Genomic DNA, 57,671 nt, shown 5'->3' with positions numbered 1-57,671 from the left:
CCTTGTGAGTTTACTTGCCATAAACGGTGGGGTTTGGTATACTAAGTCAAACTAAACAAAGCAGGTTTCAAAAGTGAATATTCTTGCCAAAAACTTAGAGTTTCTAAGAGAAGTTGCCGGGCTAAGTATTGGGGCTTTGGTGGACGCTGCGGGAGTGTCTCTTGATGACTATCTGGAATGGGCGCGAGGCGATACGCTTCCTCAGGCAGAGCAGCTGAAGAAACTTACAGATTTTTATGAATTGGATATTAAAGAAGTGTTTTCTAAGACTTTTATAGAAGACTATGTTTTTGTGCACCCCGAGGCCACTTTTTTTGACCCTGACAGTAGTGAATATCAAGGAAGGCCCGATGAAGGATATTCTGATGAGGAAGTTTTTAGTGACGAAGAACTTGAAGAAGAATATGAGCCTGAAGAGGGATATGACGAAGAAGAACCAGAAACTGAAGAAGAGGAATATGAAGAGCCTTATGAAGAAGAGCTTGATGAAGAACCTGAGGAGGAGTATGTTCCAAGAGACATAATTAGGCGCAGCAGAAAGCCTGCCAGCAGATATTTGGATGCAGATGAAGAAGAAGAGCAAAAGCCTCCGCGTGTGCGGGTTCATGCCAAAGATGATGGTGAATATGTGGCAATCGAGAGAGAAATGTATGTGCCTATCGGACGCAGGAGCTCTAAGAAGACAAAAACTGAACCTAAACCCCAAAAGCGCGTGAGCAAAAAGCCCAAGAGCCGAGCCAGAGTGTCAAAAGTCCGCGATTCACAATCGCCGCTTTGGGAGCAGGTGGTAACAAATGAAAAAATCAGACGGGCAGTTTTGGAGGATGAGGAAAATACTGTTGTGCCTCAAAAGGCTGTCCGCAGCTTGGAAAATCGCACTTCTGCCAAGCGGGAATATGCGCCCGTCAAAGAGGATTATCAGGATGATGTGATATCCAGCGAGGACATAAGCCGCATAGGTATCAATGAATATGACATGACGGCATATGATATGCCTGATATGAACATAGACCCTGATCTATTTAAGCCTGAGCGCAAGCAGATAGATTATAATTCGGACACAGCACCGTCTAAGAGCGCACTTCCGTATGAAGATAAAAACCAAACGGGCTCTTTTGATGTTGACACCGGAGGCAGAACAGACCTTACTGCTGGGGGCGGTACTAGTCTTAGTGAATATTTTGACACAATGACGCCAAGTAGCGGCACTATAAGGGGTGACGCTATGCTTGCCGAAAACAAGGAAAGCGACTTTGACAAAATTTCGGCGCCGATACAGGAGCAGCTTAATTTTGTAGGTCCGCAGGTTCAAACGACTGAGCAGTTTATGTCTCAGCCTGTTCAGACCGAAATGCAGTCTATAGGTCAAGCAGAGGGTCAGCCTGCAAACGCCGAAGGTTGGACGGTTATATATCAGGATAACCGTGTGGTGCAAAGTGAAGAAGAGCTTAATACTCCCATTGTGGGGCAGCACAGCTTGTTTAATGAGGAACCTGTTGCGTTTGTTGATAAATCAACAGAAGAAGCAGGTGTATATCAGCCGGAAGTAACTCAGCCCGAGGCAGAGCCGCTTCAGACTGAAGTGCTCACGCAACCCAATAAGGAAGTTGCAAGCTATGACCTCAACAGTTTTGAGGGCCAGAGCCATGATGCTCAGGCAGCCGCAGCTGCAACTGCTGTAGCAGCAGGGTCGAATGGCAAGCCGCAGTATATAAAGAATATATATACAACAAATGACAATCCTATTGCTATTGCAACATGTCTTTCGGTTGTGCTGCTTCTGTCACTCTTTTTGCCGCTGGTTAGATCAGGTGGGCAGACCTTTATGGGATTTGCCTTGTTTGAGATTGATATAATAAGAGCAATTCTGGTAGTTGTGCTGGCTGTTATGGTTGTAGCATTTTTGATAGATATTTCGGTGATGCAATATAAGGTGCTTGCGGCACAAAACATTGTAGATAAACGTTTTGCTATGAATATAAGACGAAACAGCATTATATATGCAGTATTTTCATTAGCTCTGGTTGTGGCTTTGTTGGTCCTAAGCCTTGGTGACTTTGAGCTTGGTATGATTGTGCTTGGTGTTGTAGAATTCTTCTTTGCACTCTCATGTATTTTAATTGCGGTATTGACGAGGCGCGCCAAAGTAGGTTCAAAAAAGAGAGCAATCATAAGGCATAACAGCTATCAGATGGAAAACAACTACTCCAAAAATGCCTTGCTTATCACCTCGATTATAACCATAGTACTTTGGGTAGTTCTTGCACTGTTTGTTGCTATCGGAATTATTCAGACTATTAGCGGTCATAATGTTTTGCAGCAGATAGGTGTTGCAAGTGCTCAGCTTTGGTGGTTGGCCGAACTGTTTGCAGGTTTCGTGGCTATGCTTTTGGGGCATTATGTTTTGATAGTGTTGATGGGCATTGTAATACTCGGCATTTTGGGCCTGCAGATTTCTAATATCTTATTATATAAGAAGCTGGCCCGCGGGAGTTTTGATGAAAAGCCGCATACTGCCAAGGAACTTAGGCCGATAAGACGGCACGGCATAACAAATCTGGGCATAGGAGCCGGTTTATATATAGCGGCGTTTGCAACATTGCTGGGTCTTATATTCGGTGACTATCAAAACACATGGTTTGCCCATGAGTATGGTGTGCTTATAATATTGACTGTTGTCGGTGCACTTGCTGCCTATAAGCTTACTATATATATAAGACTGTATAAATGTTTTGAGCCAACGGACGGCGGTGAAGAGGATCCGCGGCTGTGGCTGTCGTTTGACAAGGAGGGTAACCTGCACGGAACTCACGGAGCGTCAGGCCCCGAAGCGTTGAATAAAATTTTGGAAGAAAACAAAACCAAACAAAGCTTTACGCAGGCGCGTGAGGATTTAGCCCGCAGCCGTGAGGCTGCAGTTGGCGATGCAGCAGTTCAAGAAACGTCGCAAACAGATATTGATGATAATTTTAACGCGTATGTAGGGCCGGCTGAACTGCCCCGGCAGACTGAGGAGTGGCAGCCGCAACAAACATGGGAGCCGCAAACACAGAATTTTGTGCAGCCTCAACAACCAATGGAAAATGCGGAAACTGAATATTGGCCGCAGGAAGAAGCTCAGGCTCAAGTGACGGCACAGTCTGGAACTCAGGATAATGAAGAGACAGTTGTTTTGGGCGGCGGAAGTGTTGCCACTGAAACTCAGGATATTGGTGCGGCAGAAGATAGTCTGGAAGCACCGAAGGAAAACAAAGCAGAAGATTTAAACAATGCCGCAGTTTTGGAAACAGCATCAACACAATCGGAAACAACTTTGACACAGGTTGAAGACAGTAAAAAAGCGGAGGAATTGCCCGCTGAAACAGAAAGCAATAAAAAAGCTGAAGCAAAAAAGAAAAAGCCCGCTAAACCCAAAGAGCCCAAAGAAGATAAGAAAGCCGAAACCAAGAGTGAGGCTGAACCCAAAAAGGTCAAAGAAAAGGCGGCAAAAGTTTCAAAATCAAAAGAGGCTGAGCAGAGCGCGGCTGAGGTCATAAAAGAAGTTATAGAAGAAGAGACAGCTGAAAAAGACACCATAGATGATATTCTTGACAGGATAGAAAAGGAGATTAACAGCAAAGGTAAACCAAACAAGGGAGGCGGCAAATGAAAAAGCAGAAAGAAGAGCGGCCACTTAAGCCCATAGTGTTGGATGCATACAAAAACACAATTCTTACTATGGTTGCGGTTGTATTGATTTTAGCCATACTTATCCCGTTTGTGGTATTTTCGCTAAACCGTCTTAATAAAGACATAGCTCTTGAAGGAGAAGCTGCAAGAGAGGCCTATCAGAGTATACTTGAAGATTATAGCACTCAAAAATATCAAAGCGCCAAAATAGAGTATAGTAATCTTGGCGCCACATGGCATCGCGAACAGTTTAATTTTGCCGGAGGGCAGCTAACAAGCAGGATTGTGTTTGAAAATGCTACCTTTGAGGATACAGAGGGTTTTGCTGAGCAATATAAAACTGTTTATCGTAAAATCACCGAAAGTGACCAGCAAACGATCATAGACAGCGGCATTGATTTGTCGCAGGGATTTGCCCATTATCTGCTGACTACTACTGACTGCATAAAAGAGGAGTATCTTTTGTCGGGCGCAAGTATTTATCAGCTGCAGTCAAGCGATGTTGACACTACAAATGCTTTAGGCATAAGCTTTTCAACTCTGGGCGGTATTCTTGCCCTAAAGACCGGCAGCTCTGAAATTGTATCTCTTGCCGGCGAAATTGATTATAACTTGTTTGGTTTGGGTTATAGATATGTGACGGCAAACTTCACCGACCAAGGTGACAATGTAATTACGTTTGAAGGAAATGCAATTACTCTTACGCTCAGCGGCGGGGATGTTTATAATTTCAGTTTTAGATCAAGATAAAATAAAATATAAGAATCACCGGATCACAATCCGGTGGTTTTTAAGGATAATTATTCAAAAACTGCGTAAAATACTCTTAAAGATGCAAAAAATCTTTTAAAATTGCATTTTTTGTTTGACATGGTGTATAAAAATGTTATATGCTATACACATGATTTATGCATAAAAAATGCATAACAAAAAAAGGAGAACAAATATGAAAAGACTTAGTATCTTCAGTGTAATGGCAGTCTTGTTGGTAGCAGCCTTCGCATTTAGTGCTTGCAGTAGTGTATCAATTCCAGGTTGGGCGAAAAATCCGCCCGAAACAGCAACAGAGATGGTGGAGGTTTTAATTGACAACGGATATGAAAATGCAACATTGTCTGACAACACAATCACCGGCACAAAAACTGTAGACGAAAAAGACTACATGGTAACCGTTATGTGCTTTGACACCAAAGAAGAAGCTGGAATGACATTCTTTATGGTAAGAGGAATGCTTCAGGGAATGGTTGATTATGCAAAATGGGCGGATTTGGACGAGGAAGATGCCGACTATGAACAGATGCAAACGATTAAGAAATTAAATTTTTCGTTTGGTTCAGACAACATTACTGTTTCAGGTACTGTTGAGGAAAAAGATATGAGTACTTTTGTTCAATTATCCGGCAATTTCATAATTATTGAAGGATATGGAGATATGAGTGCTATAGGCGGCATTGTATAATAAAAAGATTTGGTAAATAAGAAAAAAGGGCAGTAGCCCTTTTTTTGTTTGGCATATTTATGCACAATAATGTATAAAAAATAAAGAATATGCAAAATCTCTTTGACTTTTAAAATAAACTTTGGTAGTATGAAAGAGTAGGTCACACTTTAAGTATAAAATCATTTACTTCAAAAATTTTATACTTAAAGTGTGACCCTAAAGAGAGAGGAAAAGGGCGATGATTACGGCAGGACAGCTTAATAATTTTTGGAAGGTACGGGACACCGTTCAAGGTATTTGCTGTGAGCTTGAGAGTATTGCCGTGGATGAAAAGCTGGAAAAGAGCGCCGCTGAGGGAGTACTCAGTGACTATGAGTATGTAAAAAACCTTATTAATGAGATTGCAAAGACAGGCTATTTTGACAAGAAAGCAGATGAAACCAAAAGGGTTGAAAAGCTTGTGAATGATATTATCAGCGTTGAAAGCAAAAACGCCGAGCTTATAAAAAACATATGGAAAAAAGATATAACCGATATTAAAAAATTTAGAAACGGTGATTTTAAGCTTTGTATCAAACCGATTTTTGCAGGAACTATAGGTGAGGTTATATCTAAGCTTGCCGAAGCCTATAATTTAAGGCCAAACTTCATAACCTCTGTGCTTGTCAGCAACAGCAATATTACGCTGACTGACCCGCGCGATATTACTTGTGCCATCAGTGATGTTCCGCCGTATGGGTTTGTTTATGGTATAGACAAAAACTTTGTTGCGGCAACCGACAGTCTGGGGGTTGTCAGCATCAAAAAGTCTGAAGAAATTTCTGACGGCGATTTTATAACAGCAAACAAGGGCGAAGAATATCTGTTTGTAAATGGGCTTGCCACCAGACTTAAAACGCCCAAGCAGATTATCAGAAACAACAGCTCAAAGAGATTTACGCAAAATTATAACACCGTGGTTTTGGACGGAGAAACCACAAGACCCGTTGCGGTATTCTATTATGGGTTTGGTCTGCTTCAAACGAGCAGACTGAGAAAGGTTTTAGAGCCCGTTGCTCAGAGGCTGGGGCTTCCGGTTGTTGAAGTAGATATGCATCAGTTTTATAAATCAAACGGCAAATTTGTAAGCAACACGGCACTTTTGCGCAGTTTATTTAATAGGTTTGTCAGGCTTCTTATGGCAGATTTAAGTGATTTTGCCGGCACAGATATTTGGTCGGAAGTGCGAAAATTGGTGGGGTGTAACACAAACCTTCGGCTTAATTTTGTGTATAAATACTTTTTGACGCTCAAAAAACACCTGAGCGAGAATAATGAGCTTAGTGCTGATGAATTCAGAGAGTTTGCCGCAAAAGCAATAGTTAAGAGCGTTTTGAAGCACAACAAGCTTATGCAGGAGCGCGAAAAAGCCAACGGCGGGCCGCTTATATATCCGAATGAGGACACTCCGGTGGCAGTACCGATTGCATTCAGCACTGCTGACATCTGAAATATTTTAGTATGACAGTTTGCTGCCTGTAGTATAGTTCAGAGACATATATACCAGCCCCCTGTTAATAAGAAGAAAACGGGGCTTCAGTTGCTTGCATATATATAGAAAAAAAGACGGTGATGGCCGTCTTTTTATTGCCTTTTTAATTTGACTTGCAGGCACTATATTATATATAATTATATTGTATATAGTTATATGGCATTTTATCGTTTTATAATAACGGGTAGGCAACTTGCTCATACTACACAAAGGAGGAGTTATGGCAGTAAAATTAAGCGCCAAAAAAGTTCTTAAGGTTGTGGGAATTGTGGCTGCTTGCGTTGTAGGTGCGTTTGCCTTGATTTTTGGCGGAGTGTTGTTGTTTGGCAACAATAAACCGGTTGTAGCTCCGCACGATTTGAGTTTTACGACAAGCAGCGGCACAATCATAACAGGCGGGTTTGACTTGCTTGTTATTACAACTACGGCGGATGTGACTGAAACCAAAATTATGCTCAGGGTAGACAAGCCTGAGGTTTTGCAGGTGCCGCCTACGGCGGAAGTTGGCAGGCACTTTCAGGTTTTTGCAACCAAAGACCAAAACGGGAATAACCACGGCGGAGTGGCCCGAATTACGGCCTATACCGAGAATCAGCTTGTGCAATCTCAGGAATTGGTAATTTATGTGGACACTACTGCCAATGAGTTAGGGTTTGATGATTTTGACAACAATATCTTTTCTCTCAACTCATGGGTGAATTTTGACGGCTTTTTTAACAGTCGCATTGAAGTGCTTCCGTCAAACGCGCGAAACCCCGGTCATTTAGATGTAGGAGTTAGTCCCTTTGACCGAAACAAAACGATATACTATTTTTTGCTTGAAGACAACGCAGGAAGCATGCTTCTTAACACAGGTAGCAATGTGGCAGGGTTTAGCATCAACGGCCAACCTTGGATAAATGCCATAAACAGCACGCAGGTGACAAGCAATACAGTTTTGCAGGTGCGCGATGAACAGAGATATTTTTATGTTCAGGCCTGTATGTTTAAAAACTTTAAGGATAACGATTATTACAGCACTTATTCAAATGCTGATATTTTTGGTCTTTTAAGAGAGCGTTCAACTGACCTTTTTGTAATGACTTCCATCGAAGAATTTGCGGTTCAGGATGTGAGAGTTGACGACCTTGAAGCAACAGGCAGTGTTTTGCCGCTTTACCTTTATGAAGAAACGGATTTTCTGGCTTATATCTCCGACAACTCTTTGCCAAACTTTGGTCTCAGGCTCATTCCTGTTGACAACAACTATGACGCAAGTGTGCTAGATAAGTTTTTGGGCGGAGTGACAATCACCGAGCAGGATACCACATATCTTAACATAACCAAAGTTGCGGGCACCTCGGGGACAGGCACCAAGTGGCGTGTGGAACCGATTAATTTTGATGCGGCTATGCTGAGCCCCGTTGGACTTAACGTGACGCTTAAGGCAAGCTTTACTACCTTTGAAGGGACGCTTATTGAAAAGACTATAACTGTGAACATAAAACCCAGACTGCCGGGCATAGACATAGTGAATATAAACTATAAGGGCATGAATAACTTTGTGATTGACGGCAGCAAGGATATAACCCAAAACCCCGAGCAGCTGTCGTTGGGTGGCTCTCAGGCCGGTCAGAAGTATGTAACTATTCAGGATGACGGCAGCGGAATTATTACATTCTCAAATCTTATGTTCTATCTAAATCCGGCTGACATTGACTATATTCCGTCAGCTGCAGGGACATATAAAACTACGTTTGACTTTGTTAAGACCGACGGCATCGGCCCTCAGGTTATGCAGGGCGGTGTTGGCTTTGCTAATGTTTCGTGGCATTATATTAACACTGACAACACAACCGGCGGCGTAATCGGAACGAGTGCGCTGGTAGGGGCGAGCGGACGTATTAGGGCAGTGTGTGAGGGGCTGACCAACCCCAGCAATGTAAGTATTACATTTACATGGGCTGACAGTGCAAGCAACCTTACCGATTGGGTTAAGGCACAATATGGCAATGACATTACCATAACCACTTCGGGCGGACAGTCTTCAGTTGCCGACAGCGTTAACCATGTTTTGGGTAACCCCGAAATTATGCGCAACGTTAAGTTCTATGAGGGCGTCGGTGTTGCACCATCAATAGTATATAATACTTACCCCTACCTTAAGGTTAAGGATAAAGACTTTGTAAACACCAACAGATGGATTACGCTGTATGTTCCAAACGAACAGTTTAACAGCTCAACAGGACTGATTGATGCTACCGATGCTACTTTCAGTGCAAAGGGTTACGGTGAGTTTAGGGTTTATGCTGTGATTGTGGCAACAACCAGACAGGGTGCCAACATAAGAGACATAAACGGTGATTATATTCAATATAAGTCAGCCGAAACGAGTGTAGTGGTGACTAACAAGATTGATCAGCTTAATATTTATTTGACCGACGGAGCAGGTGTCAAGCTTGATCAGATTGACAGCGGCGCAGGAGATCCTACGGTATATCTGCCTCTTACGGTAGCTGAGAGTGAAACATATTATCTGGTGCTGTCGGTTGAAAATACAAGTACTCCGATTGGTCTTTTGACACAAATGGTTGGAACGGGTTTTATGAGCCTGAACGTAAGCTATAGTTCGGCTTATGGAATTTTGCAAAACGGCGGCAAGTTAAGCCTTGACATTAACAGCTGGACAGAGGTTTATGACAACGGAAATCCTGCCACGGGTACTCTGATAGGATATAGCTATAAAATTGATATAGGAGATATTGACACCATTGAATATAACAACGGTAACACTACAACTTCTGTTCCGGCGATATTTAAAATTGCAGTAGGTGCTCAGTATGGAAGTGAATATACAGCTATTAAAGATTATTTTATGACCGTTGAGGATAGAGTTATAAAAGCAGCGGTGCTGGACTTTTATAACGGCAGTGTGTCTGAGGGCAGCAGTTCAAAGAGCATTTGGGCTGCCAATATGAACTCAGGCGGCAGCATTGTGTGGAATTTAGCGGTTGAAGGCTTACCCACAACATTCAATGGAACTGTTGTGGACCTAACGGCTCTTGAACACAGGTTTTATAGCGAGCTTGGCGGAAGCGTTGTGGATGGTATGACCCCGATATTTGAACTGAATGTTGATACCTCGATAGCTAATGTGATTTTTGACGGCAGCAGATATATTCTGGTGATAGGCAATGTTCCTTATAACGTAAACGGATATGAAATTGTTGTTACTGTGAGGCCCGCCAGCGGAAACGGACGATTTGTGTATACCGGAACAACTACTTATTCATGGCAGGTTTACACTGAGGCTGTGGCTTCATATACTTTCACGGTTTACGGCTTTGAGATAACCGCTTCTGAAACAGATACAGCAACAGAATATGTCGGGTCAGAAAGCGCTGTGGTGAACCTGTTTAACCGAATAAACTTTAATATTACAGCCGCCAATGGCACACCTGTTATGATGAACAATGTTGTTCAGGGCGGGTATAGCAACGTAACACTCAGCAGACTTATCAACTTAAGCATATCAGGTGGCGGAGTGTTTGCGCTGGATGGAAATCTTATGATAGAAGTTCTGCAGGATATCCCATCTAACACAACTGTGGTTGTGGGATTAAAAATAGGGCTCAGCAGCTTCAGTATTGCTTATCACAATATACTCTTTACAACACCTTTCAGCCTTGACATAGATGGGGCTTATCAGCATGAAGCGGACGGAGTATTTACCGGCAAGGCCGTGATTGACGCGCCCGACCTTGGCGGAATTGACCTTAATACAGTATTTGAAATGTTTAACGGACTTACCGGTGTTAGTCCTAGCGAGATTACCTATCAGCTTGACGCAGGAAGTCTTACTGCTGCAGGGCTTATTGATATACAGCAGCTTATAGATGTGCAGGAGCTTATAGATGTCGGAATTATTAATGCGCTAAGTCTTGTTAATAAGGGCGTTATCAGTTCTACAACTGTTACGGCGCAAACTCTTATTAATAAGGGGCTTACCACTCAGCAGCGCCTTATTGACGAAGGCTTCCTTATTGCCGGCAGCATAAATCTGCAAACTCTCATAAATGTGCAGACCCTTTTTGATATCGGAGTTATTGGTGCACAGAATCTTGTTGATGCAGGCGTTGTTGCTGCCTTATCTGTCAGTGCACAAAATCTCATTAGTGCAGGGTTTAATAACCTGCAAGGCCTTGTTGATGCAGGTTTTGTGGGGCTTGTTAAAATCGTATATAACAGCGGTGACCCTATGCTTTTGATAAACAACTTTACGGGAACTAACGAGATAAAGATTTATGTCAGGACTGTTATTGCAGAAGTTAACCTTGGCGGCGGGGCCGTGCTGAGCGCAAAAGAAGTCAGCTTGCCATGCGTCATAGTTTTAAATAACCTGTGGAGTGAACAAGATATAACTCTTTTGAGTAACTCTGACATAGCAATTACGGGCGACGGAGTTTATAATACGCTTGATATTGACCTTCACGGACAGAGCGCAAGGCTTAGTTATATAAACGTATCAAAACAGGGCACTTATGCCGGTAGGGTGGATTATACTACAACCGGCAACATTTTGAAGGTGAGAGGCTTTGAAGCTACTGAAGAATATCAAGTGACGCTTGTTGTAACTCTTCACTTTGTTGACGGGGCTGAAGTAATAATTACCAAAGTTATAACCGTTGAGCCAAATCTTGATACCTTTTGGTTTTTAGACGATGAGATGGGGCTTGGAGACCAAACAAGATTGCTTAACCCCCTCATCATAACCCAGACCTACGGATTTGACACTTTGGGCCATGACGATTTGCTTGCTGATTATATTGAAAAGGCAATTTTGTATGCTGACCTTAGCGGAACTAACCCGTTTGAGGTTGACCGAACGGGCACCAACCTTGGTCCGGGCGACGCTCAAATTAATTTGAGCGGAGACAACTATACGCTTGCTATAAACTATGCCTCAATTCTGTTGGCAAATCCCAACGTAAACTACATTATTTTGCCGGTGCTTATTCATGTTCCGGTTTATGACGCGGCTGAGGTAAAGTATGTGATAACTTATACTATAGAAATGAAAGTTGTTTTGAATTCGGTTTGGGGCAGCGGGGACGTGACGATTAACCAAAGCGCAAGTGTTACACTGCCAAGCGACAACACATGGTATAGTCTGGATAGCTTTAATGGCAAGCACGGTCAGACAGTTGTTGGTGTTGTTGTAAACAGCATAACGGGAGTTGATGCTGACAGAGTGCAGCATAGAGTTGTTAACAACATAATTCAGTTAAAAGCTTATGAAATGACTGTTTCGTTCAGTGTTGACGTTAATATGACTATATACTTTACGGGCGGCGGAGCTGCTGATATAACCAAGACTATTACGTTTGCGCCCATTGAGTTTATTCTTGAGAATAATCTTGGAGTTCAAAGCAACGGGCCGGACTTGTTGCAGGTTGTGTTAAATGACATAAATTCCTATCTTCAGTCTCAGCAAAACAGATATGCGATATATCTAGATTCTACGGGTGACCATGACCCGAGTGTAGACTTTGACAATGATGGAACCACTGACAACGACATTCAGCATGTTACGTTTGAGCTTGACCCAATAAATAATACCTCTGCGATTTTGAGCAATGTGTCAATTGTTCACAACGACAACAGCACACCCTATGACGACAGTGACGACACATACACTCTAACTGTTACAAACCTAGTTGCTCTTCAAACGGCTTTTTCGGGGTCAGACTATACAATAGCGCTGGTGCTGATGACGGTATTTATCTCTTATGACCTTGACGGCGACGGAGTTGATGAAATTTTTATAGAAACTTATACGCTTAATGTAACAATAGTTTTGAGTTCAAATTTCTATGACCCGCCGGTTTATATGAGTGTGCAGAATATTGACAGCACCACCACTGATTTTATGGAAATTCAAACGGGGACGAGCACGGGCATGGCGGTATTTGTGGACGGTATAGAAGTTTATAACGGCCCCAAAACAAGTTTGGATTTGACACAGTATTTGTGGGCCGACGGCACCTATCAAGTGAGGGTTATTGTTTATAATGACGCACTTGACATAGGCGGACATCACACAGAACTTGATAAGATTTTTGACCAGACTGAGATTTATATGTTTTCTATGACCGACGTTCAGCATTTTGTGCGGGCCAAGTATGTTATGAATGGTGAGATTAAAGACTATTATATAGAAGATGAACAAGAACTTGAACTGCTTATTCACCATGCTATTTTATATCAAAAGACAACACTGAGATTTTATCTTGCAAACCCATGGTCGGGCGGCACGCTCAATAACACAATAGTAAACATTTTCAGAAGCAGCTATCCCGAGTATGACGGACTGACTTATTCACTTACAGTTAACACTACAGGCATAAGCCGGGTATATATAGTAACCGGATTTGTATATTATCTTGACAAAGACAGGATAATTACTACGGCGGGGATTGAAGATTATTATTTGGGGATAAGCCCCAAACCTGCTTGGTATAGCGGGTTGGATGCATGGAAAGACACACACTTTCAGGCTACTAAAGTAACAACGTTTAATGCGGGCTATGAGACGGCATTGCCCACCAGCAGAGTCTTTGCAATTGACAGCGTAACTCCTGTGTTGCCGGTTTATAACACCGAGCAACTATTTATGGCAGTGCAGTATGGCACAAGACCAAATATTGAGGCGGGGAGCGTTGCCGAAGCTGTATACCAGAACGCAAGGATTGTACTTGAACAGATTAACAACAGTAACAGTCTGACTGATTATGAAAAGACGCTTAATATATATAGATATTTGGTCAACAGAGTGAGTTATGACATTGTGCTGTATGGCTTTATGCAGAGCATAGGAAACTTCACAGTTAGTTCATGGGGAAACTTCAGTGTGTTTTATCTTGAAAGTATATTCCTTGACCTAGACAGTCAGATTGCGGTTTGTGACGGAATTGCCAAGGCGTTTGTGCTACTTTGCCGTATTGAAGGTATATACGCCACCAAGGTAAACGGAACAGCAAGCGGTGGCAATCATGCATGGAATGAAGTTGGGATAGGCGGCAACTATTATTGGGTGGATGCAACATGGGGTGTTATCAGAGACAACGGAGGCAGTACTGCAATTGCAAATCACGCATACTTCTTATCTAACGATACCGAAATGACGCTGCACACTGCAACATATAAGATAGGAAACAATACCACGATAAGTCACAACTATTATGCAAACTATACAGGGCAGGTGGGGCTTGATCACTATATTGAAAGCAAGGTTGAGCTTACTGCATTGATTAATGCTTATGCAGCGCTTCCAAACTTTAACTTAATCAGCGGCATAGAAATACGCCTAAGCTCAGCGGTTACATTTGATTCAAGTTTGTTCTCTAATGTTTCGGGGCTTATTGCAAGCCGCTTTATGCATACTCTGAACGATGTTAACAAACGTATAACATATATAGAATTCAGCCATTAAGGAGAAAAAATATGAGTGCTTTAGAAGTTGTTTTGCTGATTACAAGTGTCTTGGAGCTTATAATAATATTGTGGCTTGTGACAAAGGTAATAAATAGCAGAAGTAAGCCTGTCACCAAAGAAAAGAAGGGTGTTAGGTATACTATTAAGGATAATATATATAACAAAGAAGGCGGAGTAAATGCTTCGTTTGTTGAAGGAGATATTATTCTCGCTGCCGATGAGCCTTATCACGTAAACAAAGATGGACCCGTCAAGCCCGGCAGGTATACAATACTGTCGCCACAGTCAACCAAGAAAAAGATAACGCTTAAGGTAAATGCCGTAAGCCGAAATCATGAACACGACAGCGGAGTTGTGTTTGCCGAAGGTGACATAGTTGTTGCTGAAAACGAATCGGTTATACTCAGATAAAAAAGCGGGGCATATGCCCTGTTTTTATTTAATGGTGGTGCATACGCAGCACTACAAAAAAAAATGCTAATCAGACACTTGCCGTCGAGAGAATAAATGCACAACCCCTTAAAATAGAAAATAGACGGCCGGCAAGATTTGTTTAGGATTTTTGTAAATTTACTTGTTTTTATGTGGAATTGTGGGTATACTAGAAATATAATATTTACAGTTATTATTTTTTGTTTTTAAACATAAAAGATAGAGGAGATAGTATGAAAAAAATCAGAAACGGAATGTTTGCGTTGATTGCGGTTGTTTTAATGTCCGGATTTGTCTTTGGAGGCTGCAGTTGGTTTGACGGAGAAGGCCCCGAGGTATATCAGGCCGAAACTTTTTATATGAACGGGCAGACTTATGATTATGTTATAGATAACAACGAAGAGCTTAAGATGCTTGTATGGCACACCATTCTTTACCGGAAAAATAATGTTAAGTTTTATCTTAACTATTCGGCTGGTGACCTAAACACTCAAGTGGGCAAGTTTATATACGACCCAAACAACGATCAAAACACTTATCCTGAATATGACGGACTGAATGTGCTGTTTTATACCTCAGGGTCTCAGGCGGGCAAGATTTATACAAGAGTTGTCAAAAACGCCGGCGGACAGGTTTGGCAGCTTCAAAACTTCACATATTATCTCAATAATGATTTTACGCTGAGCACGGCAAACGCTACTGCTTCAGATGTTTCTCACATAAGCACAGGTGGCAAGCCCACCCTTATGCAGTTTAGAACCACGCACTCTCAGCCCACAAAAGATCATGACTTTGATATGGAGTATATTCAGGGCACTCCCGATACAAGAACTTTCCCGATTGATGACGTAGAGACTGAGGTGGAGGTTTACAACACCACACAATTGTTTATGGCGGCACAATACGGCGCAAAACCCATATTTACAAATACCACCAGCGTGGCGTATACAGTATATCAAAACGCGCGGACAATTCTTGGACAAATCAACAACAGCGATGCTCTCACCGACTATGAGAAGGCGCTTAATATATACAACTATATTGTTCAGAATGTGACCTATGACCATGTATTGTTTGATTATATGGATGAGATAAGCGATGACAGCGTATACTCCTTTGGCAACTTTGGCGTATTTCATCTTGAAGGCGTACTTTATGATTTAGATGACCAGGTTGCGGTGTGTGACGGGCTTAGTAAGGCTTTTGCGCTTATGTGCAGAATTGAAGGTATATACTCAACTAAGGTCAACGGTATGGCCGGCAATCCCGGTGCTCAGGGCAAGCACGCATGGAACGAAATCGGTCTGGATGGCGAATATCATTGGGTTGATACTACTTGGGGAATGGCTTATTGGTATGACAGCGGCACAAGCACCTTGTATGAATACGCAAGCAGGTCATACTTCTTGGTAGACGACAACCTTCCGAGCCACACGTCTGAATTTGTAGTGGGCAGCAACAATGTGACTGATTATAATTATTTTGAGAAGCTGACCGTAAATCACAACAGTGAGGACGTAAGTCATTTGGTGGGTAGCGTAGTGCAGCTGAATAAACTGATAGAGTATTATACTGACTTGGCAAGCACCATTGGGCACAGCGTGAGTTTTGAAATAAAACTTACCAATGCGGGTTACACCGATATACTTTCGCATGGCGGCCTTGGCGGCACGCTCAGCGGCGTGGAATATATAGAGAACTTCCTCCCCGACGGCAAATTTGTTGCGATATATGTTCCTTAATAAAAGATAGTAAAGATATAGAAAAAATACTAAGACATCCTTAGTATTTTTTTGTTGCGCTGTCCACTTTGTTGACAAGGCGGCAGCGGCGGTGATATAATTATTATGCGGGCTTGATTGGGAAGAATTTTTGGACGGAATATAAAATCGCTGCTTGGCAGTGGATTTGGGGGAAAATATGGAAATAAGAAGCAGGGCACCGCTTAGAATAGGTTTTGCAGGCGGCGGAACGGACTTGGAGTCGTATAGCAATCGCTTTGGAGGCTGCGTGCTTAATTCGGCAATTTGTATGTATGCTTATTGCACAATCTATCCGTCACAGGATAATAGAATTAAAATTCAATCGTATGACAATAAAAATTCAATTGATACCGAATCGGTGACTGAACTCCCTATTATAGGTGACCACCTCATTTTGCACAGGGGAGTGTATAATCATATCGTGAAAAATTTTAACGATGGAAAACCTCTGTCATTTTTTATGTGCACCAGCAATGATGCGCCTGTGGGTTCGGGGCTTGGGACATCGTCGACAATGGTGATTGCCATAATTGAGGCCTTTGACAAGTGGCTTCGGCTTGGGCTCAGTGATTATCAAAAAGCGTCAATGGCTTATGATATAGAGCGTAAGGAGCTTAAACTTGCGGGCGGAAAGCAGGATCAATACGCCGCAGTTTTTGGCGGGTTTAATTTTATGGAGTTTAGAAAAGACGGAAATGTTATTGTAAATTCGCTCCACCTGTCGCGTCAGCGTATTCTGGAGCTTGAAAGTTCAATGCTGCTGTTTTATAGTGGAATAAGCCGAAAGTCTGCCGAGGTGCAGCTGGAGCTTGCCAAAAACATTGTAAAGGACCAGATTAAAAACACAGAAACCGAAAAGCAGACGACAGCTATGGATGCTATGCAGAAAATAAAAGAAAATGCGGCCTTTATGAAAGACTGCGTGCTTATAGGGGACTTTGAGGGTATAAAGCAATCCTTCAGAGAGGCGTGGGAAAACAAGAAGAAAACCTCGTCATTTGTTTCAAACAAAAAACTTGAGGATATTATATCTCACGCTATGAAAAGCGGAGCGGAGGCAATTAAGGTGTCAGGTGCGGGCGGAGGCGGGTTCTTGCTGATGCTGTGTAACCCTATAAACCGTCAAAAGCTGCAAAACAGTATGGAGGAGATAGGCAAGGTGTATCCTGTTAAGCTTACGCCCAATGGGGCCGAAAGCTGGGTGATACCGCAAGCGGGAGACAAGGTAAAATGATTTTGTGCTTTTAAAAACAAGTAATAAATAAAAGGGGTGCAATATGAAAGAAACAACCAAGCAAATTTTTAGAGATTTTTTTGAAAGAAATCCGTCTTTGGCGGAGCTCAAGAAACAGTTGGAGAATGCGGTGGAGCTACTTTTTAAGTCAACTGCCAAAAATAAGATTTTGGTTTGCGGCAACGGTGGCAGTGCTGCCGACAGCGAGCATATTGCGGGGGAGTTGTTGAAATCTTTTATGAATAAGCGGCAAGTGAGCTCTAATTTTAGAGATAAGTTGGTTAGGGAGTTTGGCGAAGAGGGTAATTTTATTGCTGACAATTTACAGCAGGGTATCAAATGTATTCCGCTCACTTCTTTTTGTGCGTTTAATACGGCCTTTCTTAATGACTGCAATGAAAAACTGCTTTTTGCGCAGCTTGTTAATGCTCTTGGAGACCATGGAGATGTTCTGCTGGCAATATCCACCAGCGGAAACTCAAAGAATGTATGTTATGCTGCACAAGTAGCCAAGATAAGAGGTATGAAGGTTATAGCTCTGACGGGCAGCGGCGGCGGAAAACTGAGAGGACTTTGCGATGTGTTGCTGAATGTGCCGAGTGATATTGTATATCAGATTCAGGAGTTGCATTTGCCGGTATACCACTTGCTGTGCTTGGCTTTAGAAAATGAATTATATGGCACGGCATAACAGTTACGCTCACTAGGGTTTTGACACCTACGATGTCTGCAGAAGCGTTCGTGTGACTGTTGTGCCATTACAAGAACAAAGCGTTTGCTTTGTTCTTATTTTTTTGTAGCATTGCTGAGTAGTATTTTTTGGATATTTTTTATGTGTTTTAACATACTAACCATAATTGGAGTTTGGGTATGAAAAAAACACAGAAACAAAAAATTACAGCTCAGCAAAGAGCAGACAAGTTTAAGCAGTGGCTTAATGACAATGATGATTTTAAAACGCGCGATCTTGTCATAGGCGGAACATCTGCTAAGCTTATATTTTTGGAAGATATAGTCGACACCAACATGCTGAACCGCGACGTGCTGACGCCTATTAACACACTCGGCGGTAAGTTTGACAATATCCAACAAATTATGAACAACTTTACGGTTGTTTCAAAATTGAAGATTTTTGAAATCGATGAAGAGGCATTGGAACAAATATTCAGGGGCAACGCCGCTCTTTTTGTTGACGGGTTTAGCGAGGTTATTTGTTTTGATGTGGCCAAGTTTGAAAGCCGCACTGTTATTGAGCCTCCAACCTCGTCGGTTGTTAAGGGCCCGAGAGAGGGGTTTACCGAAAGCATTAAGACCAATATGGGACTTATCAGAAAAAGACTGCTTACCACCAAGCTTAAGGTGGATATTCTGGTTGTAGGAAGGCGTACCAGAACTGCTGTGAAAATAGTATATTTGAGCGATGTTGCCGACAAAAAGATTGTAAGTGAAGTAAAGAAGAAAATACAGAAAATTGACATAGACGGAATTATAGATAGTTTTTATATCGCGCAGTTTTTGGAAAAGCGTCCCTTTAGCATGTTTAAGCAAATAAACTCCACCGAAAAGCCCGACGTTGCGTGCTCAAAAATTTTGGAGGGTAGGATTGCCATTGTTGTAGACGGCTCACCTATGGTTCTGACGGTTCCTTTTTTAATGCTGGAGGATATTCAGAGCAGTAATGATTATTATACCGAGCCTTATAGAGCGGCTTTTTTAAGAATTATGCGGCTTTTTGGAATGGCGGTTGCAATACTTCTGCCGGGGCTTTATGTGGCCATGGAGCTTTATCATTATAAGCTGCTACCTCTTAGGTTTCTTACTACTATCGTGAACTCCGCTCAAAATCTTCCGCTGAGCCCCTTGCTTGAAATATTTTTGATACTGATACTTTTTGAAATGCTGTTTGAAGCAAGCATACGAATGCCCAAATATTTGGGTATTGCCATATCAATTGTGGGTGCACTCATTTTGGGAGATACGGCAGTAAAGGCGGGGCTGGTGAGCCCTCCGGCCGTAATGGTTGTGGCAGTGTCGGGCATAGCCACCTACGTTGTGCCCGACCAGAGCTCGCAGATATCAATACTTCGTTTGTTTTTTACTTTTATGGGTGGAATTATGGGGGTGCAGGGGCTTATGCTTGGCGCCGTAACAATTTTGGCATATCTATCTAATTTTGACAATTACGGTGCGCCTTATCTTGCGCCCTATTCTCCGTTTGTGAAAAACGATATGCAAGACTTTGTGCGGAAGGCAAACTTGCAGGATATGAAAAAACGTCCGATGAGCTTTGGCCAAACCAACAAAACAAGGGGGCGGTAATATGAAACTGATAACTACCCGTCAGGCGTGTTTTATGCTAATTCTAGCGGCGATAACCTTTAAACTTATGTTTCTGCCGGCCCTGCTTTCGGGAGCTGTTAATAATGACACCCCTGTGGCCGTGCTCTTTTTGGGTACACTCGAGCTTATGGCGCCCATAGTACTGCTGTGGTTAAGCCACAAATATCCCGATATGACATTTAAGGAAATGCTTATCAAAATGTTTGGTAATGTTGTTGCCAAAATTATTTTGATATTGTTCAGTGTTCACTTTTTGATGCGTACAATTGCTGTGTTTGTGGGCTATTATTTATATCTTTATTTTACGCTTTATTCGGCTTTGCAGTGGATTACTTTTGCTATTCCTCTGCTTATAGTGTTGTTTTATATCATAACAATGGGACTTAGGAGCATTGGCAGGCTTATGGAGATATTTGTTCCGATTGTGCTGGCAGCGATTGTGGCTGTGCTGATTTTTGCAAGCATACCCGCGGATTTCAGCAACATGTTGCCTATATTTGAAAACGGCGTTATAAGCTCAACCGTTCCGGCACTTGATTATACGCTGTGGGCCGGAAACTTTCTGGTCTACGTAATGGTTATGGGAAACATTAAACGTAGCAAGAATCATAACCGTGCGATGATTCTTACTCTTCTTATAACGGTTGTATTAATTATTGCTTTCTATGTGATTTACGCAAGTCTTTTTCACTATAACGCCGGCAACTATAGTGAATCAAATTCTGATATAGTTTCAATTCTGCCCCGAAGCTCGGATGTTGCCAGCATACATTGGATAATAGCGATTATATGGTGCAGTGCTATGTTTTTATATTGCGTTGTTGTGGGGGTATGCTCGCAGTTTTGCGCTCAGGAGGCAATAGGAACCAAGTATAAGTGGCAAATAGGCATGCTTATTTGTATTATAATTTTGGCAGTTGCTGCCGGCATAAATTTTGACATAGCAAAGCTTGCTGCCTTTGGCATAAGATACGGTAAGTATTTTGATTATCTGGTGCAGTTTATAATACCCTTTATGCTTTGGATATTTGCTTTCAGACTTAAATCCGACCGGTCGGGCGCAAAGACTGATAAGGCGCAAAACCCTCTTGACAGTAATGCTGCAGGGCAGCAAAAATTTAGAACGCCGCGGCGACCTCAAGGTCGGGAGCGAGGTGAATATGGTAAGTAAGTTGATAAAATATAAGGTAGTTATAATAATGGCACTGCTTATATTAATATTTTTGCCGGGCGTGCTTGTTGGGGATTTGGACAGTAAGACTGATGCGATTATTACGAGTGTGGGCATAGATAAAAACGGTGACAATGGCTATGAGGTGTCGCTGCAATATGTAGTGCCTACACCAAGCGGGCAGTTTAATAAGAAGGTGGATGTTTTGAGTAGCAAGAACGGGGATATTAGCGCCACTATTGCTGACCTATCACTGAAGCTCGGCAAGCCTATAGGGTTTTCACACTGTCAGTCTATTGTAATAAGCCAAGATGTGACAGAGGGTGATATTGCCAAGATTTATGATTACTTTGTTAGATTTGAGCTTAATACTAATTATATCGCACTTATTTATACACCGCAGAGTGCTAAAGATTTTTTGAATGCCAGCGCTGATACGCAAAATTCGCTGGCGATTAGTATGGGAGGAGAGGGAGAGTTTAGCAACGTAAACCTGCGAGGAATGCAGACTTTTTTGAGCGATTTTTATATAGGCTATTTCAGCCCATCGGGATGCTCGCGTATGGGATGTATTGACGTGAAAGAGGAACCTTCTTCCGGTTCATCGGGAGGAGATCAGAGCAGCAGCGGAAGTGAGGGCGGCAGCAGCGGCAGCGGCAGTGAAGGTGGCGGGGGCGGTAGCGGCGGCGGAAAGAAAAAGATTGTAAACGAAGGTAAGGCTATTGTATTGAAGCACGGCAAAAAGGTGCGTATGCTTGAAAAGGAAGAGGTTATAGCTTTCGGATGGTTTTTTAAAGATACCGCAAGCGGAAACATTATGATTGAACATGTTACAGGTGAACAGTATAAGGACGCTACAGTTGGTGTAGAGATTGTGGATAAGAGTTCTAACGTAAAGGCCTATTTTGAAGACGGTGCGCCTATATATGAGCTTAAGGTTAAAGTGAGGGCTAGGGTGGCTGAAGTCAAACAAGATGGCTATACCCTTGATAATTTTCATATGCTTAAGGAAAATGTAAACAAGGTTTTGAAGGCGGCTATAACCGAAAAGATAGAAGAAGATTTTAACACAGCTATAACGCTTAGTCAGGAAAATAATTTTGATATTATTGAAGCCTATGACACTTTTTATAAGTTCAGAACGCGTCAGTTTAAAAAGTTCCTTGACAATCTCCCCAATATAGATGAATATATTAAGCACATAACATTTAAGGTAACGGTTGATGTTCAGGGGAGTGTATAGATTTAAGATTAAATGTAAAGTATGAAACATTGAAGCGTGTGGATTGCCTATAGGGCACCCCGCTTTTTGTTTGTTTTTGTCTTGCTTTTTTGTTTGGGTTGTGCTATATTAGGTGAGTAAACCGTTTGGTTTATGATTGCGGAAAACAAACAGACTTGTTTTTTTCTTTCCGCATATCCTTGTCGGGAAGCCCGGCCGATTAGTCCAAAAGGAGGTAAAAATATGACAAAGTACGAAATGCTTTATATCATTACGCCCAGTGTCAGCGAGGATGGGAGAGAGGCTCTCATCAAAAAGTTCAGTGAATATGTAACTTCTCGCGGAGGCACTGTTGAAAACACAGAAAAGATGGGCATCAAACGTTTGGCGTATCCGATAAAGTTTAAGCAAGACGGATTTTATGTGCTTATGAATTACTCAGCAGACCCCAAAGTCAGCTCTGAAATGGAAAAGCTTATGCACATAACCGACGGAATTTTGAGAACCATCATTATAAAAAGAGACTGAAAAAGTTTAACTTGAGTTTTTGCGTTTATAAAAGAAGAAAAGATTGAGGAGTTTTTATGAATAAAGTAATTTTAGTAGGTAACTTAACAAAGGACCCGGAGCTCAGCACTACCAACAGCGGAATAAACTATTGCAGGTTTACTGTGGCTGTTCAGCGAAGATTTAACAATGCGCAGGGCGAGAGAGAGGCAGATTTTATACCCATTGTAGTTTGGAGAGCACAGGCTGAAAACTGTCACAAATATCTTAAAAAAGGTAGCAAAGCCGGCGTTGTAGGGACAATCCAGACTCGCAGTTATGACGCTCAGGATGGCTCCAAACGCTATGTGACAGAGGTTTTAGCGGATGAAGTTGAGTTTTTAAGCAGTAAAGGAAGCAGCGGCGGAGAAGGTTATAGTGCACCCAAAAACACCAATTCCGACAATGATGTGACCGACCTGCAGCCTATTGAAGATGACACTATGCCGTTTTAGTTAACACTTCAAAGCAGTCCATCTAAGGGCGCATCGAAGTGTTAACAATGGTAAAAATAAAAACTTAAATAAAAGGAGAATAAAATGTCAGAAGAAATAAAGACCGAAGTGCATGAAAAGGGCGAAGAGAAATCTGCTCCGAGAAAGCAGAAACGTATGCCCAAACGCAAGGTTTGTCCGTTTTGCGTGGATAAGAGTAAAGCGATAGATTATAAGGATACTGCAACGCTTAAGCGTTATGTGACCGAAAAAGGCAAGATTATTTCAAGACGTCAGACGGGTGTGTGCGCTGCTCACCAGCGAGTATTGGCAGTTGAAATAAAAAGAGCCCGAAATATTGCACTGCTTCCATTTAAGGGAGATTGAAAGAGAACCACCATTTGGTGGTTTTTTGTTTGACAGATGGGGGAGGATGAAGGTATAATTTTAGCAAATAAAGGAGAAACATGATATCTTCACAAGAACATAGTTTATCATTTCGTTTAGGCATTGTTGCGCTTTGTTTAGCGAAGTATTTGCCCCTGATTTTTTTGATTTTTTTCGGCTTATTTGGATTTGTTGTTTCATTTATTATTTCCGTTGTGCTTTTAGTCTTTTCTTTTGTTTTGAGTGATATTGGTTTGATGCTTGCTGAAAGAGAAGGAAGTAAATTTGTTGGTGAGCTGAATTTTTGGGTGGCAATTGTGTCTATAATTGGTATTTTTATTGTAATTTGCGCATTGCCATTTATATGGTTTTTGTTTATTTGACAAGCCGGCTGATTTTATTGTATTATCTTTTAAAGGAGAAATTTATGAGTAAAGGAACAATTCAAAATACTGACGTTAAAAAAGGAAATGTAAAGGCTGGTGCTGTCAAAAAACAAAATGTAAGCGCGCAGACCAAAAAACAGCAGCCTAAGGCCGCACCGCAGCGGGTCAAAATGAGCAAGTCAGCTAAAGCGCAGAACACAAAGGCAGAGGCAAAGAAGGCCAAAACAAAAGCCAAATCACAAACAGTCGCAAAAGAGCAGGACTTTGGAGATATAGTACGTATGCCGGGTCTGGTTAAGCGCACTCTTATGGTGGCGGCATATCCCGCTATGGTAAAGAATGAAACAAAAGACGGCGAAGTGAAGTTTGTAGGTTTTTTGCCCGGATTTGAATTTTGTTCGGTTGAGGATATAGCGAGCATTGGCGAGTGCATGCAGCTTTTGCAGGATAAGCTTGACGACGAGGTTGAAAGCTTAATCTTAAAAAACGAGGGACTGCCGTTTTTGCCTGATGATGAGACGCTGCTTAAAGCTTATCCGGGATTTGAGATAAAAATGCTTGACATAAATGTGTGGGCGCTGCCTGATGACGGAAACGATTGTTGCGGGGGTGAACATTATCACCACCACTGCGGGTGCGGCTGCTGCGGGCATGATGAGGAATAAATAAGCAAAAAGGGGGCGTGTGCTCCCTTTTTAATCCCCTGCAAGGGGCCTTGCCCCTTTGAATCCCAAAGATGATTCATTGTAAGACATCAAATTTATTCTTTTCCAAAATTTTGCTAAACCGCTGCGCTTCAACGCACAAATTTTGGTGCTCTCATAAATTTGATGTCTTACAATGAATGATTTTACAGATTTAAAAGGATGTTTACGGATATTTTTGTTTCTTAGTTGAGCCCCATTTGCATAATTGATTTTACGGAAACATAACTATATGTTGAAGGCGTGTGTAAAGACGCGCTGACTTGGGAGGGTTATATGCCGGAAGAAACAAAGAAAAGCGAACTTAAACTTGTAAACAGGACAAACCTGAGCGTTACGGGGCTTGAAAAGGTGATAGGCGCAAACGAGAGCAGAATTTGCATTGTTGTGTCGGGGTGTATGCTCAATATTTTTGGTATGGGTATGCATGTTGATCGGCTGGATGTGGCCGGCGGCTTTATTGATATTGCGGGGCAGATAAATGAACTTAAATACACCGCTGCTCGCGACAAAACCAACTTCTTTAAGAGACTTGTAAAATAATGCTGTTTGAAACCGAGACTCAAATTTGGATATTCTTTTTTATGCTCTGGATGGGGGCTTTGCTTGCGCTTGGATTTAATGCGCTGTATTTTTTGAGATGTGTAAAAGTTTTGGGGCACGTATTTGATTTCGCCTTTATTGTGTTTTGTGGTTTTGCTTATGTGTGGGCCGTAAATTTTTGTGACTACGGCAAAATCGGCGTCATGACTGCAGCCATTATGCTGCTGGGTTTTTTCCTGATGAATAAGTTGGGAGGAAAGATTGTGAAAGCGGGTTTACAACTACTTTACAATCGTCTTTTTAAGTGGTATAATTGGAGTACAGGCAAAATATTTTTGCGATACATAAAAAACTTTAAAAACAATCAAATTAAACAAAAAGCGAAAGATGAAAGATTTAGCCTGAGATATTTTAAAAAACACAAAAGGAGGCAAGCATGAAACAAAGCAACATGAAAAGAATGATAAGCGCGATTACTGTTGCGGTCGTGCTTGTCGTTGTAGGTATGCTGGTGGGTTTGATATTTCAGTTTACGCACCTAAGCAAGCTTAAGGCAGAGGCGGCGGAGCTAAACCGGCAGGTGCAGGAATTAAAAGACTCAAATGCAGATGCTCAAAATCAAATAGACTTTTTCAACAATGCCCGCGCCCTTGAGGATATGTATCACAGTCAGGGGTACGGTAAGGACGGAGATATATTCTTTGAATAAGGGGAGCTACAGAAACATTAGTGAATATACTTACCTTATGTAGAATAAAAAGAGGCCCGCATTTATGCGGGCTTTTTGTTTTTTAGTTGTTAGAATCCTTTTGTTTTGAGGCGGCCTCAATGGCTTCTCGGTGTTGAATGGCGAGTGTTATCAGATTTTTTATAAGCATTGTTATGGTCATGGGACCGACGCCTCCGGGCACGGGAGTAATGTATGAACACAGGTCTTTGATGTTTTCATAATCGCAGTCGCCAAAGACTTTGCCTTCATCTTTGTCAAAGGTGAGGCCAATGTCGATTACGACTGTGCCTTTTTTGACGTGTTCGGCCTTTACAAAGTTTTTTAGACCTACGGCGGTGATAATTATATCACTTGATTTTAATATATGGTCTAGGTCTTTTGTTTTGGTGTGACAAACTGTGACTGTTGCGTCATTTTGAGTGAGAAGCTGAGCAAGTGGTTTTCCTACAAGCAGGCTGCGGTTGACAAGGGCTACGGACTTGCCGCAAAGCCCCACACCGTAGCTTTTGACAAGTTCGATGACACCTTGAGGTGTGCAGCTTAAAACTGCGCTGGGTTCACCGCTTATAAGTTTTCCGAGGTTAACAAAGGTCAGCCCGTCAATGTCTTTGTCGGGGGCAATTTTATTTATGGCTTCGGTAGCGTTAAGCCCAGGGGGCAGGGGGAGCTGCACCAAAATTCCATCAACGCCGGGGTTATTATTATGTTTTTCAATAACGCTGTTAAGGTGCTGCTGCGTAGGAATGATGTTAAAGTGCTCCAGCGTTGTTTTAATGCCAAGCATCTGGCAGGCTTTAAACTTTCCGGTGATATACATCTGACTGTTTTTGTTGTTTCCAACATTAATGATTACAATATGCGGCATGGCCCTATTTTTTAGTGCGAATTCTGAATTTATTGTTTCCTTAAGAGTTTCCCGCAGTTTTAGCGCCAGCGCTGCACCGTCTAAAAGTTTAGTCATCGGCTTCTCCTTTTCCACATTTCTGCTTATCTATTAAACTTGTTGCTTCGCAATAGTCGTTTTTGTCGGTGTATATATTTTGAAGGGTCTTTATTTTGGTAAGCCTAAGAAAGCTACCCGCAACTCTGCCGCTGCTTCGAGGGAAGTATCTATAGAAAAGAAACATTGCTTTGGCGTCTGCGCCCAATATCATACGGCGGCAGTTGTGTTTCATTTTCCGCACAATAATTCTTGCAACTTTTGGGGCAGGCCTTGCAACTTTATTTATTATTTTTTCTTCACCTTCAGCAATGGCGCCGCTCATGAGATTGGTTCTTACAAACCCCGGCATAACGGTGCTTACAAAAATGTTTTTTCCAAGCTCTACGCTCAGCGCTTCGCTATAGCTTTTAAGAGCCGCCTTGCTGGCAGAATATCCCGCTACACCCGGCAGGCAGCACAGAGATGCAAGACTTCCGATATTGATTATGGCGGGATTTTTTTGACCTATCAGCATAGGTATAAAGGTTTTGCAGGCATACACCACCGAAAAGTAGTTTATTTTCATAACTCTTTCAACTTCACTTGTTTCAGTTTTATCTGCAGATTTAAAGGGCAGCATAATGCCTGCGTTGTTGATTAAAATTTCTATAACACGGCTTTCCTCAGTAAGTTTTTGGTGTAGCTTATGCCAATTTTCTTCTATGCTCACATCCATAATATAATAGTCAAAATTTTGGGACTTTTCACCCAAATCATTTTTAAACTGTATGAGTTTCTGCTCGTTTCGGGCAACGCCCAAAACCTGGCAGTTATATTTATTTATGAGTATTTTTGCAATTTCCTGCCCGAGGCCGCTGCTGGCTCCGGTTATCAGAACTTTTCTTTCGTTTAATTTCATGATTTAATTCTATCAAAAATACAAAATGCTGGCAAGCAAAAAGGTATTGAGAGCCCATAAAACTTGCCAAAAAAGTTTAATTAACATATAATAGAGAAATGAAACTAAGCGGTGTCATTGAAGACGTAGTATATAAAAATAGCGCAAACGGCTATACGGTGCTTAACATAGATGTTGAGGGCATTTTAGTTACATGTGTTGGGAAGAGTGCCAACATAAACGAGGGCGAATTTGTAGAGCTTGAAGGAGAGTATACTAAAAGTAATAAATACGGTGAGCAGTTTTCGTTTAGTAATATTAAAATAAGTGACCCTGTGACAGCAGACGGAATTATAAGATATCTTTCAAGCGGGCTTATTAAGGGGGTAGGACCTGTTACGGCAGAGGCAATCGTAAAAAAGTTCGGCAAAGATACGCTCAGCATAATAGAGTTTAGCCCCGAGCGGCTGACTGAGGTCAGGGGCGTGAGTGAAAACAAAGCTCAGATGATTGGGGAAGCTTTTAGCGAGATTAAAAACATGCAGCGTGCCATTATGTTTTTACAGGACCGCGGTATTACTACCAACATGGCGGTAAAGCTTTTTAATATCTATAATCAGCAGACTGTTGATGTGATATCGCAAAATCCATATAAATTGATTGAGGATATTGACGGTGTGGGTTTTTTGACAGCTGACAGGATTGCCTCTAATCTCGGAGTGGCTCCAAACAGTGAGTTTCGTGTGCGGGCTGCGATTTTGCATACCCTAAAAGAGGCCGCCGACAAAGGTGGAAATACCTTTTTGTTTCAGGGTGACCTTTGCGGGCAGGTGCTGAGTTTGATTAATCTTGAAGTTGAAAGCGGACAAGTCTTGGTGAATAATGTGCTGGAAAACCTCAGTATGGATAATGTCATCAAGCAGTTTGAGAGCAAGGGCAGGCCTGTTGTAATGCTCAGCCGCATGCATTTTATGGAGAATGCTGTTGCTAAAAAACTTACAACTCTAAACGCCAACGGCGACGGTACGATAATTGACTTGTCTGCCGAAATAGAGCTTTATGAAAAACAAAATAAAATTACGCTGCACTCTGACCAAAAGGAAGCTGTAACAATGGCGGTGAACTGCCCCGTGTCGGTGATAACGGGAGGTCCCGGAACGGGAAAAACCACTATAATAAAATGTATACTGAACTTTTTAAAAGCGCAAGGCAAGCAAATTTATCTGCTGGCTCCAACGGGCAGAGCTGCAAAGAGACTTTCACAGTCGTGCGGAGTTGACGCCAGCACCATTCACCGTGCACTTGAGGTGCGTCACAGTGAGGACGACTCAAACAGCATATTTGTGCATAACGAAAAGAACAAGTTGCCGGCCGACGTTATTATAATTGACGAGGTTTCGATGGTGGATATACCGCTGGCTTTTTATCTGTTTCGCTCTCTCAAACCCACCTGTAAGCTTATTTTGGTGGGCGACAAAGACCAGCTGCCAAGCGTAGGAGCCGGTAATGTTTTGTTTGATTTACTTAAAAGTGAGGTTATAAAATCAGTCAGTCTTACGCAGATTTATAGGCAGGATGAGGATAGTTTGATTGTTACAAACGCGCATCTTATAAACAACGGCAAGATGCCCGAATTTAACAATAAAAGCAAGGACTTTTTCTTTGAAGAAAAGGGAAGCACTGAGGATATGCTGAAAACTGTGATAGATTTGGTGCTTTATAGACTGCCTAAATACACCGGACTTGAATCCGCGCAGATTCAGGTGCTTGCTGCCATGAAAAGCGGAGTGTGCGGAGTAAACAACCTTAATCAGCAGCTGCAAATGCTTATTAATCCTCAGTCTGTTAAAAAGGCTGAAATAGCTCTTGAACATACTACCTATCGCGTAGGTGACAAGGTAATGCAGATGAGCAACAATTATAACCGCGCGTGGTTTAGGCTTGAAGGCAGATATACTCAAGAGGGCGAGGGCGTATTTAACGGTGATATGGGCAAAATTATTCTGATAGATTTTCAGACTTATGAAACTACAGTTGAATTTGAGGACGGCAGAATTGTGGTTTATCCGCGAAATGAGATAACCGAGCTGTCGATTTGTTATGCTACAACTATTCACAAAAGTCAGGGCAGTGAGTTTGATGTGGTGGTTATTCCCGTTGTTGCAGGCAGCCGGCAGATAATAACGCGCAACCTTTTGTATACTGCTGTGACCCGTGCCAAAAAGATTGTGGTGCTGGTGGGAAGCCGTAAAAATATTGCGTATATGATACACAACAATTATACTGCCAGCCGCAACAGCATGCTTTGTGAATTTTTAAAAACACAAAAGAAAAAGGCGGATTTCCTGTATGGTGAATAGGTTTAAGGACTTTATGTTGGAGTGTTTGTTTCCGAGTAAAATTGAATGTATTGTTTGCGGAGATGAACTGAGTTATGAGCGTCCGCATGATATGTGTTATGATTGTCTTAAGCGTCTTCCGAAAATAATTAAAGAATGTAAGAAGTGCGGTGTAAGTATAACAGGCATGGGGAAATATTGTCTGACCTGCAAAGAACGGAAGTTCAGGTTTGAACGCGGAGTGTCGTGTTTTGATTATAGCGGCAAAATGGTGTCATTGATACATACTCTCAAATATGGCGGAGGTAAATATTTGGCAAAGCCTCTTGCTAGTTTTATGACGGATAAGTTTAATGAAGCGGGGTTTGAGGTTGATTTTATTATGCCGGTTCCTGTTGGTCATCAAAGAGCAAAAGAGCGCGGATATAATCAAGCGGCGCTTTTGGCACGCGAGGTGAGTATAACTGTAGGGATTGAATACGCTGATATTTTAGAGCGCATAAAAGATACTCCAACGCAAGCTAAACTTACGCAGGAGGAAAGACGTCACAATCTGGACGGAGCATTTGTGGTTACAGATAAAACTAAAGTGAAGGGCAAAAATATTTTGGTGGTTGATGATATTATGACTACGGGCTCCACATGTGACGAGATTGCAAAGACACTTTTGAAAGCCGGGTCCAAAGCAGTGTTTGTGCTGACTCTTGCTCACACGGTGCTTAAATATGATGGAAAGGTAGAAGTTCCTCACGATTTTTAACAGATTAAATACGTTTGTAAGTTTTTTATAACAAAATGTAAAAAATAGTTGACATAATGTAAAATATATTGTACTATATGCATATAATATCAAGGGAGGTATTAGATTATGTCATTTAAAAGTAAAAAGATTATTACGGAGCTGGTTGCGGGGCTGGGAATGCTGGCAGGCTATTTGATTTATTCGTTGAGTTCATCAGCTCCCGGCGTAGAGGACCTGAAAGGCTGGGCGATACTTATTTTAATTGCGCTGGGCATTGGTATTGGTGTATGCATTGTTGTAGAAATCGCTTTTCATGTGGTTGTGCATATTAGGGTTAATATACGAGAGAGGGGCAAAGACAAAAAAGAGATTGAACGGATTGTGAAATCTGAAATGTCTGAGGATGAGATGGACAAAAGCATTGATAATAAATCTAACAGAATGGGCTATGGAATTACCGGACTCGGCATTATTGTGGCCTTGATTGTTCTTGCCTGCGGTGTTGGGCCCGTTATAGCTTTACATGTTATTCTGGGAGCGTGCTTTTTAAGTGCGGTGTGTCAGGGAATTTTTGCTGTTGTTTGTTATGAAAAAGGCGTAGGGAAGTAACAGATATGGCAAAGAATATTGTTATCATAAACAACATAAGAAAGCTGCGCTTTCTGGCTCATGAAATGACACAGCAGCAGCTTGCTGACCTGACGGGTGTTTCGCGTCAGACAATACTAGCGGTGGAGGCGGGCAAATATACTCCTTCGCTGGAGCTTGCTTTTAATATTGCTTTGGCCTTAGGCACAACCATTGAAAAGGTTTTTATTGCTGAGGATAGAGGTGTCAGCCCGCATGCGGTTGATTGCGGCAATTGAAGTGTAGAGCAGAGAGTACTTATCAAAAGTTTGATGAAGATACTTTCAAAATATTTAAGTATAGAGGGGGGGGCTTAAAATAAAAAAACGATGCCGTGCTGATTGACAAAGATGAATGGTATTTTTGGACCGAAAAAACCAAGGGTGTTTTTATTCCTGTTTGCACTCCAAGGTGGACACCTGAGCAGGGAGAAAGTAAAGAGTAAAAGTGGTATGTATCACAGCACATAAAAGGAGAACATGGTTGTTTTTTTGGTATCTAAATATTGAGCAGCAAATATATGCCGCTTTAGAGTAATAAAAGGAAAAAGGCGGGGATTTTTATGGTATATTTTTCAAATACCCGTTGACGGCGGCGGAGAGTTGAGGTATAATGAAATTGTTCTGATGGCCCCGCTTTTTTTGTTTTTTAGAGGATAAATCAAGGGCGTGGACATATTGTGAATAAGACCCATGTTTTTGTGGGCGTGTTTGGTCTTTTTAAGAAGCATTTAGCACAAAAGGAGGAGCGTATGAAACGCAAGGACGGGGACGCAGAAAAAATTGTAAAAGAACTGCCGAAGCCGTATGTCGTAAAAGAAGACTTGCAGAACATTAAACTTAAGGATAAGTTTAGTGTTTTTAAGTACGCCAAACTTACTAAGGGAGCTTTGATTGCCTACATTATTATTATGGTTCTTACAAACGTTGTGGCGCTTGCGCGTGCTGCGTTGTTTGCGATATTTTTGGAACAAATAACTCTTCTTAATTTTGAAATAGCTATGTGGTATTTTGTTGGGGTTGTGGGTGCAAATTTTGCCGCAGATATTATGAGTTATTTTAGTGACTGGTTGCTTGCAATATTCACCAGGAGAATGGTTGGAACGGCAAGGAAGGATGTGTTCAATCTTGTTTTGCAGAAGAGTTCGAGAGCCTTTCAGGAAAACTCAACCGGAAGATTTATTTCACGTATGGGCAGTGAGCAGCAGACTGCAATAGATCAGTTTATAACTATATCGACACAGGGCACATATCTGCTATATGACATAATGATTGTGGCGTATATGTGTATGCTAAATATTTGGATAGGACTTGCGTGTCTTGTTATTACTTCAATTGTGGCCGTTGTGAGATTCTTTATGGCAAAGAGACGAAAGAAGCTTCAGCGCTCGCTTAAAAAATCGAGAGATATTCTGGCAAGTGCTCAGACCGAAACAGTTAAGGGTGAAAGAGATATAAAGACGCTCAATATAGATGAAGAGGTACGTTGTGTGGTTGTGCCAAAAATCAACACAATGCAAAACCGCACATACAAGCGTATGAGATGGACAGCCACTTCAGGTTTGATTACAAACTTTTTGATTGACATAGGTCTGCTTTCGGTTATTTTGCTTGCGATATTCCTCACGAAGGATTATGGAATGTCAGTGGGAGTGCTGCTGTTTATTGTGATTAATGAATCCATTTTCTGGTCGATAAGCAACCGTATAAATATGCTCGGTGAAGCGTCGACGGATTATAAAACTTCGACCGAACGAATAAATGAATTGTATGATGAAATGATTTTTCCTGACGAAAAGTTTGGGGATGCGGATGCTATAATAGGTGAACCCAGCATAGAATTTAAGGACGTAGGCTTTAGCTATAAGACTATTGCCGAGCGCATAAATGACGAGCTTTATGATGATGACGGAAATGCTATAAAAAGGGAACGTGCAACTACGAGGGATATCAACATAACACCTGTTTTGAGTGAATGTAGTTTTAAGGTTGAGCCTTATCAGACCATTGGTATTGTGGGCAAGAGCGGCGGCGGAAAAACGACTATACTCAACCTGATTGCAAAGCTTTATGAGGCTGATGAGGGGCAGGTATTGCTTGGCGGAATTGACATTAAGACCATGACAAAGGACAGTCTGCGAAAAAATATCGCACTTGTAAATCAAAGCTCGTATATCTTTGACGCAACCATTAAACAAAACCTAGCAATGGTCAAACCCGACGCTGTCGAGAATGAGATGCTTGAAGCTTTGAAATCGGCAAGTTTTCTTGACTATGTAAACACTCTGCCAAAGCGGCTTGAAACTAAAGTGGGTGAGGGCGGAGTTATGCTGAGCGGAGGTCAGAGACAAAGGCTTAGTATAGCCAGAGCATTTTTGAAGGGCAGCAAATATATTTTGTTTGATGAGAGCACAAGCAGCCTAGACAACCTTTCGCAAAATGATATAAAGGAAAGCATAAAGATGTTGTCGGGCAAGCACACTATTATTGTTGTGGCGCACAGGCTTTCTACAGTTAAGACTTGTGACCTGATATATTTTGTAAATGGCGGCAGGGTAGTGGCTAAAGGTAAGTTTGAAGAGCTGCTTGAAACCAATCAGGAATTCAAAGAGTTTTTTATGGCGGATACGTTTTGATTAGGGCGGGGCTTATGGCCCTGCTTTTTTATTTAATATGCTTGACAAAATCGACGGGGGGGGGGTATAATATGATATATACAAAGGAGGAGGGAATATGTTAGAAGTTATACTTGTTGTGATGCTTGTTTATATTATTATGTATGCGCCGTATGTAAAAAAGACACTTGAGCAGTTATCTGAAAAACAAAAGACAGTGGTGGGGACTATGACCGGGCAATGGAACGCACGTCCTAAGAATGCCGGCAATCAGCGCACACCCGAGCAGCAGCTTGCGGCAATGCAAAAGTCATTTAAGGCCTATTTGATTTCATTCTGTATTTTGTTGCCTATCTACATCGCTTGTATTATTCTGTTGTATCCATATCTTTTTTGAGCATAAACAATTTGTCATTTGGCGAGGCGAGAGTCTCGCTTTTTCATTCAAATTAATTACATAAACACATGGGCGGATTAAATAGCGGTCAGCGCAAAGCATTTGCTTTGCGCCGGCTCTTGTGCTACAATAGGGCATGGACATATTTTTGAAAAAGACGCTTGAAGAAAGGGATGCTTTTATGCTGAACCCGCAAAGCCTGGCCTTTGTGGGGGACGCAGTTTATGGTTTGTTTATAAAATCATGTGTGTTTATAGGCTCTACCGCCAAAAGCGGAAGCCTTCACAAGCAAAGTGTGCTTAAGGTTAAGGCTACCGCTCAGAGTGAGGTTCTTGATAAGCTTGAAGGATTTTTGACCGAACGTGAACAGGATTTGGTCAGGCGTGCGCGCAACACCAAAGTTAACGCCCCCAGCAAAAAGGCGAGTTTGAGTGAATATATGAAATCAACGGCCTATGAAGCGTTGCTCGGGTATTTGTTTGTGAGTGGCCAAAGCGAGCGACTTAAAGAGATTTTGAGGTTGGGAGAAAAAGAATGATTATAGAGGGCAAAAATAGTGTTTATGAAGCTCTTTTGGCGGGGACTACCTTTAATAAGCTTGTAGTGCAGGTGGGCCATCATGATGAGCTTGGCGAAAATATAATAACCGAAGCCAAGGAGCGCGGGATACGAATTTCGTTTTCTGACAAAAAGCTGCTGGACAGGTTGAGTGAAAGCGGGCGGCATCAGGGCTTTGTGGCCGAGGTCACCGAGTTTGTATACAGCGAAGTGAGTGATATGAAAAAGCTTGCCTCAGATTTGGGCGAGCAGCCTTTTGTTGTGATTCTTGACGGCATTGAGGACCCTCATAATCTGGGAAGTATTATAAGAACCTGTGAATGCGCGGGTGTGCATGGGATAGTTATCCCAAAGCAACGCTCGGCTCTTGTAAATTCTACGGTTTTAAAGGTGAGCGCCGGAGCGGCCTCGCACATGAAAATTGCAAAGGTTACAAATATTCACACCGAGATAGAGCATCTTAAAAAAGACGGCTTCTGGGTTTATGCTGCCGCTATGAACGGTGAAGTTATATATAAGACAAACTGTGTGGGGCCTATTGCGATAGTAATTGGAAACGAAGGCAAGGGTGTAAGTACGCTCACCCGAAAGCTTTGCGACGGATTAATTAGCTTGCCGCAGTTTGGCAAGATAAATTCGCTTAACGCAGGCAGTGCTGCAAGTGCGATAGTTTATGAAATTGTCAGACAAAGGAATTTTAAATGATGGAAATTTTGGAGGAGCTTGCGCTTATAAAAAAAGGGGACGAGGCGGCTATGGAACGCCTTTTAAGCTTTTGTAAGCCTTTGGTAAATTCAATTGCCCGCAAATATTTTTTGGTGGGTGCCGGCACTGATGATATTGTGCAGGAAGGAATGATAGGGCTTTATAAGGCGATAACGACATACAAACAAGGTGAGGCGGCAAGCTTTAAGACTTACGCTTCTGTTTGCGTACGCCGTCAGATTGTTTCAGCAATCAGAAGTGCCGCCAACAACAAAAATCTGCCGCTTAACACTTATTTTTCAATCAACAATCAGGGCATGATTGTGGTGTCCAGTGCCGAAGAAGAGGGCGATGAAGAAAAGGGTATATATATAAGCTCAACAAGTCTTTCACCTGAAGAGAGTTTGATTGGCGAAGAAGCAATAGCTGAGGTTTATAATAAAATTAACAAACTTTTGAGTGGTTTTGAAAAGAAAGTAATAGAGCTCTATATTGACGGACTTAATTATGTTGAAATTGCTAAACGCCTTCATAAGGACCCTAAAAGTATAGACAATGCGCTGGGGCGTATAAAAACCAAGCTTAGATAATAATCAGATTTATTTTTATGGCGTTGATTTATTTGCTTAATCACACAACATGGAGCAGTAAACAGATAAATCTTGTTTGTTTGGTTTCATATCCTATTTATGTTTTACAGTGTCCGGCCCGTATAGTATTGTGGTATTATCCGATAAATCCGTGGTTTGTCGAAGCCTTGTTTATAGCATTGTGGACTGCGGCTGTATTTATTAAGTATATGATAAAGAAAAGCCTGAAACGGCCGGCTATCATAATTTAAAACGGAAAACTTTGTGTTGACACCGCCGCCTTTTCATAATATAATAAATTATAAAGAAATAAGGCAGGTTAACTATTATGACAAATGAAATTTATGCGTTGTCTCCGCTGGATGGAAGATACTCCAAAATCAGAGATGCGCTGTCTCCTTATTTTTCAGAGGCGGCTCTCATTAAAGCGCGCGTAAAGGTGGAAGTCAGCTGGCTTAAATTTTTGATTAGTAAAAACATAATTGACCCCAAAATCATTGGGGAAGGGGTTAATCTGAATGAAGCCCGCGGGGTTATAGAATGTATTAACAACTTTGACGAGCGGGATTTTTATAGAATTAAGAAAATAGAAAAGAAAACCAACCACGATGTGAAGGCAGTTGAGCTTTTTGTTGCTGAAAAGCTTGACAATTTGGGGTATGGAAACCTTAAAAGCTATGTTCATATCGGGTGCACTTCGGAGGATATAAACAATCTGGCATATGGAATGACAATGAGGGATGGGCTCAATGAGGTTTGGCTGCCGGCAGCTGAGGAACTGCTTTTGAAGGTTTTGGGAAAAGCTGTTAATCATGCGGATTTACCTATGCTTGCTCACACTCACGGTCAGCCGGCAACACCTACAACGGTGGGCAAGGAATTTCTGGTTTTTGCAGCCAGAATGAAACGTTGCATGGATGAAGTCAAAAACGTAAAGATGCTTGGAAAGTTTAACGGTGCAACGGGGAACTATAGTGCTATGAACTTTGCTTTTTCGAAAAGTGATTGGCCCAAGCTTAATCGTGAGTTTGTTGAAAGTTTGGGTATGACGTTTAATCCGGTGACTACACAAATAGAAAGCCATGATTATATGAGCAGTCTGTTTGATGCTATGAAGCGTTTTAATAATGTGGTGCTTGATCTTGATAATGACATGTGGATGTATATTTCGATGGACTATCTCAAACAGATACCGGTGGCGGGTGAAGTGGGAAGCAGCACTATGCCGCACAAGGTTAATCCTATTAACTTTGAAAACAGCAAAGCTAATCTCGAGCTTAGCAACGGTATACTTTCAACACTCTCAGATGCCCTGCAGGTGTCAAGAATGCAGCGCGACTTGTCGGATTCGTCATCTCAGCGTAATATCGGTATGGGTTTTGGATATTCATTACAGGCTATACTTGAGACTCAAAAGGGTCTTGGCAAGATTGCAGTCAATGGAGAAAAGCTTCATGAAGATTTGGAAAATCATTGGGAAATAACAGCTGAACCGATACAGACAATGCTTAGAAAATACGGAGACCCTGATGCATATAACAAGCTGAAAGAAATGACCAGAGGCAGAAAGACGACAGAGGAAGATATTTTGAACTTTGTCGGAACACTTGAAGAAGGTTATGATATCAGTCCGGAGGATATAGAGGCATTGAGAGGAGTCAGCCCGTACAATTATGTTGGGCTTGCCGGCGAAATTGTAAGAGACCATTCTGATTTGAATAAGATATAAAAGAAACCGCCGTAAGGCGGCTTTTTTTGTTAGTTAATCATATGGAATTAAACTTGATTAATTGGAATTTGAACTTCGCCTTGTTTTGCTCCGCAAAGAGCGCAGGTTTTAAATGCAGTTTTGCCGCGTTTCATATATCCGCACATATTGCATCTCCAAGGAGTTTCTTTGGGGTTTTCATAAAGCTTGCCGGTTTTAAAGCCCTCGTAAAGCTGGTTTAAAATCAAGTAATGTGTATTTTCTACCTCGGCAATCAGCTTAAACTTTTCGGCAATGTCAGCGAAACCCTCGTCTTCTGCCACCTTAGCGAAAGTCGGATAGATGCTGGTATTTTCTGATTTTTCATATTCGCTGGCAAACTTTAGCTGCTCTTCGATGGAGCCGTTTTTAAACGGATATCCGGTGTTTATATTTACATTGGCTATCTTTCCGCCACCGTGTGAGGTGATTAGGTCCCATAATACCTGAGCGTGACCCATTTCGTCTTTGGCAATAGTTCGCAGAATAGTTTGCAAATAGCTATAACCCTGAACCATAGCCATTTTGCCCAAGAATTGATATCTGGCCCCTTCCATACATTCGGCGGCAAAAGCTCTTGCCAGATTTTCGCAGGTTTTGGTTTTTTCAAATTCCATATAATCCTCCATTTTGTGTCGCAGCCCTTTTTTATGAAATGACAATGTATATTTTAAAGGTGCGCCTGATATTTAATGATTGCCCGAGATATAAAATTTATACAACCAAAGCAAAACACTTGACTAAAAACCGATATTTAAACTAAAATAGATATAAAGGTGTGTTGTGCACCTGTCACTTCACTAGGCTTTTGGCTGCGACATGTGTTATGGAATTATTCGTTTCAAAAATTTTACAGCAACAAGCAGTTAATGAAAGTGTAAAATTTTATGTGCACTCATAATTTCATAACACATTGCAGCACATATAAAGAGAGAATAGAGGCAGGCTTTTATGTATCTTAGGTGTCTGCAGAATTGTTCAGTGACAGGTTTACATCACACTAGAGAAGTGAAGAAAAGTGGTGATTGTTTTTTAAAAGGAGCATAGATGCTAAAAATTACACAAACGCAGCGCAGATATCGTGTTTTTGACAAAAAGACGGTAAAGCGTCTTATAGGAGTAATAAAAAACCTCTCTACCTATACGGTGGAGGGCCCGTCTAGGTCTAAGATAATAGATGTTTATTATGACAGTGAAAAGAAAATTTTGGCCGAAAACAACCTTATTCTGCGAAAACGCATATATGGCGCCAAAAGCGAAATAAAGCTTAAGCGCAGTGTTGTGTCGCCCGAGTTTATATACGCGGACACTCTACGAAAGCATGAGCGTGAGCAGAAAGTGGCTACAAAAGACCCACTTTCAAAGCACTACTTTTTTTTGAATAATGCACTCAATTCAATGTATACCAACGCCCTTAAGTTTGACCCTGACAAGTTGTTTGAGCAGATGAAAGTGGCGCTCACCATTGATATACCAAGAGAAACATATAAAGTATTTGGGCCGGGCGGGTTTAAGGCCGAACTTAACGGCGAAATATTTAAGGTCAAAAATTATCAAACCAACCGAAAGAACACCACCGAGTTTTTGCAGATAAGGCTCATTTCGGGAGAGACCACTTTACAATATTATGAGGACTTTATAAAGCGAATAGAAAAGTATTGCAAGGAGATATTATACACTACCGACAGCAGGTATCAAATTGCGGTAAATGTCACCAAGCCGCTGCCGACCAAAGAAGAGCTTGCAAAGATGAAGCTTGAAAAACAGAAAGAACAAATCGAAGGAGATTTTTAGCAGGGCTGTAGCCCTGCTTTTTATGTGTATTTTTTGTTGCCTGTGATAAGTACAAACATAAAAACAGCAATTTACATCCTTATAGTGAAGGAAAGAAGAGGGGATTTTGATTTTTTAGTTGATAATAATCGGGTTTTGCGATATAATTATTTATTAATGACAGTTGGTGCCAAAAGCTTCAATTTGTTCGTTTAAACAATTTTGCAAAACCAAGAATGGAGTGGGATTACACAGGAATACTCCCTCATTGGGGTTTTGACCACTGCGTGGTCTGCGTAATTGTTTTGTGGTGGAAAGGGATGGTAAAAAAGGAGAAGCATGCTGAAAAGAGTAGCGGTCAGTTTAATATTATTCTTGACGGTTTGTCTCTTTTTTGGTTGCGTAAATATTGACACCAGCGTTAAGCTTATGTCGAACGGCCAGGTTGTTCAGCGGGTGGACATAGTCTTTGATAAAGCTTATGTTCAGGCGGCCGGGTTTAATGACCTTAATTTGTTTATGGGCAAGGTTGAAACTGTTGTAAATATTTTTTTGCAGCAGAAGGAAAATGCTTATAGTTCTGAATTGGGTCAGCGGCTTATGAACGGCACGATTTCATTAAGTGACTTGGAAATTTTATCGGACGCGGGCATAGCTACTGTAGCAAGAATTACAAACGGTATAAGGGTAGAAAAGGCGTTTGGGAATGTGAATGCTTTTATGTATTATAACTACCGCACCATTTTTGACCCCAGAGGGCATTTGGTGGATGTTCCGTTTGAGCGAACTCAGAATATGACAACGGATGAGCAATTATTTATTGTAAACTATATTGAAAAGTGCTATACTCTATATCACGGGCAGGAGCAGCTGATGGCGGATATACTCAGCGCTGTAAATTCTGAGCTGGGAACAGCATTTGCCACGACAGAAGCTAATTTGACTTTTACGTTTATTACGCCTTTTAGAAGGCTTCACTCAGACGGTCAGGTCAATCAGGATGGCGATTATTATGTTCACACATGGAATGTCAACAACCCTAATAATACAATAACCATCAGCAGAACGGTGGCGAATTCGGGTATGTGGTATGTTATAGCGCTTTTGGCTGTATTGTTTAGCACGGTTTTTGCAGCACTTATATATTTGGCTTTAGACAAGACGCGTAAAAGGAAGGTTGACCCGAGAGAGCTTGCCGATATGCTGGACCAAATTAACAAGGGTATTCCGCCGCCAAGCACGGGCACAACACAGGGAATTCATATGGCCGATATAATTAAGGCCGCCAAAGAAAATGACAGCGTGCATAAAGAAGATGTTCACGCGGAACCTGAAATTGGTGTCCCGGATGAGCCGTCTGCGCCCGATCCGGATTGGAGAAATTCACCCACTGAACCGCCCTCAGATGAGCCCGAAACCGGTTCTGACAGCTTGCAGGAAAACCACGCCTCTCAATCACAGCCTCAAAACTCCGCCGCAAACGGTCTGTTTGCTTTTAATGTTTCGCAGTTTTTAAGAGAAGTGAGCGGAGGCAAAGAACAGGAAGCCGCTGACAATTCTCAAAAAGAAAATACTGCAAATGAGCTTGAAGATAAAGAGGCCGAAATTGAGAAACCTGCTGAGCAGGAAAAACAGTCTGACGAAGAGGAAGAACCTGATACACCGCCTTTAAGTCCATTAGAGCTTGAAAATATGCTCAAAGAAATCAACAGCCCCCAAAACCGAATTAAAAAAGAGAAGGATGACAAAAATGACTAACGATAGAATAAGAAATATAGCAATAATTGCCCACGTAGACCACGGCAAAACCTCGCTGCTTAATGAGATGCTCAAACAAAGCGGAGCCTTTAAGCAGCATCAGGAAGTTGTGGATAGGGTTATGGACAGTAACGCCCTTGAACGTGAGAGAGGGATAACAATTCTGGCCAAAAACACTTCACTGAACTATGCTAATTATAAAATCAATGTAGTTGATACTCCCGGGCACGCCGACTTCGGCGGCGAGGTTGAACGCGTTTTGAAGATGGCCGAAGGGGTGCTTCTGGTGGTGGATGCCTATGAAGGGCCCATGCCTCAAACGAGATTTGTTTTGCAAAAAGCACTAGAACTTAACCTTAAAGTTATTGTGGTGGTAAACAAAATTGACAGGCCCGACGCCCGAATAAATGAAGTGGTGGATGAAGTTCTGGAGCTTTTGATAGACTTGGATGCAACAAATGATCAGCTTAACAGCCCTATAGTTTATGCTTCGGCAAGGCTGGGTATCGCGACGACAGACAAAGCAAAAAAGGGCACTGACATGAAGCCGCTTTTGGATGAGATTGTCAAGCATATCCCTTCGCCTACAGGCGATCTGAAAGAGCCTCTTCAGGTTTTGGTGAGTAACACCGAAATTAATGAATATGTCGGAAAGATTGCGGTGGGCAAAATAAACCGCGGCACTGTGAGCCTTAATCAGCCTATTATTATCTGCAACCACGAGAATAAAGAACGTAATATCAAAGCTAAAATATCATCAATTCTTCAGTTTGACGGACTTAATAGAATTCAGGTGCAGCAGGCAGTTGCCGGTGACATTGTATGTCTTGCGGGCAGCGAAGAGGTTAAAATCGGTGACACTATTTGCGCGATTGACGCGCCCGAAGCACTGCCGTTTTCAAAGATAAGCGAGCCCAGCGTGGAGATGACCTTTTTGGTTAATGACAGTCCGTTTTCGGGCAAAGAAGGCAAGTATGTGACCAGCAGGCATATAAGAGACAGGCTTTATAGGGAGGCGGCAAAAGATTTGTCGCTTAAAGTCAGCGACGGGTCTACTACTGAATCTTTTTACGTACGCGGCCGAGGTGAGATGCATCTGTCTATCCTTATTGAGAATATGCGAAGAGACGGCTATGAATTTCAGGTCAGCATGCCAAGGGTTTTATATAAAGAAATTGACGGCGTAAAATGTGAGCCGGTTGACCGATTGATTTTGGATGTTCCTGAGGATGCTGTGGGTGTGGTTATGAGTAAAATGGGTGTGCGGCGCGGTGATCTTCTTCACATGAGCCCGCACGGCCACGGCAGAATGAGAATGGAGTTTTTAATTCCGTCGCGAGGGCTTTTTGGATATAAAAGTGAATTTATGACCGACACCAAGGGTGAAGGAATAATAAATTATATCGCAGCGGGCTATGAGCCTTTTAGGGGCGAGATTGAAAGGCGCAACTTTGGAGCGCTTGTAGCGTTTGAAACAGGAACTGCTGTTCAGTATGGACTGTATAACGCACAGGAGAGGGGAACATTGTTTACTGTTGCGGGTGAAGAAGTCTATATGGGCCAAGTGGTTGGCACAAACAGCAGGCAGGACGACTTGGTTGTAAACGTGTGTAAGAAAAAGCAGCTTACAAACATGCGCAGTAGCGCAAGCGATGAAGCGCTGAGGCTTACTCCCGCCAAGATACTTAGTCTTGAAGAGGCGATAGAATTTATCGGAGACGATGAATATCTGGAGGTTACGCCAAAGAGTATAAGAATAAGAAAGATGATTTTGGAGCACACTGCTCGTGGACGAGAGAAAATGAGGAAAGCGTAATGAATAAAAAAGACACAGAAAAAGAGAGATTGCGAAAAGAACGTGAGCGGCATCTGATTGACAACAAACTGCTGTTCAAAATATATGCCGTGAGATTTTTGCTTATAATGGCATTTGCTGTTCCTGTTGCGATTGTTATTGACTTTATTATAGAGGCATATACCGGTCTTGAATCTTGGGCGTATATTATAATAGACTTGGGAATTTTACTGTTGTCTTGTTTAATCGGTCTTATTATATACAATAAAATTGACGAGCGTAGGGCACTTAAGCCCAAATCAAAAGAAGACGAACGTGACCCATTTTCTGATTAAGATGAGTGCAGAAGTGTGTTCACAATTTCATAAATCACACTGCCGCTGAAAGATAAAGGAGAAAAATTATGGAGAAGAAAAGAACAGCAGCAAGAATGATGCCGCATAACATTGAAGCCGAGCAGGCGGTGCTGGGGTGTAATCTTATTGACAATGAGGCATCCATCGGTGTTATGATGCGCTTAGGGGCTACGGATTTTTATACCGAAGCACATAAAACCATTTTTGATGCTATGGAGCATATTTATAATGCTCATAACCCCATAGATTTTGTGACACTTACCGATGAGCTCGAGCGTATGGGCACTATGGATGCTGTTGGCGGGATTGACTATATAACTACTCTAACCAATATTGTTCCGGGTGCTGCCAACGTAGATAATTATGTGGACATTGTAAAGCGCGATTCAGTTTTTAGAAACCTTATTAAAGCCAGTAATCAAATTATTGACAAGGCTTATACAAACGAAGAAAAGAACAATGTTATTGCCTTTGCCGAAAAGTGCATATTTGATATTGCACAGAGCGATGAGCTCAGCAGCTTAGAGCAAATTGAAAGACCGCTTCAGGATGTTATCGCCAAGCTTGATATGGTGTCAAGGGATAAAAACGCGCTAAGAGGTGTTTCCACCGGATTTAAGGAACTTGATAAGATAACTCGAGGGCTTCAAAACAGTGACCTGATACTTCTGGCAGCACGCCCTGGTGTGGGAAAGACAAGTTTTGCTATGAATATAATAAACCACGCGGCACTAAACCATAAAAAGAAGTGCGCGGTATTTACACTTGAAATGCCCAAAACGCAGATTGCACAGCGTTCGCTGTTTAGCGTAGCCGGCATCAGCATGACCAAGGGGCTTAACGGAGAGCTCACTAAGGACGATTGGAAGGCCTTGTGGACTGCCAACAAAAAGTTGAGTGAAGCGGGGATTTATATAGACGACTCGTCCGGCAGCACTCCGGTAGATATATTAAGCAAGTGCAGATGGCTTAAGCTTAAATATGGTCTTGACCTTGTTATGATAGACTACCTTCAGCTTATGAACGGCATGAGCAGGAACAAAGAAAACCGTCAGCAGGAAATAAGTGAACTGACGCGCAACTTGAAAATTGCCGCCCGCGAACTTAATGTGCCGATAATTTTGCTCTCTCAGCTAAGCCGTGCACTTGAGAGCCGAAAGGATCACAAGCCGCAACTGAGCGACTTGAGAGAAAGCGGTGCGATTGAACAAGATGCCGACATAGTGTTGTTTTTATATAACCCTGACAAGCATAATGATGTTGTCAGCGAGGACCCGCCGGGTGTGTGTGAGCTTATTATAGCCAAGCACCGAAACGGTGAAACGGGGACAGTCAAGCTCAGATGGATTGGTGAAATTACTTCGTTTAAGGATGTTGACAGCAGGGCTGAGCCTCAAAAGTATATTCCTAAGGCTGAGGATATTCCGCCTCCGCCCGAAGACCCGCTACCTCCTCCTCCGCCAGTTCCGGAAGAAATTGATGATATATTTTAGTTAAATAAAAGAGGGTATTATAATGACAGTGTATTTTAATACACTGTTTTTTGCGTTTACATATTGACATGGGGGGGGGGGCAGTATGCTATACTATTAGTGTTTAAAGGAGAGAATTTATATGAGTATTTTGGGATATCGGTGGGAAGACCTTATAAGATTGCGCAATAAGGTGATAATGCTTATTATCAGAACTGACCCGACTAAGGATGTGGATGAAGCTGAAAAGATTTTAGAGATGGCTTTTGATAAGGCTAAGACAAACAGTATTGACCCAATTGGTCCTGACCTTTTAGTAGGAGTTGATGTTGCTAGTGCAATTTTGAAAACTGTAAAGCAGAAAGGGGGAGTAGGGGGTGTTGAGGCTGTGAGTAAAGGCAGAAAACTTTATAATCGTATTTTAAGCATGATTAATAACAAAGAGCCTATGTCGCAGGTGACAGTAAACCCAAATCACGAAACATTTTTAAAAAACGCGGCAGAGGAGCATAAAAAAGGCGAGCCGGAGCCGACGCCCGATGAGGAAAGGGAGTTTGAGAAAAAAATATCAACCTCAGAAATTAGAAAGATATTTGAGGGAGGAATTAAACCCCGTCCGTTTATTAAGGAAATGCTAGAGTTAGATAAGCAAAGTGCTAAACTAGATCAGGAAATTGTTGAATTTAATAAGAAAACTGCTGAGCCTATGGAAAAAGCTCCTGATTGGTTGGCTAAGGAGGTTGCAGAACTTGAAAAGATTCCCAGAGAGAAACGTACAGTTGCGCAGCAGTGGCAAATAGAAGATTTTAAACATCTGTATTTTAATGAACCGGAGAGTTCGTTGGGTTGTCTTATAAGTTTGTATGGTTATGAGTGTGATAAAAGGGAACTTGCTAAACTTTTTAAAATTCCCGAAAGTGAGCGCACAGCCGCACAAAACATGAATATAGAAGGATATGAGCAGTCGATCAGATATGTAGATGAAGGAGGAGGACTCAGTCAGGAAGAACGGAGGCTTGCAGGCATGACTATGGAGCAATATGAAAAGGAAAGAGTTTTAGAGACTGAGCATCAGCCCAAGGCCCAAGTTGAGCCTGAAAACCCACGGGAAGAGAACGGGATAAAAATGAGTTTTAAGTTGTCATCTGAAGCTGAAGCGATGGGATGGAAAGTTGTTTCAGAAAGTAATCCTATTAAAGAGCCAGAAATGGGAATGACATAAAAATAAAAGGCACAAATGTTGTGCTTTTTATTTACAATTTTTATCTTATGAGGGCTTGTTTTTTATTCAAAACACTTTCTTGACTAAAGCTGATAAATATTGTATACTTTAAACGAGGTGGACATGAAAAAGACTATTGGCAGATTTTTTATGTATCTTGGAATTATAATCGGAGTTTGTATTACTGCGGTTTTAGTCTGCGGCGTTGTTTTGATGACTGTGCCAAACAGCAATATATTCGGCGTAAGATATATAAAGCTGGATAAGTCTCATGAGTTTGCTTATGACGAAACAAATATATTAAATGTTGATGCTATATTTATAAAAACCAACCGTATGTCAGTCAGCATTGAACCAAACAAAATAAATGATAAACTGATTGTTTCTTATAAAGAAGGCGTTTCGGGTTTTGTGGATGTAAACCGTGCTAAAGTGTCATATAGTGCAGAAGTTGTGCAGTGGTCGTTTAATGACAACGCGGGCGGAGCATATAATAACGTAAACACTCTTATGGTGGTGTTTGAAGAGCCTGAGGGATGGGTATTCCCCAAGCAAAACGCTATTACTTTATATGTGCCTGAAATTATGACACCAAAATTGTATTCGGTGCAGACGCAGAGCGGTCAGATAGATTTTGTGGGTGAGGTTGGCGGCTTTGCGATAAATGAAACCAAGCTCTTTATGGCAAAGATAGAAGGCGGCGGCAGCAATGTAACTATAAATTATCCTAAGTTTGACAGATATATACTAAAAACCGACAGCGGAACGGCAAGCTTTAAAAATTATGCTCACACCGCAGGCTCGGTGACCACAAACAGCATAGACGCCAGCATAGAGTTTGCTACAAATTCAGGTGCGTTTGATGTAAGCAACTCACGAAAGAACGGCACAATAAACGGAAACGTCAGAATTGTTTCAAGCTCAGGCGTAGGCGGTCCCAGATTTAAGGCGGATATAATAAACGGCAACCTGAATGTGATATCAAAAACGGGCTTTGTGACAGTGGGGCAGCTTGGCGCAGAAGGCAGTCCGGTTGGTATGCAGGTGTTTTCGACAAATGTTACGATTGATATAAAAAAGGTTTACGGCACAATATTGTCTCTGCCTATGGACAGTGAAGAGCCTAAAGTAAAATATACTATAGAAGAGCTTACGACACCTGCTCTTAGCGAAATTGAGGCGGGAAAGGGTGAGGTGACTATATCTAAGGCAGTTGGAAATTTAATTATTACCACTACTTCGGGCGGCATTAAGGTAGGGAGTGCAAAAGGTAATGTTTCGGCCAACACTGTGACCGGCACAATTGACATAACCTTTGAACAGACAGCGCCGGCTTATGAGCTTAACATAACTACTAAAGAAGGCGAAATAAAAGCCAACAATATGAGAGGTAAGGTAACCATTTCGGTTTTGGGAGAGAGCGGCAAAGATAAGAAAATGACACTGAGGTTTATTAATGTCGTTAAGGGCAGCACCATTTCGGGCAGAGGCTATGATATAGATTTAATCTCAAAGGTGGGCAGCGACATATATATGCTGGTGTGCTCAACTTCTGTAACAATCAATCCCAACACTTCACACGGTTTGTTTAGTCCGGTATCATTATCCGACCCTGACTATGTGTCTGGTGCACACTCTTATAGGGTGGGCTATACAATCTGGGACGACCCAAGAGTAAATGATAATATAGGAAAGATTGTAATAACAAAAAGCACAAGCAAGGGAAATGTTACCTTATCCGGCGAAATATAAAAAATTATAGTTGCAATAAAAATTAAAAAACAGCGATGTTTGCGCTGTTTTTTGTATGTTTTTAAGGAGGGTAAAGAGGCGGATGAGTTGGTCACCCACCTCAGTTTTTTGCTGTTTGTTACACGGGGCTTTGACCTGTAAGATGTATCTGTTATTTGTTTATGTAAAGTATTCCTAGTGTGTGTTCTCCGCAGTGACAGGTAATTGTGCCACCTGCAGTGCTTTCGTAGATATTTTTAAATCCAAGCTTTTTAAGAGCGGTTTTTGCTTCGTTTATCATCTCGGGTGTAGCAGTAGTATATGTCACAAAAGCGTTTGTGAGGTCGGGCTCAGGGTTTTTTTGTATTATATCTTCGCAGTATTGTTTTACGACCTGATCCATTTTTCCTCTAAACTTTTTGCCCACATTCATTTTTCCGTCTTTTAAGAATATCTGTGGTTTTAATCCGAATATGTTGGCTCCAAGCAACTGTAGACCGTTGCACCTGCCGCCTTTATATAGATAGTCCAAACGTTCAATAACAAAGCTTGCCTGTATTTTTGGTGCCAAAGAATTGGCTTTTTTATGAATTTCCTCAGGAGTTATATTTGAATTACGTTCTATTTCCTGAGCACCCCAAAGAGCAAGCAGGCCTATGCCGGTAGATAAACTAAGAGAATCAACTACAAAAACATTGCTGAGTTTTTCTGCAGCAGCTTTTGCCTGAACAATGGTAGTTGAAAAATGATTTGATATTGAAAAATGTACCACTGCGTCGTAGTTTTTGAGAAGTGCGCTGAAATGTTCATGAAACTGTGTTTCGTTTACGGCGTTGGTTTTGGGCAGTTTTTTTGTTTTTGTCACAAAACTGAAAATTTCGGCAGGAGTTACTTCTCCGTCTTGTCGATGTTCGTCACCCAAAACTACACCTGAAGCGACAAGGTGTATATTATATTTTTTTATAAGTTCCGGTGACAGGTCGCACATAGTTTCGGCTGAAATTGCTATTTTCATAATAATTCTCCTTGACATATTTTAGTACTATTATTGTAATAAATTGGCTTTAAAAAATCAAATAATTTAACATAAAATTTCTATACTGTTTGGTATACTTGCAGTAGAGTTAAAAAAGCATAACTCTAGTGTGAGTAGAGTTTGAAAAATAGTTTGCCAAAGCATTTGATAATATGGTATAATACCCACATGGAAGAAATAAAAGAATCGCCTGAAATCGAACCTAAAACCGAAAATGAAAGCAAGGACAGAGTGCTTGCCAAAATCGTTGCTAAAAATTTGGTGGCATTCAGGAGGCATGCGGGGCTCACTCAGCTTGAGCTTGCCGAAAAATTAAAATATTCAGACAAAAGCATTTCTAAGTGGGAACGCGGTGAAGGGCTTCCTGATGTTACTACGTTAAAGGAACTTGCTGATCTATATTCAACCACGGTGGATGCCCTACTTAGCCCCAGCACAAGGGCAGAAAAGAGCGGCAAGATGGATTGGAAGGACGTGAGAAAGCGCCGGTTTATTATTTCGGTTTTAGCGGTTGTTTTTGTATGGATGATGGCGGTTAGTATTTATTCGTGTATTGTATGGGTTACAGAGCGTCCCGAAAATTTCTGGCTGATATTCATATACGCTATACCCATTTCTGCCACAGTTCTCTATATTTTTAATATAATATGGCGGAACAAACTGTTTAACATTATAGTGATTTCGGTCATTGGCTGGTCACTTGCGCTTAGCGTATTTTTGAGCATAAGCGGAAATTATTTATGGCTGATGTTTGTTATTGCGGCGGCGTTTCAGGTGCTTGTGCTTGTTTGGATGTTTTATTTAAGGGAAAAATTAAGAAAAAAGCGCATTTCAAAATAAAGAGTGAATATTTGAAGGTTGAGTGGTTTTGTTGTCAAACAACAAGGAGGCTAAAATGGATATAAAGAAGATAATGGATAAGTTTGAGCCGGAGTTTGTCAAGGATGAAAATTCAAGGCTTCCGCAGGAGCTGTTTGCTGAAGGAGCCGGGAATTCGCTGGTGGAGGGCAAAAAGCTTAAGACCCTGTCACTTAAAGAAGTTTCGCTGATAAAAGGGCCCGATTTTGAAAAGTTTAGTAAGGCCGATCAAGATATTGCTATGAAAATTGCTGAATGGTGGTTTGACAAGTTTTATGCCACCATCAAAAAACCGATTGTGGTGCCAGTGGAAAAAACCAAAGCAAGTAAGATTGTTAACATAAAACCAATAAAGCCTGATATCAAAAAGGATGTCACGACAATGATTGCGGGCACATCAAAGACTGCGACTGTAACTTCAAGGTCAATTTCAGAAAGTGTTGACGATTTGGATTTTTATAAAGACCTTAAGGATTCACCCGTTAAGTCTATTGAAGATTTGAAAAAGAAAAGATAATTTAATTAACGGCAGGATATAAAAAGAAAATAGCCAAAACCCATAAGAATAAGCCTGAAAAAAATGATAAAGAATAATTTGACGGAGAAAATATGGACAAAGTAAAAGAAATTATAGGAGAACTTTTTGATAAGCGCCCCAAACTCCCTAAGAGAGCGGTGGTGACTGCGGGTATGCCTAACGGAAACAAGGATTTGCATCTGGGGCATATTTTACTTTTTATTTCAAGTGATGTTTTTGCAAGGTTTTTACGTGACAATCTGGGCTATGAAAACGTAATATATGTTTCGGGTACCGATGGATACGGCTCTATAACCGAAGAAAAATTTAGGCTTCTCAAAGAAGCAGGAGAAGTCTTTGGCACAGTTGAAGACATGGTAATGAAGTTTCATGTTATTCAGACAGAGACGATAAAAAAGTACGGAATTTCACTCAACTTATTTTCAGCGTCATGTCTTTGTGCGACTAAAGCACTTAAGGATGCCAGAGATATTCACACTGAAATTTCCAACAAGATTCTTGACAGTTTTAAAAAGACGGGTAATATAAAAAAACTAGCAACGCTCAGTTTTTATGATGAGCAGGCGAAGTGTTTTTTAAACGGCAGACAGGTTGAAGGAAAATGCCCTATTGAGGGGTGCCAAAGTGAAGTGGGTTATGCTGACGAGTGCGCTTTGGGGCATCAATATTCGCCTAGCGAGTTGATTGACCCTGTGAGCACAGGCACTAAAACTAAACCGGTTTTGAGAGAAGTCAACAACTATTATTTTGACCTTGAGGTTTATAATGAATATTTGACGCGGATGATTGAGAAATTAGAAGGGCGTTCTGATACACGCAAAGCTATGCTTAAGGAAGTGCGCGAGTTTTTGAAAGTGCCGGAAATTTATATTCATGAGAGTGGAACAGAAGGTTATAAAGGTTGCAAAGCAGAATTACCCAAGCATGAGGTTTTTGAAAATAAAACAGTGCTGACGCTTAAATTTGACAAGGTATCTGACAGAGAAAGGGCAGTAGAAGTTTTAAATGCAAACGGTGTAAGGTTTAGAACAGGCAAAACTCTGGTACCGTTCAGAATTTCAGGCAATGCAAAGTGGGGCGTGCCTATCACAGGAGAGGAGCTTACGTTTTATGTGTGGCCTGAAAGTCTGTGGGCACCGCTGTCGTTTGTAAAGGCACATCTTAAGGAAAGCAATTCGAAATATTCTCTAAGGGATTTTTGGTGCAGCGGCGACGCTAAGGCTTATCAATTTATTGGTGAAGACAACATATTCTTTTATAATGTTGCTCAGCCCGCTATGTTTAAAGCTTTGAGTGCAGGTGAAGAGTTTAAGAACCTTAATATGAGCACGGTCGTATCATATAAACACATTTTAGTGAGCGGCAAAAAAGCCGCTACCAGCGGTAAGTATAAGGCGCCTAAAGCTAGGGAGCTTTTGGATTATTACACCTCCGAACAGGTGAAAATGCACTTTTTGGGTCATAATTTTGGCTATAACACTATGGAGTTTAAATCAAAGGCTTTTCACCCTGAAATGTTTGGAGCCGAACAGGATACTTTTGTTGCCGAAGGAAATCTACTCACCAATATATTTAACCGTATCGTGCGCTCAGTATTTTATAGCATCGGTGAATATTGCGGCAACATTATGCCAAAGGGTGAAGTGAGCAGAGCCGTGTTGGAAGAGAGTTTCAAGACAATAATAAACTATGAGATTGCCATGATGAATTTTGAGTTTTATAAAATCGTAAATTTGCTTAATGACTATTTTAGAAACGCCAATAAGGCGTGGTCAAAAAATATGACTGACGCCAGAAACAACAATGATATCAGGCTTCGGGAGCAGACCATAATAGATGCATTATTTATAATAAAAACCGGTATAATGCTTTTGCATCCCATAACGAGCGATAACACTGAAAATGTTGCTGACAGGCTGGGGCTTGATAAAACTATGTTTGAATGGAAAAATATTTTTGAGCCGATATATCAATTTGCTAAATCCCTCAAAATAGAACCGTTGCCTGAAAAATATGATTTTTTTAAAAAGCATCCGAGTCAAATAGATTTTTAAAAAGAGGGTTAGCCCTCTTTTAATTTTGTGATTTAAAAATACATAAAAGTTCAAAAATTGCAAATAATATGATATAATTTGATTGCCAGAAAAATTTTAAAGTGCTAAAATTATAACAATTTAGGAGGTATAGAAAAATATGACAAAGGCTTTTGACTTAAAAAAACTTTTTGCAGAATTTTTGGGCACAGCATTACTTGTATTGTTTGGTTGTGGAGTTGCAGTATTTGCCGGACTTGGCGGAGCAGGGAATGCCGCGTGGATTGTAACGACAGCTCTTGCGTTTGGTTTGGTGCTGATGATATTGATTTATGTGATAGGACCTATTTCAGGCTGTCACGTAAATCCGGCGGTATCTTTGGGTATGGCCATTACTAAACGTATATCATGGCTTCAGTTTGTATTCTATTCAATCGCTCAAATTATCGGAGCCATTGCAGGAGCAGCGCTTCTTTATGGTATAACAGCGCTTGTCGGGGTTAATCCGGCAGCTGGAGGAGCAATTGCTCTTGGACAAAATGGTTGGGCAACAGGCGGCGATGCTATCTGGGCAGCGCTTATTGTTGAAATAGTTTTGACTTTTGTGTTTGTGCTTACGATTCTTGCCGCAACAGGCAAACAGGGTGCAGGCAAAAAAGCGGGCGTAATTATCGGTCTTTCGTTGGTGCTTGTTCACTTGCTTGGTATTATGATTACCGGAACCTCAGTAAACCCCGCCAGAAGTTTTGGACCTGCATTGCTTGCTATGGGCACTGCAATAGAACAGGTTTGGCTGTTTATAGTAGCTCCCTTGATTGGTGCGGCAATAGCTGCAATAGTGGCAAAGTTTGTGTTTAAAACCGAGGAAGCAGGTGAAGTCAAAGCAGTAAGGGCAGAAGAGACCAATGCTATTGAAACCAGACCCACAAAAAAACAATAATTTTGCATATATAAAAAAGACCGTTCAGGTCTTTTTTTGTTTATTGTTAGATTCCCTTTCTGCTACGGCGTATTATGATTATAGATGACAATTTTATTTATGCTTTTGTCAAATGTTTTTTTGTGTCAGGTGTATTCTTTTGCGCGATATGGCAGAAAATAATTTAATAAAGCAAAGTTAATATTGTTTAAATTATATCATTACTTTTTTATCATTGCCAACCAAAAAAGCTTTGTAAAATTCCTATAGATGTTATATAATAAAAACATGAAAACAAATGGGAGAAAAAAGATGAGTCCGATATTATTGGGTGTGCTGATTGTTTTAGGCACCATTATTTTGGCTGTCAGCTCGGTGCTCATGTATATAGCTTTTCCTCTTAGCGCGTCACCTCAGGGTTATGATTTTGATAAGGATATGGCCTTTGACGTGAGCCTTGGGGAAGTGTTTGATATGCAGGGTGAGGAGTTTAAAATTTTGATGCTGACAGATCAGCATTATAATTCTGTAATTCTTGACAACAAAACTGACAAGCTGGCTGACAAAATGGTTGAGCAGACTAATCCCGACATGATTGTGCTTTTGGGTGATCAGGCCTTTACGCCGTTTAATCAAAATGCATATAAGCATTTGATAGCAAAGATGGACAGCTATAAAATTCCGTGGGCTCCGATTTTCGGAAACCATGATGCTCAGGGCAAAGCTCAAAAAGAGTATTTGGCCGATTTACTTTTAAAGTCTAAGTATTGTATCTTCAGGTATGGTCCAAATATAGGCGGCGCCGGCAACTATTTTGTAAACATAAAAAACGGCAGCGATTTTGTTCATACCATATATCTAGTGGATTCACGTGAGAAAAACGGAGGCTATCAGCCGCCAACTGAGGAGCAGCTGAAGTGGTATGAATGGGCGGTAAACGGCATGACGGCTTTGGGCGGCGGTTTAGTGCCGTCAACACTTATGTTGCATATACCGCTGCCTGAATATGTTGTGGCTTATGAAGAAGCAAAGGCAAGCAACACCGTTTTGTATGGTGAAAAAAGAGAGCGGGAGTGCCCATCTGACCCCAATGTCGGAATGTTTGAGCTGATGAAAAGCTTGGGCAGCACAAAAGGAATGTTCTGCGGGCATGACCATACAAATGATTATTCGGTAATGTATCAGGGAATAAGGCTCAGCTACTCTGTCAGCAGCGGGTTTGGCACCTATGGCAACAAAGATATAAAGGGAGGTACGCTTCTCACCATTCTCACCGACGGCACCACCACGCAGCAGCCTCTATATTTTTAAAGTAACAAATGGAGGGTGAAACGGCCGACATAGTGATGGGCGGACATGTTTTTGGAGATCATCTGCAGCAAGAGCTTGATGAGCTTCTGCGCGTAACAAAACCGGGTGGTGTGATTATTCTCATCCTCGGCAACATAGACAAGGACAACGCCAAGCATAAGTTCTTGCTTGACCGAGGCTTTAAGTTCAGCAAATTCTATCGGCCCGTCGGCCTTAAACGCAAATATTGGCTGATAAAGTGAAAGTAATTTCTATTGATTAGTTAAATTATAACTCAGACGAGATAAAAACAAAGATGAACATGGACGCAGCAAGTTCACAATTCCCCTGTTTATTTTTTACATTCTATTTGATAGTTAAATTATAGTGTAAAAAAGCCGCTATATTTTGAAATTACAACAGAATTTATATTCTATTCAATAGTTAGACTATATTCAACTGACAAGTGTGAGTATGAGTGAGTTAGTTTGATTTATAGTCTACTAACTAGTTAAATTATAACTGCCCAGACACCCCACAATACTGAACTTGTTTCTTTATTTACATTCTATCTTATAGTAAAATTATGTTCCTAAATTTAATTCTATTTTAACACACTAACCAAAATTAGTGAACTGAAACATAAAATTGTTCAGTAAAAGATTTTCATCAAATTTGATTGTAGAAACTATATTTTTGAAAACTGCCTAAAATTATTTGGAAAATTTGTAATGAGCAGGTATAATGTATATTGCATTTATAAAACAAAATTCTGTTAATGTTTTTTCTGTCTGTTGATGTATGATGGCCCTGAAAACCCAGGTCTGCGACAGCAAAAATAGCTCAAAATTCGCAGAAATACCAATCTATAATCTTCAAATGCACAAATTTTCCCTATTTCCCATTCAAAAACCCTCCAATTTTCCCCGTTTTACGGGTTATAATTTAACTAAGTGTAGAATGTAAATAGTACAATGTTCTCGCCGTATACGCCAAGTGCGTCGGTTATAATTTAACTAAGTGTAGAATGTAAATAAGGTTCGAGTTCGACAAAGATTGCAAGGATATAAAGTTATAATTTAACTAAGTGTAGAATGTAAATGTATTCACTTAATGCACCATAGCGTTGGATACCACTCGTTATAATTTAACTAAGTGTAGAATGTAAATAGCGATTTGTGTGGTCAAGAAGTGTGGGGTCAACAAGTTATAATTTAACTAAGTGTAGAATGTAAATAAGACTTTGAACTGTTGACCAAAAACAGTTTGATTGTTATAATTTAACTAAGTGTAGAATGTAAATCCGAGATTGACTGTGACATTCCGTCGTCTTTCATTTGTTATAATTTAACTAAGTGTAGAATGTAAATAGAACTACGACGCAAACGGTGCTTTGAAATCGTTGGTTATAATTTAACTAAGTGTAGAATGTAAATTATTTTAGAACACCTGTCAAACGATTTTGCCTACCGTTATAATTTAACTAAGTGTAGAATGTAAATTAATAAAACGCACGTGCATTAATAGTCGGATTCTGCGTTATAATTTAACTAAGTGTAGAATGTAAATTTCGTAAGGTTCTGTTTAGCGGTTTGGAACTTCTTGTTATAATTTAACTAAGTGTAGAATGTAAATTTGTTTAATGGTTTTGTTCTTGTACTTGTAAGCTGTGTTATAATTTAACTAAGTGTAGAATGTAAATAAAAGATGCAGGCTTTATGATTGATGCTTGGAATAGGTTATAATTTAACTAAGTGTAGAATGTAAATTACTCAAATCACCTATCCTTTACCCTATAACACATAGGTTATAATTTAACTAAGTGTAGAATGTAAATGGCTTAAAGAGGGCTACCAAGAAGCAGCTAAACAAAGTTATAATTTAACTAAGTGTAGAATGTAAATGTTTCTTCATCAAGAGCTTCAGTTTCAAAATATATTGTTATAATTTAACTAAGTGTAGAATGTAAATTATCAAGTCCCTCAGCCAGCCTTTGCCCTTTCTGAGCGTTATAATTTAACTAAGTGTAGAATGTAAATATGGATTGAGTCTTGGTAGTACTTGTTGTTCCATGCGTTATAATTTAACTAAGTGTAGAATGTAAATACGTTGGTTCTCCTTCATTTGCGTTATAGTTTGTTTGTTATAATTTAACTAAGTGTAGAATGTAAATACATTTTGAGCAATCGCCATTAGCACTTCCATAAGTGTTATAATTTAACTAAGTGTAGAATGTAAATAACTTGCCTTGACGATTATGACGATTTAGAGACTTGTTATAATTTAACTAAGTGTAGAATGTAAATTGATCGCAAAGCGGCTGCCACTCGTCATCTGGGCTAGTTATAATTTAACTAAGTGTAGAATGTAAATCTTTTACCCTGAGGGTTGTGAAATTCTAACTCCCAAGTTATAATTTAACTAAGTGTAGAATGTAAATACGTATAGCGATTGTGCTTGTTTTTTTGACAAAAATGTTATAATTTAACTAAGTGTAGAATGTAAATCAGAATATCAAACTGAGCTCGCTGACTGTTTTGAAGTTATAATTTAACTAAGTGTAGAATGTAAATGAGAGGGATCGGCCGTGGTTATGTCAAAAACTCTCGTTATAATTTAACTAAGTGTAGAATGTAAATTCGTAAACCACGCTAGGACTTCGATATGTTGTAGAGTTATAATTTAACTAAGTGTAGAATGTAAATGAGAGGGATCGGCCGTGGTTATGTCAAAAACTCTCGTTAT

At 41.1% G+C, this 57,671-nt stretch carries 48 protein-coding genes and 1 CRISPR repeat array; of the genes, 44 read left to right on the top strand and 4 right to left on the bottom strand.

Annotated features, from left to right (window positions below):
• The first annotated feature begins 73 nt into the window (after positions 1–73).
• The 20 genes from LBN07_00240 (at position 74) to LBN07_00145 (ending at position 25,985) form a co-directional block, all read left to right on the top strand.
• Positions 74–3,649 (top strand): hypothetical protein, encoded by a 3,576-nt coding sequence (locus LBN07_00240; protein MDR0849902.1) that lies wholly within the window; start codon positions 74–76, stop codon positions 3,647–3,649.
• The gene (locus LBN07_00235) at positions 3,646–4,419 is read left to right on the top strand and encodes a hypothetical protein (GenBank protein MDR0849901.1); all 774 of its coding nucleotides are present in this window, start codon (positions 3,646–3,648) and stop codon (positions 4,417–4,419) included. Before LBN07_00240 ends, LBN07_00235 begins: the two co-directional genes overlap by 4 nt.
• A gap of 196 nt (positions 4,420–4,615) precedes the next feature.
• The gene (locus LBN07_00230; GenBank protein ID MDR0849900.1) at positions 4,616–5,128 is read left to right on the top strand and encodes a hypothetical protein; all 513 of its coding nucleotides are present in this window, start codon (positions 4,616–4,618) and stop codon (positions 5,126–5,128) included.
• Between the two features lie 220 nt (positions 5,129–5,348).
• On the top strand, positions 5,349–6,599 hold the full coding sequence (locus LBN07_00225) for a hypothetical protein (protein MDR0849899.1): 1,251 nt from the start codon (positions 5,349–5,351) through the stop codon (positions 6,597–6,599).
• Between the two features lie 262 nt (positions 6,600–6,861).
• Complete coding sequence (locus LBN07_00220) at positions 6,862–14,112, top strand: hypothetical protein (protein ID MDR0849898.1); 7,251 nt, start codon at positions 6,862–6,864, stop codon at positions 14,110–14,112.
• 11 nt (positions 14,113–14,123) lie between these two features.
• Entirely contained in the window at positions 14,124–14,525 is a 402-nt protein-coding gene (locus tag LBN07_00215) for a hypothetical protein (protein ID MDR0849897.1), read from the top strand.
• 254 nt (positions 14,526–14,779) lie between these two features.
• Positions 14,780–16,288 carry a hypothetical protein gene (locus LBN07_00210; GenBank protein MDR0849896.1) on the top strand — a complete coding sequence of 503 codons (1,509 nt, stop codon included), beginning with the start codon at positions 14,780–14,782 and terminating at the stop codon, positions 16,286–16,288.
• A gap of 178 nt (positions 16,289–16,466) precedes the next feature.
• The gene (locus LBN07_00205) at positions 16,467–17,543 is read left to right on the top strand and encodes a dehydrogenase (protein ID MDR0849895.1); all 1,077 of its coding nucleotides are present in this window, start codon (positions 16,467–16,469) and stop codon (positions 17,541–17,543) included.
• Positions 17,544–17,586: 43 nt separating this feature from the next.
• On the top strand, positions 17,587–18,234 hold the full coding sequence (locus LBN07_00200; protein MDR0849894.1) for an SIS domain-containing protein: 648 nt from the start codon (positions 17,587–17,589) through the stop codon (positions 18,232–18,234).
• A 179-nt stretch (positions 18,235–18,413) separates the two neighbouring features.
• Positions 18,414–19,862 (top strand): spore germination protein, encoded by a 1,449-nt coding sequence (locus tag LBN07_00195; GenBank protein ID MDR0849893.1) that lies wholly within the window; start codon positions 18,414–18,416, stop codon positions 19,860–19,862.
• A gap of 1 nt (position 19,863) precedes the next feature.
• Positions 19,864–21,054, top strand: coding sequence for a GerAB/ArcD/ProY family transporter (locus tag LBN07_00190; protein MDR0849892.1), 1,191 nt, complete (start codon positions 19,864–19,866; stop codon positions 21,052–21,054).
• Complete coding sequence (locus LBN07_00185; GenBank protein ID MDR0849891.1) at positions 21,044–22,297, top strand: hypothetical protein; 1,254 nt, start codon at positions 21,044–21,046, stop codon at positions 22,295–22,297. The genes LBN07_00190 and LBN07_00185 overlap by 11 nt, the downstream gene beginning before the upstream one ends.
• A gap of 222 nt (positions 22,298–22,519) precedes the next feature.
• Complete coding sequence (rpsF, locus tag LBN07_00180) at positions 22,520–22,804, top strand: 30S ribosomal protein S6 (protein MDR0849890.1); 285 nt, start codon at positions 22,520–22,522, stop codon at positions 22,802–22,804.
• A gap of 56 nt (positions 22,805–22,860) precedes the next feature.
• Positions 22,861–23,277 (top strand): single-stranded DNA-binding protein, encoded by a 417-nt coding sequence (locus LBN07_00175; protein MDR0849889.1) that lies wholly within the window; start codon positions 22,861–22,863, stop codon positions 23,275–23,277.
• Between the two features lie 156 nt (positions 23,278–23,433).
• Positions 23,434–23,643 (top strand): 30S ribosomal protein S18, encoded by a 210-nt coding sequence (gene rpsR, locus LBN07_00170; protein ID MDR0849888.1) that lies wholly within the window; start codon positions 23,434–23,436, stop codon positions 23,641–23,643.
• 80 nt (positions 23,644–23,723) lie between these two features.
• Complete coding sequence (locus LBN07_00165) at positions 23,724–24,026, top strand: hypothetical protein (protein ID MDR0849887.1); 303 nt, start codon at positions 23,724–23,726, stop codon at positions 24,024–24,026.
• A gap of 44 nt (positions 24,027–24,070) precedes the next feature.
• Positions 24,071–24,694, top strand: a complete 624-nt coding sequence (locus tag LBN07_00160) for a hypothetical protein (protein ID MDR0849886.1) — start codon at positions 24,071–24,073, stop codon at positions 24,692–24,694.
• Positions 24,695–25,009: 315 nt separating this feature from the next.
• Positions 25,010–25,276: a hypothetical protein gene (locus LBN07_00155; GenBank protein MDR0849885.1), complete on the top strand. Its 267-nt coding sequence runs from the start codon at positions 25,010–25,012 to the stop codon at positions 25,274–25,276.
• Between the two features lie 41 nt (positions 25,277–25,317).
• Positions 25,318–25,716: a hypothetical protein gene (locus LBN07_00150; GenBank protein MDR0849884.1), complete on the top strand. Its 399-nt coding sequence runs from the start codon at positions 25,318–25,320 to the stop codon at positions 25,714–25,716.
• Complete coding sequence (locus LBN07_00145; GenBank protein MDR0849883.1) at positions 25,713–25,985, top strand: septum formation initiator family protein; 273 nt, start codon at positions 25,713–25,715, stop codon at positions 25,983–25,985. The genes LBN07_00150 and LBN07_00145 overlap by 4 nt, the downstream gene beginning before the upstream one ends.
• Before the next feature lie 82 nt (positions 25,986–26,067).
• Here LBN07_00145 and LBN07_00140 read toward each other — a convergent pair whose 3' ends face one another.
• Positions 26,068–26,967 carry a bifunctional 5,10-methylenetetrahydrofolate dehydrogenase/5,10-methenyltetrahydrofolate cyclohydrolase gene (locus LBN07_00140; GenBank protein ID MDR0849882.1) on the bottom strand — a complete coding sequence of 300 codons (900 nt, stop codon included), beginning with the start codon at positions 26,965–26,967 and terminating at the stop codon, positions 26,068–26,070.
• Positions 26,960–27,847, bottom strand: a complete 888-nt coding sequence (locus LBN07_00135) for an SDR family NAD(P)-dependent oxidoreductase (GenBank protein MDR0849881.1) — start codon at positions 27,845–27,847, stop codon at positions 26,960–26,962. Before LBN07_00135 ends, LBN07_00140 begins: the two co-directional genes overlap by 8 nt.
• A 98-nt stretch (positions 27,848–27,945) precedes the next feature.
• Here LBN07_00135 and LBN07_00130 point away from each other — a divergent pair, with 98 nt between their 5' ends.
• From LBN07_00130 to purB, 11 genes are all read left to right on the top strand, one after another.
• Positions 27,946–30,186, top strand: a complete 2,241-nt coding sequence (locus tag LBN07_00130; protein MDR0849880.1) for an ATP-dependent RecD-like DNA helicase — start codon at positions 27,946–27,948, stop codon at positions 30,184–30,186.
• Positions 30,176–30,925, top strand: a complete 750-nt coding sequence (locus tag LBN07_00125; GenBank protein MDR0849879.1) for a ComF family protein — start codon at positions 30,176–30,178, stop codon at positions 30,923–30,925. The genes LBN07_00130 and LBN07_00125 overlap by 11 nt, the downstream gene beginning before the upstream one ends.
• A 108-nt stretch (positions 30,926–31,033) precedes the next feature.
• On the top strand, positions 31,034–31,516 hold the full coding sequence (locus LBN07_00120; protein ID MDR0849878.1) for a hypothetical protein: 483 nt from the start codon (positions 31,034–31,036) through the stop codon (positions 31,514–31,516).
• A gap of 23 nt (positions 31,517–31,539) precedes the next feature.
• A complete protein-coding gene (locus LBN07_00115) occupies positions 31,540–31,773 on the top strand; it encodes a helix-turn-helix transcriptional regulator (protein ID MDR0849877.1) in 234 nt (77 codons plus the stop codon).
• Between the two features lie 512 nt (positions 31,774–32,285).
• On the top strand, positions 32,286–34,169 hold the full coding sequence (locus tag LBN07_00110; protein MDR0849876.1) for an ABC transporter ATP-binding protein/permease: 1,884 nt from the start codon (positions 32,286–32,288) through the stop codon (positions 34,167–34,169).
• Between the two features lie 97 nt (positions 34,170–34,266).
• The gene (locus tag LBN07_00105) at positions 34,267–34,545 is read left to right on the top strand and encodes a hypothetical protein (protein ID MDR0849875.1); all 279 of its coding nucleotides are present in this window, start codon (positions 34,267–34,269) and stop codon (positions 34,543–34,545) included.
• 136 nt (positions 34,546–34,681) lie between these two features.
• Positions 34,682–35,083: a Mini-ribonuclease 3 gene (locus LBN07_00100; GenBank protein ID MDR0849874.1), complete on the top strand. Its 402-nt coding sequence runs from the start codon at positions 34,682–34,684 to the stop codon at positions 35,081–35,083.
• A complete protein-coding gene (gene rlmB / locus LBN07_00095) occupies positions 35,080–35,808 on the top strand; it encodes a 23S rRNA (guanosine(2251)-2'-O)-methyltransferase RlmB (GenBank protein MDR0849873.1) in 729 nt (242 codons plus the stop codon). The genes LBN07_00100 and rlmB overlap by 4 nt, the downstream gene beginning before the upstream one ends.
• Entirely contained in the window at positions 35,805–36,398 is a 594-nt protein-coding gene (locus tag LBN07_00090; GenBank protein MDR0849872.1) for a sigma-70 family RNA polymerase sigma factor, read from the top strand. The genes rlmB and LBN07_00090 overlap by 4 nt, the downstream gene beginning before the upstream one ends.
• A 17-nt stretch (positions 36,399–36,415) precedes the next feature.
• Positions 36,416–36,649: a hypothetical protein gene (locus tag LBN07_00085; GenBank protein MDR0849871.1), complete on the top strand. Its 234-nt coding sequence runs from the start codon at positions 36,416–36,418 to the stop codon at positions 36,647–36,649.
• 77 nt (positions 36,650–36,726) lie between these two features.
• Complete coding sequence (purB, locus tag LBN07_00080; protein MDR0849870.1) at positions 36,727–38,127, top strand: adenylosuccinate lyase; 1,401 nt, start codon at positions 36,727–36,729, stop codon at positions 38,125–38,127.
• 47 nt (positions 38,128–38,174) lie between these two features.
• On the opposite strand, the gene LBN07_00075 is transcribed toward purB, so the two are convergent.
• A complete protein-coding gene (locus tag LBN07_00075) occupies positions 38,175–38,762 on the bottom strand; it encodes a hypothetical protein (GenBank protein MDR0849869.1) in 588 nt (195 codons plus the stop codon).
• Positions 38,763–39,192: 430 nt separating this feature from the next.
• On the opposite strand from LBN07_00075, the gene LBN07_00070 reads away from it, so the two are divergent.
• From LBN07_00070 to LBN07_00040, 7 genes are all read left to right on the top strand, one after another.
• Positions 39,193–39,939: a hypothetical protein gene (locus LBN07_00070; GenBank protein ID MDR0849868.1), complete on the top strand. Its 747-nt coding sequence runs from the start codon at positions 39,193–39,195 to the stop codon at positions 39,937–39,939.
• Between the two features lie 318 nt (positions 39,940–40,257).
• The gene (locus LBN07_00065; protein MDR0849867.1) at positions 40,258–41,676 is read left to right on the top strand and encodes a hypothetical protein; all 1,419 of its coding nucleotides are present in this window, start codon (positions 40,258–40,260) and stop codon (positions 41,674–41,676) included.
• Entirely contained in the window at positions 41,669–43,492 is a 1,824-nt protein-coding gene (gene typA / locus LBN07_00060) for a translational GTPase TypA (GenBank protein MDR0849866.1), read from the top strand. The genes LBN07_00065 and typA overlap by 8 nt, the downstream gene beginning before the upstream one ends.
• The gene (locus tag LBN07_00055; GenBank protein MDR0849865.1) at positions 43,492–43,806 is read left to right on the top strand and encodes a hypothetical protein; all 315 of its coding nucleotides are present in this window, start codon (positions 43,492–43,494) and stop codon (positions 43,804–43,806) included. The genes typA and LBN07_00055 overlap by 1 nt, the downstream gene beginning before the upstream one ends.
• A 68-nt stretch (positions 43,807–43,874) precedes the next feature.
• On the top strand, positions 43,875–45,320 hold the full coding sequence (gene dnaB, locus LBN07_00050; protein ID MDR0849864.1) for a replicative DNA helicase: 1,446 nt from the start codon (positions 43,875–43,877) through the stop codon (positions 45,318–45,320).
• 121 nt (positions 45,321–45,441) lie between these two features.
• Positions 45,442–46,521 carry a hypothetical protein gene (locus tag LBN07_00045; protein MDR0849863.1) on the top strand — a complete coding sequence of 360 codons (1,080 nt, stop codon included), beginning with the start codon at positions 45,442–45,444 and terminating at the stop codon, positions 46,519–46,521.
• A gap of 123 nt (positions 46,522–46,644) precedes the next feature.
• The gene (locus LBN07_00040; GenBank protein MDR0849862.1) at positions 46,645–48,273 is read left to right on the top strand and encodes a hypothetical protein; all 1,629 of its coding nucleotides are present in this window, start codon (positions 46,645–46,647) and stop codon (positions 48,271–48,273) included.
• A 151-nt stretch (positions 48,274–48,424) separates the two neighbouring features.
• On the opposite strand, the gene LBN07_00035 is transcribed toward LBN07_00040, so the two are convergent.
• On the bottom strand, positions 48,425–49,267 hold the full coding sequence (locus LBN07_00035; protein MDR0849861.1) for a DegV family EDD domain-containing protein: 843 nt from the start codon (positions 49,265–49,267) through the stop codon (positions 48,425–48,427).
• Positions 49,268–49,456: 189 nt separating this feature from the next.
• On the opposite strand from LBN07_00035, the gene LBN07_00030 reads away from it, so the two are divergent.
• The 6 genes from LBN07_00030 (at position 49,457) to LBN07_00005 (ending at position 55,189) form a co-directional block, all read left to right on the top strand.
• Entirely contained in the window at positions 49,457–50,128 is a 672-nt protein-coding gene (locus LBN07_00030; GenBank protein ID MDR0849860.1) for a helix-turn-helix domain-containing protein, read from the top strand.
• Positions 50,129–50,183: 55 nt separating this feature from the next.
• Positions 50,184–50,663, top strand: a complete 480-nt coding sequence (locus LBN07_00025) for a hypothetical protein (GenBank protein ID MDR0849859.1) — start codon at positions 50,184–50,186, stop codon at positions 50,661–50,663.
• A gap of 92 nt (positions 50,664–50,755) precedes the next feature.
• Positions 50,756–52,738 carry a class I tRNA ligase family protein gene (locus tag LBN07_00020; protein ID MDR0849858.1) on the top strand — a complete coding sequence of 661 codons (1,983 nt, stop codon included), beginning with the start codon at positions 50,756–50,758 and terminating at the stop codon, positions 52,736–52,738.
• 139 nt (positions 52,739–52,877) lie between these two features.
• Positions 52,878–53,657, top strand: coding sequence for an aquaporin (locus LBN07_00015; GenBank protein ID MDR0849857.1), 780 nt, complete (start codon positions 52,878–52,880; stop codon positions 53,655–53,657).
• A gap of 291 nt (positions 53,658–53,948) precedes the next feature.
• A complete protein-coding gene (locus LBN07_00010) occupies positions 53,949–54,947 on the top strand; it encodes a metallophosphoesterase (protein MDR0849856.1) in 999 nt (332 codons plus the stop codon).
• 8 nt (positions 54,948–54,955) lie between these two features.
• On the top strand, positions 54,956–55,189 hold the full coding sequence (locus tag LBN07_00005) for a hypothetical protein (protein ID MDR0849855.1): 234 nt from the start codon (positions 54,956–54,958) through the stop codon (positions 55,187–55,189).
• A gap of 674 nt (positions 55,190–55,863) precedes the next feature.
• A CRISPR array of direct repeats spans positions 55,864–57,631; the repeat unit is 31 nt; unit sequence GTTATAATTTAACTAAGTGTAGAATGTAAAT.
• Positions 57,632–57,671: the final 40 nt, after the last annotated feature.

The organism is Christensenellaceae bacterium (assembly GCA_031260975.1).
GTDB lineage: Bacteria > Bacillota > Clostridia > Christensenellales > UBA1242 > JAISKJ01.
The sequence above is the reverse complement of the archived record's forward strand: the minus strand, read 5'-3'. Positions and strand labels throughout refer to the sequence as shown.

What these genes read in the sequence shown, in the direction of transcription:
- LBN07_00235 (MDR0849901.1), top strand. Translation starts at nt 3,646, where the DNA reads ATGAAAAAGCAGAAAGAAGAGCGGCCACTTAAGCCCATAGTGTTGGAT.
- LBN07_00230 (MDR0849900.1), top strand. Translation starts at nt 4,616, where the DNA reads ATGAAAAGACTTAGTATCTTCAGTGTAATGGCAGTCTTGTTGGTAGCA.
- LBN07_00225 (MDR0849899.1), top strand. Translation starts at nt 5,349, where the DNA reads ATGATTACGGCAGGACAGCTTAATAATTTTTGGAAGGTACGGGACACC.
- LBN07_00220 (MDR0849898.1), top strand. Translation starts at nt 6,862, where the DNA reads ATGGCAGTAAAATTAAGCGCCAAAAAAGTTCTTAAGGTTGTGGGAATT.
- LBN07_00215 (MDR0849897.1), top strand. Translation starts at nt 14,124, where the DNA reads ATGAGTGCTTTAGAAGTTGTTTTGCTGATTACAAGTGTCTTGGAGCTT.
- LBN07_00210 (MDR0849896.1), top strand. Translation starts at nt 14,780, where the DNA reads ATGAAAAAAATCAGAAACGGAATGTTTGCGTTGATTGCGGTTGTTTTA.
- LBN07_00205 (MDR0849895.1), top strand. Translation starts at nt 16,467, where the DNA reads ATGGAAATAAGAAGCAGGGCACCGCTTAGAATAGGTTTTGCAGGCGGC.
- LBN07_00200 (MDR0849894.1), top strand. Translation starts at nt 17,587, where the DNA reads ATGAAAGAAACAACCAAGCAAATTTTTAGAGATTTTTTTGAAAGAAAT.
- LBN07_00195 (MDR0849893.1), top strand. Translation starts at nt 18,414, where the DNA reads ATGAAAAAAACACAGAAACAAAAAATTACAGCTCAGCAAAGAGCAGAC.
- LBN07_00190 (MDR0849892.1), top strand. Translation starts at nt 19,864, where the DNA reads ATGAAACTGATAACTACCCGTCAGGCGTGTTTTATGCTAATTCTAGCG.
- LBN07_00185 (MDR0849891.1), top strand. Translation starts at nt 21,044, where the DNA reads ATGGTAAGTAAGTTGATAAAATATAAGGTAGTTATAATAATGGCACTG.
- rpsF (MDR0849890.1), top strand. Translation starts at nt 22,520, where the DNA reads ATGACAAAGTACGAAATGCTTTATATCATTACGCCCAGTGTCAGCGAG.
- LBN07_00175 (MDR0849889.1), top strand. Translation starts at nt 22,861, where the DNA reads ATGAATAAAGTAATTTTAGTAGGTAACTTAACAAAGGACCCGGAGCTC.
- rpsR (MDR0849888.1), top strand. Translation starts at nt 23,434, where the DNA reads ATGCCCAAACGCAAGGTTTGTCCGTTTTGCGTGGATAAGAGTAAAGCG.
- LBN07_00165 (MDR0849887.1), top strand. Translation starts at nt 23,724, where the DNA reads ATGATATCTTCACAAGAACATAGTTTATCATTTCGTTTAGGCATTGTT.
- LBN07_00160 (MDR0849886.1), top strand. Translation starts at nt 24,071, where the DNA reads ATGAGTAAAGGAACAATTCAAAATACTGACGTTAAAAAAGGAAATGTA.
- LBN07_00155 (MDR0849885.1), top strand. Translation starts at nt 25,010, where the DNA reads ATGCCGGAAGAAACAAAGAAAAGCGAACTTAAACTTGTAAACAGGACA.
- LBN07_00150 (MDR0849884.1), top strand. Translation starts at nt 25,318, where the DNA reads ATGCTCTGGATGGGGGCTTTGCTTGCGCTTGGATTTAATGCGCTGTAT.
- LBN07_00145 (MDR0849883.1), top strand. Translation starts at nt 25,713, where the DNA reads ATGAAACAAAGCAACATGAAAAGAATGATAAGCGCGATTACTGTTGCG.
- LBN07_00140 (MDR0849882.1), bottom strand. Translation starts at nt 26,967, where the DNA reads ATGACTAAACTTTTAGACGGTGCAGCGCTGGCGCTAAAACTGCGGGAA.
- LBN07_00135 (MDR0849881.1), bottom strand. Translation starts at nt 27,847, where the DNA reads ATGAAATTAAACGAAAGAAAAGTTCTGATAACCGGAGCCAGCAGCGGC.
- LBN07_00130 (MDR0849880.1), top strand. Translation starts at nt 27,946, where the DNA reads ATGAAACTAAGCGGTGTCATTGAAGACGTAGTATATAAAAATAGCGCA.
- LBN07_00125 (MDR0849879.1), top strand. Translation starts at nt 30,176, where the DNA reads ATGGTGAATAGGTTTAAGGACTTTATGTTGGAGTGTTTGTTTCCGAGT.
- LBN07_00120 (MDR0849878.1), top strand. Translation starts at nt 31,034, where the DNA reads ATGTCATTTAAAAGTAAAAAGATTATTACGGAGCTGGTTGCGGGGCTG.
- LBN07_00110 (MDR0849876.1), top strand. Translation starts at nt 32,286, where the DNA reads ATGAAACGCAAGGACGGGGACGCAGAAAAAATTGTAAAAGAACTGCCG.
- LBN07_00105 (MDR0849875.1), top strand. Translation starts at nt 34,267, where the DNA reads ATGTTAGAAGTTATACTTGTTGTGATGCTTGTTTATATTATTATGTAT.
- LBN07_00100 (MDR0849874.1), top strand. Translation starts at nt 34,682, where the DNA reads ATGGACATATTTTTGAAAAAGACGCTTGAAGAAAGGGATGCTTTTATG.
- rlmB (MDR0849873.1), top strand. Translation starts at nt 35,080, where the DNA reads ATGATTATAGAGGGCAAAAATAGTGTTTATGAAGCTCTTTTGGCGGGG.
- LBN07_00090 (MDR0849872.1), top strand. Translation starts at nt 35,805, where the DNA reads ATGATGGAAATTTTGGAGGAGCTTGCGCTTATAAAAAAAGGGGACGAG.
- LBN07_00085 (MDR0849871.1), top strand. Translation starts at nt 36,416, where the DNA reads ATGGCGTTGATTTATTTGCTTAATCACACAACATGGAGCAGTAAACAG.
- purB (MDR0849870.1), top strand. Translation starts at nt 36,727, where the DNA reads ATGACAAATGAAATTTATGCGTTGTCTCCGCTGGATGGAAGATACTCC.
- LBN07_00075 (MDR0849869.1), bottom strand. Translation starts at nt 38,762, where the DNA reads ATGGAATTTGAAAAAACCAAAACCTGCGAAAATCTGGCAAGAGCTTTT.
- LBN07_00070 (MDR0849868.1), top strand. Translation starts at nt 39,193, where the DNA reads ATGCTAAAAATTACACAAACGCAGCGCAGATATCGTGTTTTTGACAAA.
- LBN07_00065 (MDR0849867.1), top strand. Translation starts at nt 40,258, where the DNA reads ATGCTGAAAAGAGTAGCGGTCAGTTTAATATTATTCTTGACGGTTTGT.
- typA (MDR0849866.1), top strand. Translation starts at nt 41,669, where the DNA reads ATGACTAACGATAGAATAAGAAATATAGCAATAATTGCCCACGTAGAC.
- LBN07_00055 (MDR0849865.1), top strand. Translation starts at nt 43,492, where the DNA reads ATGAATAAAAAAGACACAGAAAAAGAGAGATTGCGAAAAGAACGTGAG.
- dnaB (MDR0849864.1), top strand. Translation starts at nt 43,875, where the DNA reads ATGGAGAAGAAAAGAACAGCAGCAAGAATGATGCCGCATAACATTGAA.
- LBN07_00045 (MDR0849863.1), top strand. Translation starts at nt 45,442, where the DNA reads ATGAGTATTTTGGGATATCGGTGGGAAGACCTTATAAGATTGCGCAAT.
- LBN07_00040 (MDR0849862.1), top strand. Translation starts at nt 46,645, where the DNA reads ATGAAAAAGACTATTGGCAGATTTTTTATGTATCTTGGAATTATAATC.
- LBN07_00035 (MDR0849861.1), bottom strand. Translation starts at nt 49,267, where the DNA reads ATGAAAATAGCAATTTCAGCCGAAACTATGTGCGACCTGTCACCGGAA.
- LBN07_00030 (MDR0849860.1), top strand. Translation starts at nt 49,457, where the DNA reads ATGGAAGAAATAAAAGAATCGCCTGAAATCGAACCTAAAACCGAAAAT.
- LBN07_00025 (MDR0849859.1), top strand. Translation starts at nt 50,184, where the DNA reads ATGGATATAAAGAAGATAATGGATAAGTTTGAGCCGGAGTTTGTCAAG.
- LBN07_00020 (MDR0849858.1), top strand. Translation starts at nt 50,756, where the DNA reads ATGGACAAAGTAAAAGAAATTATAGGAGAACTTTTTGATAAGCGCCCC.
- LBN07_00015 (MDR0849857.1), top strand. Translation starts at nt 52,878, where the DNA reads ATGACAAAGGCTTTTGACTTAAAAAAACTTTTTGCAGAATTTTTGGGC.
- LBN07_00010 (MDR0849856.1), top strand. Translation starts at nt 53,949, where the DNA reads ATGAGTCCGATATTATTGGGTGTGCTGATTGTTTTAGGCACCATTATT.
- LBN07_00005 (MDR0849855.1), top strand. Translation starts at nt 54,956, where the DNA reads ATGGAGGGTGAAACGGCCGACATAGTGATGGGCGGACATGTTTTTGGA.